Here is a 56,805-nt window from a genome sequence, read left to right as displayed (position 1 = left end):
GGGCACGGCCCCGCTCAGGCGGGCCGTGCCCGTCTTCGTGGCGCTCCAGGAGCCGGCCCTGTCGACCTGGCCGGAGCGGTCGACCACCCACAGCGACAGCGTCCCGCTGGTGGGCAATTCGGTTCCGCTGAATTGCAGCTCGGTGCCCCAGGCCTTGGCGTTCAGACCCAGGTCCACGCGCGGCCCGGCGGCCGAGACCACCTCGTAGCTGGCATCGGGTGCCGGGGCGGGACGCAGCACGGGTGCCAGGAACACGCCCCCGGCCACGGATGCGGCGACCGCCGCCACAGCCGCTGTCCCCAGCAGGGTGCGCCGGGTCCGGCGCCTGGCCCGCAGCCGGTCCAGGAGTTCGACTCCGGGGTCCGAGGCAGGCACATCGGGTTCGGCCGACAACATCGCCCGGGCCGCCTGCGCGTCCAACGCGCCAAGCCGCGTCGTCACCGGCGCGAAGGAGGCCAGCTCCTCGCGGCATTGCGCGCATCCGGCCAGATGCTCCTCGAAGGCGCTTGCCTCCTCGGGTTCCAGCCCGCCCAGCAGATAGGCCCCCAGGTCCAAGTGCTCGTTCACTGCTCCACCCCCATTTCCGCCAGGATCCCGCGCAGGGCCCGCAGCGCATAGTACGCACGTGATTTCACCGTGCCCTGGGGTATCCCCAGGCTTGTTGCCGTCTGTGCCACCGTGGAACCGAGATAGTGCAGGTGGACCACGACCTGCCGATGTTCAAGCGTCAGGCGCATCAGCGCCTCTTCCATGAGTATCCTGTCCAGCACCACTTCCATGCCCGTGGTGCCGCCCGCGGCCTCGGGATCCTGGTCGCCCAACGCCGAGGCGGAAATCCGTGCGGCGGACCGGCGATGCCGGTCGATGATCACGTTGCGGGCGGTGGCAAACAGGTAGCTGCGCAGCGATCCGGTCAACTCCGGGGCTGCCTTCCACACCTTGAGCACGGTCTCCTGCACCACGTCGTCTGCCTCGTCTCGGTCGGTGGCCACACGCAGCACAAAACGCCTCAGGGCATCTCCGTGGTCGCGGTAGATGTCCGACACCACTTGCGCATCTAGCGGCACATGGGCTCCATTGGATCGCTTCGGGAACATGGGTTCACCCCACTAAGACGCATCGGTACTTCAAACGGTTCAACCACGTTCCAAGTATGCGCAGAAAAGTCGGCCACGGCGTGAACCCCGACACACCTTGCTGCGTCTTACCCGGTGAGAGATGCCTCGGGAGCACCGGAACAGCCAGCCCCCGGGGAGTCCCTGGCCCCCCAGGCAACGGGGGCCCAAGTCCCGCCCCCAAGTGTTAGGAATTGCATCATGTACCCGAAGAACCACACGAAGACCGCCGCCGCGGCACTGTTCCTCGGCGCAGCGCTGCTGCTGTCGGGTTGCGCAGACACCACCCCGCCAGGGCAAAGCCCCGCCGCCACGTCGCCCGGGACCGGTGGTGCATACGAGGCACCGGCACCCAGCGCCTCCGACACGGCCATGGCCGCCGCGGACCTGAAGACCGCGGAAACCAGCCTGGGCACCGTGGTGGTGGACGGCAAGGGCATGACCCTGTACTACTTCACCAAGGACACCAAGGGCACCACCACCAGTGCGTGCACCGGCGAGTGCCTGGATGCCTGGCCGATCGCCGTGGCCACGGGTGACACCCCGGTGGTCGAGGGCGTCACCGGGGAGGTCGGAACCATCGACAGTCCCGACGGATCCAAGCAGCTGACGCTCAACGGCATGCCGCTGTACTACTTCGCCAAGGACACCAAGCCCGGCGACGTGCTGGGCCAGGGCGTCAACGATGTCTGGTACGTGGCCTCGCCCGCGGGGGAGATGATCAAGTAACACCGGAGCCATCCAGGAAGTCCGCCGCCAGGGTGCGGGATAAGATGGGCATTGCACCCCCTCAATTTCCGCACCCTGGGAGACTTTTGTGAGCCAGATTGTCCTTGATCGCGTCCCGCTTCGCCGGGCCCTGATTTCCGTCTACGACAAGAGCGGTCTGGAGGAGCTGGCAGCGGGCCTGCACGCGGCCGGCGTCGCACTGGTCTCCACCGGCTCCACCGCCAAGCGCATTGCCGCTGCCGGGATCCCGGTCACCGAGGTCGAGGAAGTCACCGGTTCCCCGGAGATGCTTGACGGCCGCGTCAAGACCCTGCACCCGCGCGTGCACGGCGGCATCCTGGCCGACCGCCGCGTCCCGGAGCACATGAAGACCCTTGAGGACATGCAGATCGAGGCCTTCGACCTGGTCGTGGTGAACCTCTACCCGTTCGTCGACACCGTGCGCTCCGGCGCCGCGATGGACGACGTCGTGGAGCAGATCGACATCGGCGGACCGGCCATGGTGCGCTCGGCGGCCAAGAACCACGCCGCCGTGTCCATCGTCGTGGACCCTGCCTACTACTCCGAGGTCATCGCGGCGGCCTCGGCCGGCGGCTTCGACCTCAAGTCCCGCCAGCGCCTGGCCGCCAAGGCCTTCGCGCACACCGCGGCCTACGACACCGCTGTCGCCTCCTGGACCGCCGCCCAGTTCCTCGACGAGGACGGCGACGGCGTCATCGACTGGCCCGCATACTCGGGCCTGGCCCTTGAACGCTCCGAGGTCCTGCGCTACGGCGAAAACCCGCACCAGCAGGCGGCGCTCTACGTCGACAAGGCGGCCCCGTCGGGCATCGCCCAGGCCGACCAGCTGCACGGCAAGGCCATGAGCTACAACAACTACGTCGACGCCGACGCCGCGCTGCGCGCCGCCTTCGACTTCGACGCCCCGGCCGTTGCCGTCATCAAGCACGCCAACCCGTGCGGCGTCGCCGTGGCTTCGGCAGATGCGGCCGACCCGATCGCCGACGCGCACGCCAAGGCCCACGCCACCGACCCGCTCTCGGCCTTCGGCGGCGTCATCGCCGCCAACCGCACCGTGACCGCCGGGATGGCCAACACCGTCAAGGACATCTTCACCGAGGTCGTCATCGCCCCAGCCTTCGAACCCGAAGCAGTGGAGATCCTCTCCAAGAAGAAGAACATCCGCCTGCTGGCACTGCCCGAGGGCTACGGCCGCTACCCGGCAGAAATCCGGCAGGTCTCCGGCGGCGTACTGGTCCAGGTCTCCGACAAGGTCGACGCCGACGGCGACAACCCGGCGAACTGGACCCTTGCCGCCGGCGAGGCAGCCGACGAGGCGACGCTCGCCGACCTGGCCTTCGCCTGGACCGCAGTGCGTGCCGCGAAGTCCAACGCCATCCTGCTGGCCAACAACGGCGCCGCAGTGGGCATCGGCATGGGCCAGGTCAACCGCGTGGATTCCTGCAAGCTTGCGGTCGAGCGCGCCAACACCCTGGGCGTCACCGTCGAGTCCACCGTGGATGCAGCCGGCGGAGCCGCGGGTGCCGAGGGCACCTCGGCGGAACGCGCCCGCGGCGCGGTTGCTGCCTCGGATGCGTTCTTCCCGTTTGCCGACGGACTGCAGATCCTGCTGGATGCCGGCGTGCGCGCCGTGGTGCAGCCCGGCGGTTCGGTTCGCGACGAGGAAGTCATCGCCGCTGCCAATGCCGCGGGCATCACCATGTACTTCACCGGTGCACGCCACTTCTTCCACTAGGAACTGGTGAGCCGGCTGCCGTCGGCGTTCCCCCCCAACGGGAGCGCCGACGGCAGCTTTCTGTTTTAACCGCCGCCGGGCCATTTTGCGGGCGGGGCCCCAAGGGACGTCCACCGGCGGGACTTCAACGACGCCGTCATTTGCCCCTGAGGCGACTGCACTTTTCATCCATGGTCCCCTGCACTGCAATTGCCCGTGCGCAAGTGGAATGCGATCCGGCCAGTCGTTGGCCCAGGGGCACGTGGGCCGGGGCTCAGTACAGGAAAATCGGCAGCCAGTCGCGGTTGTGCGCGTGCACCAGCACGAGGAACAAGACGAAGTCGAAGATCAAGTGCACCGAGACGACATAGGTCAACGACTTGGTCAGCTTGAAGGTGTAGCCCTGCAACAGGGCGAAGGGAAACGTCAAGAGCGGACCCCAGGCCTGGTAGCCGATCTCCCACAGAAACGATGAGAAGACCACCGCCTGCAGGATGTTGGCGAGCCAGTCCGGAAAGTGCTGCCGCAGCAGCGTGAAGGTGGTGCAGATGAAGAACAGCTCATCCCAGATGCCAACGGCATTCACTCCCAGAAAGAGCCGCCAGAAGATGGTGGGATCCGATGCGTCAGGCCAGTTGTGGAAGACCCCCGTGCCGATCAGGTACATCGGCAAAATCAGGTACCCAAGGGCGACAACACCGAGCAGGTACAACTTGGCAGCCAACGGCCATTTGCGTCCGGTGTTCACCGGAAACTTGATGATCTCTTCGCGGTAAATAAACCGCGAGGCCAGCCACGGCAGCAGCACCGCCAACGCGAGCGCACCACCCATCAGGATCATGTGCTGGATGCTCAAATCGGCATTTAGCGGAACAAGGCTGATGATCGCCAGTCCCGCCGCGATGAGGGCAAGGTGGCGTGCGAGCCTGCGGTCGATAACTGCCGCCGTGAGCAGGCTCAAGGCGAGCAGGCCGTAGCCCGCCGGGTCGTTGCCAACGCCAAAAAGCAGCACTCCGGAGGTCGAGAGCAGCGCTGCCGGCAGCACTTTCCAACTGAGGGCGGTACGGGGTGGATCAGCCAGGATCGGTCTCACACCACCAGCATGCCAGCACCGCCCGCAGCACAAAAGCATTGACGCCGCACTTGGCCGAGCCCGACCAAAACGTGTCGTCATCGAGGGACATGCCCATCTGCAGGGTCCTGCCACCTGGTCGCTGCACGGGACAGAAGCCATGCCCGGCATCGCGGACACGTTGCCGCCGCCATGGAACCACCGGGAGCCACACGGCAGACCACGCAGAACCCGGTCAGGCCATCGCCCCCTGTGCCGGCTTCGAGCCACGTTGCATCCGTGGACGGACCCTCGCGGCCGCCCCCTTAGGAAAAGGGCGCAGATCCCGCGCTAGGCAGAGATGGTCAAGTCCGCCACAGGCTGGCGTGACTCTGTCGTTATAGCCAGCCCTCCGGGTTGACCCACTTGCCGTTGACGATGACCTCGAGGTGCAAATGCGGCCCGGTGGAATTGCCCGTGCTGCCCGCAAGGGAGACGGTTTCGCCCGTCTGGACCTTCTGGCCCACGGACACCTTGAGGGCCGAGTTGTGGTTGTAGCTGGTGTGCAGCCCGTTACCGTGGTCGATCTCCACGCGGAAGCCGGAGTGTCCGGCCCATTCGGCCTGCACCACGGTGCCGGCGGCGGTGGCCTTGATGGGCGTTCCCATGGGAACGGCGTAGTCCAGGCCGTTGTGGTTCATGTAGCCGGGGCCCGTCGGGTTCTTGCGGAAACCGAAGCGCGACGTCAACCGGATGCTGTCCACCGGCTGGGCGAGCCGGGTGACTTTTCCGGCGGAAGCGGCGGCAGCGGGTGCCGGCTTCTCTTCCGTGGTGACTTTTCCGGCGGCGGCGGTGGTGACGGGTGCCGGCTTTTCCTTCTTGACGTACTTGCTGGTCACCGAGGCGCGCTTGACCGTGAGCTTGTCGTTGGCCGGGGCCCTGACATCTGCGACAGCGGTCTGGGCGACGCGCTGGGGCTCCGGGACAACTTCCGCATCTTCCTGTGCGGGGGCGGCGGCGAATGCCAGGCCGGACACGGCGGCGACGGCGGCGAGCTTGTGCACGAGCCCGAGGCGGGGGCGCTTGGTGCGCGCCGAGACCTTCAGGTCGTTGTGCAGCTCGTCGGCTTCGGCAGGCATCGCCTGCGGCACCGACTGTGCGACAGGTGCGGAAGGGATGGCGGGGGCAGCGCTGGATGCCGCGTCCGGGGACGCTCCATAGCGCAGGCCGGCGACAAAACGGCGGCCGGCGTACTGCGTTGCATCCTGGGCCTCGACGGCATCCGGGACCGCGCCTAGTGCGCGTCGGCCGGGACGTCGGGAAGTGTTTTCGCCGTTCAATGCGGTGTCCACCGTCTGCTCTGGTGAACCGTTGGCAGGCGAAGCGTCAACTGGGCTGGGCGCGCGGCGGCGCCCGGAATTAAAGTGCTGGGTCAAATGATTACCTCTCATGTATCGCCTGCGAAGTTAGCTGTCGGATTCGAGTCATGAGATCAACTCGGCCGAGCCCGCCTGGACGGACTCCGCTTCACCCCAAGATCCGTGGTCCAAGACCAGGATCGGTTGAATGGGTCCTCCGCCCCTACCGGGAATCCTTGCTCCGCGATCCACCGGTAGGGTTCTGCGAACCGGATCGGGACTGGGTTGCGTAAGTGCAACCTGACCTAAAACCCTACGGGGGCATATGCAAAAGTTACAATTTCGTTATCAATCCATGCGGCGGACAAACACGCGGGCCCAGACGTCGGTCGGGAGCTCCAGCGCGCCCTCGATCCCTGCGCCCGGATAATGTTGTATGATCAACCTTTTTCGTGGTGACTAGGCCCCCGGGCGAAATGCCGCACTCGTTGGGCTGCGCCAGCGACGCGGGTTCCACCCGGTTGATTTTGGCCGCATGGGCGCGCGGGACTGCATCGTAGAAGTGATCAAGAATACGGTGGTTCCGGGTCTGCAGCGGTGCTGATGCCCCCCATTCACGTTGGTCGACGGGCCGAACGGCCCACCAATTGAGCAGAGTCATGGCACTGCGTGGAAGAGATGGCCCCCAGCCAGGGTCTGAGGCCAGGATCCCAAGGATGCGAGCAATGGACAGCGGCGACTTGGACGGCGGCAAGGGCTCGGAACATGGGTTCCAGAGGGCCCGACGCCAGAGCCGGCCTTCCCATGCTTGGGACCGATGGTTCCCGGAGCCGAGCCACTAGTCGTGGGTGCATGGTCGCCTCGGGGATATGCTGACTCATGATTGGCACGTGCCCTACCGCAAGCAGGCGGCACTCCTCTCATCACCAGGAGCAGACAATGCCGAATTCCCCCTTCGCGCACTTGCAGAGGGTTCATGCAGAGCGACTTGCAAAGGCTGCCCGCCGCCTCGGCCGGCTTGAACCACCTTCCGACGGGTTGGGCGTTCACCGACCCCTCGCCCGAGTGCGCCGCACGTCATTGGCAGGTGCCAGCGCCGTGCTGACAGCCGTATTGGGTGCGGTACTGGTCGTGTCGGGGCAGCCGGATTATGTTGACCGGTTCGCCCCGGTCTGGGCCCCACTGGTGGGCGGCATCCTTGTCCTCCTTGCCTCCGCATCGGTCCGGTATTGCAAGCCATTGTGTGTATTGGCAACGGTGTTCCTGGGGCCGCCCGCTGTCGCCCTCGTGTTCCACCTGCTGCGCGCGGCGGGTGCAATCCCCTTTCCGATGGACCTGTTTTCGTTGCTGGTGTCCCTCGCGGCCACCGCCACGATCATTGCAGCATGGGTCCAGTGGCGCCCGCTGCGCACGGCCGCCGGCTTTCCCTTGGAGACTCCCAGATGGGTTGCCTTGCTCGGTATCACCGTTGCCCTGGTTTATCCCGGCCTCAAGACCCTCTGGGTTGCAGGCGGAAAGTGGCTGGCGCCCGAGGGCTCCCACGCAGTGGATGGGGCCTATCTTGCGCCGGTGGGACTTGCCGTGATCGGGACGGCGGCGACGGTGGTGGCCTTGCGGTGGTGGCGGCGCGATGCCCCGCGGTGGGCACACCCCACTGCAGCTGCCGGCGGCCTGACGCTGATCGGGCTCGGCACGGCGGGTCTTCACTCATCGCTTGCCCACGCGTCGAACGAAGGACCCTTGCTAGGCGTGCTCGTCTACGGTGGGTGGCTGATCTGGGGACTGGCGACACTTGGAGTCGCAGCACGTCTGTCGCACCGCCGCACGGACCCCCGCCGAACCACTTCGACTGTGCTGTGACGGCAGTACGATTCGGTTCGGCGGGCGGGCTGGACACGGCCATCCCTTCGGGATTCCGGGTCGGCGGCCGGCGTCGGGATGGGACAAGGCAGGGCCGTCCGGGTACAGGAAGGCCCCCGGGCGATTAATTCGCCTGGGGGCCAGTGCCTGGTGCTTGCCGGGGGAGCCCCCTAGCGCCGCTTGTCCACCTTGACGAAAACCGAGATTCCCAGGCCGATGGTGGCCAGGATCGCGCCGATGATGAAGGCCACGTGCGCGCCGGAGAACAGGGCGTGGGCCAGATCGGAACCCGTCTCGAGCCTTGCCGCCGAGAGCAGGGACATGACTGTCACGAAGATCGTGGTGCCGATGGCGCCGCCGAGCTGCTGGCCGGTGTTGAAGATGGCCGAGCCGTGGCCGTAGAGGCGGGGCTCGACGGTCGCCAGGGCCGATGACATCAGGCCGGTCATCAGCAGCGCCAGACCGATGGAGAAGACGATGTGGTTGATCATGAACATCCACAGCGCGGTGTCCGAATCCACCGTGACATACAGCCACTGGCCCAGGGCAAGCATGGCCGCACCCGGAATGAGGACCGGGCGGGGGCCGAAGCGGTCGTAGATACGGCCGAAGATCGGAGCGACCACGGCCTGGGCAAGCCCGCCGGGCAGCAGCATCATGCCGATGGACAGCGTGCTGATGCCGGCACCGGATTCGAGGATGATCGGGAGCATGACGATGGTGCCCAGCAAGGTGCCCATGGCGATCATGATCATCACCACGGAGAAGGTGAAGGTGCGTGCCTTGAACGGGGTGAGGTTCAGAAGTTCCCTGCCGTCGCGGGTCAGGCGCACCTGGCGCTTGATGAATAGGGCGAGGGAGACCAGGCCGACGGCGAAGGAAGCGACGGTCACGGGCAGGTTTTCGCCGGCATGCTCAAGGCTGGAGATGCCGTAGACCAGGAACCCGAAGGCCAGCGCGGAGAGCACGACCGAGAGGACATCGAGCGGAATCCTGCGTGCCTGCGAGGGTAGCTTGATGAAGATGATGCCCAGGACCAAGATGGCCACCGACAGTGGCGCCATGAGGATGAAGATGTAGTGCCAGGTGAAGGCGTTGACGATCGCGCCGGACACCGTGGGGCCGATGGCCGGGCCGACGGAGATGACGATCGAGTTCAAGCCCATGATGGCTCCGCGCTTGTGCACGGGAACCAGCTGAAGGGTCGTGGTCATCAGCAGCGGCAGCACGATTGCGGTGCCGATGGCCTGGATGATGCGGGCCACCAGCAGGACGGCGAAGCTCGGCGCGAAGACCGCGAGCAGCGTGCCGACCAGGAAGCTGGAGAGCGCGAAGATGAACAGGCTTCGGGAGCTGAAGCGCTGCAGCAGGTAGCCGGTGGTCGGGATGACAACGGACATGGTCAGCAGGAAGCCGGTGGTCAGCCACTGTCCGGCGGCGGCGGAGACCGAAAGGTCCGCCATGATCGCCGGGAGGGCCACGCTGAGCACGGTTTCGTTCAGGATCATCAGGAAGGCGGCAAGCGTCAGGGAGCCGATGATGCCGACGAGTTGCCTGGTGGGCAGTGTTGGCGGGGTCTGGCGGGCAGGGGCCGCCGGCGGGGAAATCGTGTCTTCTGTGGACATGGCCATCGGAAGCTACCTCTTCTGTAAGATTCGAACGACTAAAATCATGTCACGGTCTGACACCTTTGGTAAGTTAAAACTGTCAGAGTGTGACATGAAATATACTTGGAGGAGAGCCGCCCCCTGCCGGGGCGGACCTTCTTGCGAGAAAAGAGCCGAACCTTGGGTATCCGTGAAGAGCACCGCGCCCAGATGCTGCGCGAGATCCAGCGTGCCACGCTGGACCTCGTGGAGGAACAGGGCCTGGATGCCACGACGATCGGCGACATCGCCGCGCGCGTGGGCATTTCCGAGCGCACGGTCTTTCGCTACTACGGTTCAAAGGAACATGCGCTCATGCCCGGCCAGCAGAGCCTGATCGACACGCTGGTGTGCAGCGAAAGTGCCCACGCCGAGGCCTCCGGAATCCTGGGGGACCTTCTGGCGGTGTGCCGTGAGCTCTTTGCGCTGGAGGTCGCACAGAGCGATTTCCGCAGGATTTCCCGCCTGATGGTCCGGGAACCGGAGATGCTGCGGATTGTCGCGCGGCAGGAGCGGAACCTGGTGGAGGCCCTCAGTTCGGCGTTGGTCCAGCGGGGGCCGCTGAGCCCGATCCAGGCGCTCCTGGTTGCCGAAGTGGTCACCGCCGCCTGGCGTGTCGCCTGGCAGACTTTCGCCCGGCAGGAATTCGACGGCGTGGAGTCCGATCCGGTGGAACTCTTCGACGAAACCGTGCGTGAGTTGGGGAGCCTGTTTCCTCGCGCGTGAGGCCCGGACCCCCGGAGTTCAGTTACGACGGGTTAACTTAATGCGGATCGGCGGCCAGGGTGCCGGTTTCCCCGGCTTTTCGGGGCGAAACGGGGCCGGGGGAGAACGGGAGCCTCGCCACAAAAAGTGTCTGGACGCAGCAAATCGGGTAAGTTAGGGCTGTTGAGATCAATTCGGACTACACATATCCGATAAGACCGTTCAGGGAGACGCCACACCTATGGCCAAGATTATTTACACCCACACCGACGAAGCTCCGATGCTGGCAACCCACTCGTTCCTGCCGATTGTCGAAGCGTACGCCTCGACCGCGGGTGTAGAGATCGAGACGCGAGACATCTCGCTGGCCGGCCGCATCATTTCCGTCTTTGGTGATTACGTCACCGCCGAACAGCAGGTTCCCGACGCCCTCGCCGAGCTTGGCGCACTGGCCAAGAGCCCGGATGCCAACATCATCAAGCTGCCGAACATCTCGGCTTCCATTCCGCAGCTCAAGGCAGCCATTGCCGAACTGCAGGCCGCCGGCTACGCACTTCCGGACTACCCGGACAACCCCTCTTCCGACGAGGAAACCGACGTCCGCGCCCGCTACGACAAGATCAAGGGTTCCGCCGTGAACCCGGTGTTGCGCGAAGGCAACTCGGACCGGCGCGCCCCGTTGAGCGTGAAGAACTACGCCCGCAAGAACCCGCACACCATGGGTGCCTGGACCGCTGACTCCAAGACCAATGTCGCAACCATGGCCGAGGACGACTTCCGTGCAAACGAGAAGTCCGTGGTCATCGACGCGGACCAGAACCTCTCGATCCGCTTCGTTGGCGAAGATGGCGAAGTCAAGGTCCTGAAGAAGTCCCTGCCGGTGATCAAGGACGAGATCATCGACGGCACCGTGATGCACGCCGCCTCGCTGAGCGCCTTCCTGAAGGACGCGATCGCCCGCGCCAAGGCCGAAGACGTGCTCTTCTCGGCACACCTGAAGGCCACCATGATGAAGGTCTCCGACCCGATCATCTTCGGCCACGTCGTCAAGGCCTACTTCTCCGAACTCTTTGAGACCTACGGCGAGCAGCTCGAGGCAGCCGGCCTGAACCCGAACAACGGCCTTGCGGCCATCCTCGGCGGGCTCGATGACCTCTCCGACGACGTGCGCGCCGGCGTCGAGGCACTGATCGCCAAGGGCTTCGAGGAAGGCCCGGCCATCGCCATGGTCGACTCCGACAAGGGCATCACCAACCTGCACGTCCCCTCCGACGTCATCGTCGACGCCTCCATGCCCGCCATGATCCGCACCTCGGGCCACATGTGGGACGCCGAGGGCAAGGAACGCGACACCCTGGCAGTGCTGCCGGACTCCTCCTACTCGGGCATCTACCAGGTCGTCATCGACGACTGCCGCGCCAACGGCGCCTACGACCCGACCACCATGGGCACCGTCCCGAACGTCGGCCTGATGGCCCAAGCGGCCGAGGAGTACGGCTCCCACGACAAGACCTTCGAGATCAAGTCCGCCGGACACGTCCAGATCCTGGATGCCACCGGCGGCGTGCTCATCGAACACCAGGTCTTCCCGGGTGACATCTGGCGCGCCTGCCAGACCAAGGACGTGCCGGTGCGCGACTGGGTCAAGCTGGCAGTCAACCGCGCCCGCGCCTCGGCCACCCCCGCGGTGTTCTGGCTGGACGAGACCCGCGCGCACGACGCCGTGCTGATCTCCAAGGTCAACGAGTACCTCAAGGACCACGACACCGAGGGCCTGGTCATCGAGATCCTCTCGCCGGTCGATGCCACCAAGTACACCATCGAGCGCATCCGCCGCGGCGAGGACACCATCTCGGTCTCCGGCAACGTGCTGCGCGACTACCTCACCGACCTGTTCCCGATCCTCGAATTGGGCACCAGCGCCAAGATGCTTTCCATCGTGCCGCTGATCGCCGGCGGCGGCCTGTTCGAGACCGGTGCCGGTGGCTCGGCCCCGAAGCACGTGGCCCAGCTGGTGAGCGAAAACCACCTGCGCTGGGATTCCCTGGGCGAGTTCCTGGCCCTGGCCGTCTCCTTCGAGCACCTGGCCAACACCTCGGACAACGCGCGCGCGCAGATCCTCGCCGACACACTGGATGCGGCAACCGGCACCTTCCTGCTGGAAAACAAGTCGCCCAAGCGCAAGGCCGGCGAGCTGGACAACCGCGGCAGCCACTTCTACCTGGCCAAGTACTGGGCCGAGGAACTGGCGGCACAGACCAAGGACGCCGAGCTGGCAGCGGCATTCAAGGCCGTCTCCGAGGCACTGGGCGGCAACGAGGAGGCCATCGTGGCCGAGCTCGCCGCCGTGCAGGGCGCCCCGGTCGACCTGGGCGGCTACTACCGCCCGGTCGAGGAAAAGGTCGCAGCCATCATGCGCCCGAGCTCCACGCTGAACGCGGCGCTGGAACTGCTCACCAAGTAGTCCCTCCCCTTCCGCAAGGAAGCACGGCAGAGGCCGCCACGATCCTACGATCGTGGCGGCCTTCGTCGGTTAACCGTGCCCTACAGCCCGCGGCCGACCTCCCAGATGCTCTCGGAGGTTCCGGTGAGCAGGGCGTTGACGGAGGCGGCCTGCGCGTCGGTGAACGAGGCGATGTAGTCCACGATGGCCCGCGCCCTGCCCAGGCGCTCGATCTCGCCGGCCGGGACGTTGCCGGCGGGTCCGGGGGTCTGAGCGTAGAGCTGGCGGTATTCGCCGGTCGCCGCCTCGACCGAGTCAAGCAGCCGGCGCGGTGCGCGGGCCGCATCCTGCGGGTCATCGAGCCAGGCGGCCAGCCCCTCGGCCAACGACCTGATGATGCGGGTCTGCCCGCGCTGGTAGAGGGCCAGGTCGGAGCGTTCAAGCACAAAGCGCTCGTGCACGAACTTGAGCACCACCACGTCGTGCCAGGCCTCGTCGGCCAGGCGCACGTGGCCGCTGCGCACCCCGGGGTCCCTTTCCACCGCGATGGAGGCCTGCAACCTGTCGATCCAGCGGCGGGTGAAGCCGGTGACGGCGCGGTCCGCATCGAGCCCGCCGTCGTAGGGCAGGGAAAGCAGCCCCTCGACCAGGTCGTGGCCCACGCGCAACACCGAGGCCCGGAAGGCGTCGGCGTTCGCGATCCACGGGTCCTTGGCTGCCACCCGGCGCCAGGTGCGCTCCAGCCCGTGGCCGGGCAGCCGCGGGTCCAGCTCGCGCATATCCAGGCGGGCCAGGTCCGGCCCCGATTCGAGCCAGTGCCGCAGCTCGGTGGACACCAGCGAATACTGCAGCACCCCGGCGCGGTAGAAGTCGTCCAGGTCGTGCACCGCGTATGCAATGTCGTCGGCGATGTCCATGACCGAGCATTCCAGGGTCTGCTGGTGTTCGGCGATCTGCGGGAAAACCGAAAGCACGTCACGCATCTCGGCCTCCTCGATGTCGTAGGCCGAGTATTTCAGGGCGGCGTTTCCGCCGCCGAGGCCCACGCCGCGCGGCAGGAGTGCCGGGGACCGGGCCGGCAGGGAACGCCATTCGTTGCGGGTCCAGGGGTACTTGAGCACCGCCGCCCGCACCGCCCGGGTCAGGTTCATCCCGCGCGGGCTCGCGTCGCAGCTGTCCAGCGCGGTGAGGATGCGGAAGGACTGGGCGTTGCCCTCGAACCCGTCGGGCAGGCGCAGGATCTGCCGGGCGGCCCGGTCCAGTTCCTGTTCGCCCAGGTGCCCGAAGGGCGGGTGGCCCAGGTCGTGTGCGGCCGCGGCGGCCTGCACCACCACGGGATCGCAGCCGCCAAGCTCGGCCACGAGTGAGCGCGTCGGCTCGTCGGCGTTGCGCAACCCGATGGCAATCGAGCGGGCCACGGCCGAGACCTTGAGCGAGTGGGTGAGCCGGTTGTGCACCACGGTGCCCGCGCCGGCCTGCGGAATCACCTGGGTGACCGCCGAGAGCCGGGAGAAATAGGGGGAGAAGCGGATGCGTTCGATGTCGACGCGGAATTCGTCTTCGCCGGGCCGCGAGTCCTCGCGGATCGGCCGCTCGCGGCCGCCGGTCTGGTGGGTGGTGTTCCTGTAGTCCATGGTGCGCACCAGCTTAGTGCGCACCCGGTGCGGGCGCCCCGCGACCCACGGCATCTTCGGAGGATGGCGCGGATCATCTGGATCGGCGCCGAACCCCCGGAGCCGGTATCCGTCGACACAAAGGCGTCACAGAAACCGGGACGAGTCACACGCTGGAACCACATCCCCGTGAATACGGGTGTTCCGCGGGTTCCGGGTCCGTAACAATGTGACCGTCGCTCCGCCCGGAAATGACGCCGCATGGACACATGAAGTGTTTTTGCCCTTCGTGACGGCTGCATCGGCGAGCGCCTTGCGCACCTTGTCGACGCTGTTCCAAGATGAATGCATCAACCATCAAGAGCGGCTGAGAGATCTGGCTCGTTGACGCCGCAGCAACCATCGTCCGATGGATTCCCCTCGCGGGGACTCCGCTCGGCGAGGGTGCTAAGGCCAGAAGCGATGGAGCCGCTTCAGCGTTCACTCATCATCGCCGCAGGAAATCCGTGACGGATCCCTGGGGCTTTGGTGGCGATCCCTGATGCCTCCCTCGAATCGACGAGGAGACACGCATGAGCATTGAAACGACAGCCGCACCGCCGTCCCTGTCCTACGAGCTGTACCCGCCGGTGAACCGCGACGCCACCGAGGGGATCTTCAACAGCATCGCGGCCCTGGAGGCGACGGATCCCGACTACGTGTCGGTGACCTACTCGGGGTCCCCGACAAGGAGGAACGCGTCGCTGGAACTGATCGAGCACCTCATCCAAAACACCCGGCTGCGCCCGCTGGCGCACCTGACCTGTGTGGGGGAGAGCCGCGAATCCCTGCAGAACCTGATCCGGCACTTCATCTCCCTCGGGGTCCGCGGGGTGCTGGCCCTCCGCGGGGACCTGCCGACGGACCCGGATGAGTGGCGCGGGGAGTTCCCCTTCGCCCGCTACCTGATCGAGTTGATCCGCGAGGTCGAGGCCGACCACTCGGCCGCCCTGGCCGGCGGGCGGCTGGGGGTGGGCGTTGCCGCCTACCCGATCCGGCACCCGGAGTCCCCGTCCTTCGAGCACGACGTCGAGGTGCTGCTGGCCAAGGAGCGCTCCGGCGCGAACTACGCGATCACGCAGGTCTACTTCCGGGCCGGCGAATACACCAACCTCGTGGAATCGGCCCGCCGCGCCGGGGTCACCATTCCGATCATCCCCGGGGTCATCCCGCTGAACTCGCTGCGGCGCCTGAACCGGCTGGCATCGATGACGGGCATTGCCCCGGACCCGATCCTGGCCCACGCCCTGGAGACGGCGGACTCGGATGGCGAGCGCCACCGCATCGGCGTGGACGCCGCCGTCACCCTGGCCAAGCGCGCCTTCGACGACGGGGCGCCGGGCGTGCACCTCTACACCTTCAACGACCACCGCGGCTCCCTCGATGTCATCGAGCGGCTCGAATTGCCGCGGACCCGTGCCAGGGCGTCCAACGCCTGGGCAACCCGCGCCGCCGTCTAGACCCACACACCTTCCCATTACTTTCCACCACGCCAGAACAACAGGAGAATCACCATGACCAAGGCAACCTTCCCGGCAGCATCCATCCTCGGCTATCCGCGCATCGGGCCCAACCGCGAGCTCAAGAAGGCCCTCGAGGCGCACTGGGCAGCACGCACCGACGAGGCCACGCTGCACGCCGCCGCCCGTGAACTGCAGAACGCCAACCTGGCAAGGCTCACCGGGCTGGGCCTTGCGGCCGACGACGCCTCGCTTCCCGGCGACTTCGCCTACTACGACCAGGTGCTCGACGCGACCGTCGCCCTCTCGGCGCTGCCCGCCCGCTTCGCCGACCTGGCCGACGCCAACGGCGCCATCGACACCGCCGCCTCCTTCGTGCTGGCCCGAGGCGACGAATCCCGCGCCCCGCTGGAAATGACCAAGTGGTTCGACACCAACTACCACTACCTGGTCCCGGAAATCGGCGAAGCCACCCCGGTCAAGGCCAACGCCGCCGCCCTGGTCGAGTCCTTCGCGGCACACGCCGCCCAGGGCAACACCATCCGCCCCACCCTCGTGGGCCCGATCAGCTACTTGCTGCTGGCCAAGCCCGAGGACGGCGCACCTGCCGGTTTCGACCCGCTCTCGCGCATCGACGAGGTCGTTGCCGCCTACGGCGAGATCCTTGCTGCACTTGCCGCCGCCGGCGCGCCCTGGGTGCAGCTCGACGAGCCGGCACTTGTCACCGACCGCGGCGCCGCCCTGGCCGTCCCCGGTGCGCTCGCCGAAACCGTCTACACGCAGCTGGCCGCCGCCACGGCGCGCCCGGCCCTGCTGGTGGGCCTGGGCTACGGCACCGCCGGGGATCCCGCCCGCCCGGGCGCCACCCAGGGCCTGCTGGCCCGCACCGGTGTCGAGGCGGTGCACGCCGACCTGGTCCGCGGCGCCGTGCCCACCGCCGAATTCCTCGGCGACCTTGCCGGTTCCACCCTTGTTGCGGGCATCGTTGACTCGCGCAACATCTGGCGCAACGACCTGGCCGCCTCGCTGGGCACGCTCGCCTCCCTGCGCACCGAGGTCGAAAAGGCCGGCGGCACCCTGGCCGTGGGAACCGCCACCTCGCTGCAGCACGTCCCGCACGACGTCGCCCAGGAGGCGAACCTGCCGCCCCACCTGCCCGAATGGCTGGCCTTCGCCAACCAGAAGGTCGCCGAGGTGCTGACCCTGGCCAAGGGCCTGGCCGAGGGCGAATCCGCCATCGCCGCCGAGCTCTCCGCCGCCGAATCGGCACGTGCCCACCGCGCCGGATTCGCCGGGACCACCGTTGCCGCGGTGCGCGAGCGCCTGGACAACCTGACCACCGCCGACTTCTCCCGCTCGGATGCAGCAATCCGCAAGGCCGCCCAGGAGACCGCCCTGGCGCTGCCGCCGCTGCCGACCACCACCATCGGCTCCTTCCCGCAGACCACCCAGGTCCGCACCGCCCGCGCCGCGCACAAGGCCGGCACCCTGGACGACGCCGCGTACGAGGGCTTCCTCAAGGAGGAAATCCAGCGGGTGGTGGAACTGCAGGAACGCCTGGGACTCGACGTGCTGGTGCACGGCGAGGCCGAGCGCAACGACATGGTCCAGTACTTCGCCGAGAACTTCGACGGCTTCTCCGAAACCGAGAACGGCTGGGTGCAGTCCTACGGATCGCGCGCCACCCGCCCCTCGATCCTCTGGGGCGACGTCTCCCGCCCGGCGGCCTTCACCGTCCCGTGGATTTCCCACGCCGCCTCGCTGACCAACAAGCCGCTCAAGGGCATGCTCACCGGCCCGGTCACCATCCTGGCCTGGAGCTTCATCCGCGACGACCAGCCCCTGGCCACCTCCGCCAACCAGGTGGCCCTGGCGCTGCGCGACGAGATCGCGGACCTGCAGGCCGCGGGCATCGGCATCATCCAGGTCGACGAGCCGGCACTGCGCGAGCTGCTGCCGCTGCGCGCCAAGGACCAGGCCAAGTACCTGGGCTGGAGCGTTGACTCCTTCCGCCTGGCCACCTCGGGGGCCGCGGACGCCACGCAGATCCACACCCACCTGTGCTACTCGGAGTTCGGCGAGATCATCGAGGCCATCGACGCCCTGGACGCGGACGTGACCTCGATCGAGGCTGCCCGCTCCCGCATGGAGGTCACCGCGGACCTGACGGAATTCGGCTACAGCCGCGGCATCGGCCCGGGCGTGTACGACATCCACTCCCCGCGCGTGCCCTCCACCGCCGAGGTCGCCGAGCTCATCGACATCGCCCTGGCGTCCCTGGACCCGAAGTCGCTGTGGATCAACCCTGACTGCGGGCTGAAGACCCGCGGCTACGCGGAGACCGAGGCCTCGCTGGCCAACCTGGTGGAAGCGGCCGTCGCGGCCCGCGCCACCCTGGGCGCCTCCGTCTAGTCCCGCCGTGCGGGTGCGGCATCCACCTTGGGGGTGCCGCGCCCGCATCCCATCCCGACCACGCTTAGCCTCCCCTCCGGCCCGAAAGGCACGATCATGGCCCCCAGCACCTGGCGCAACGCCACCACCGAAATCCATTCCGGGTACGCCCCGGCGGCACCGCACCGCCCCATGACCGTGCCGATCTACAACTCGGCCGCCTACCAGTTCCCCGACTACGCCACCGCCGCGAAGCTCTTCGCGCTCAAGGCGCCGGGCTTCACCTATTCGCGCACCGGGAACCCGACCGTCGCGGTGCTGGAGGAACGCGCCGCGGCCCTCGAGGGCGGGATCGGCGCCATCGCCACCGCCACCGGGCAGGCGGCTGTCGCGATCTCGCTGCTCGCGCTGCTGCAGGGCCAGGGCCACCTGGTGGCCTCCAACAAGCTCTACGGCGGCACCGTGGACCTGCTCACCGACACCTTCGCCGACTTCGGCGTGAGCGTCACGTTCGTCGATCCCCAGGACCCGGCCAACTGGGCAGCGGCCATCACGGAGAAGACCCGCGGCTTCCTGCTCGAGTCGGTTTCCAACCCGCTGATCACCCTGGTGGACTTGCGCGCCATCGCCGAGGTGGCCCACGCCGCAGGCGTGCCGGTGGTCGTTGACAACACCCTGGCCACCCCGGCCGCCTACCGGCCCATCGACTTCGGCGCGGACATCGTGGTGCACTCGGCCACCAAGGCGCTGGCGGGACACGGATCGGTTCTTGGGGGACTGGTCATCGACGCCGGCACCTTCGATTTCTCCGACGCCGCCCGCTGGCCGCAGATCGCCGCGCCCAAGGCGCGGTACTACGGGGATTCGCTGCTGGAACGCTACGGGAACAAGGCCTACCTGATGCTGGTGCGCTCCAAGTTCCTGCACGACCTGGGCCCCAGCCTCGCCCCGGCATCGGCGGCGGCGATCCTCACCGGCATCGAGACGCTCTCGCTGCGCGCGGCCAAGGCCCAGGACAATGTGTTGGCGCTTGTCCGCGCGCTGGCGGCGCACCCCGCGGTGGCCCGGGTCCACCACCCCTCCGTGGCCACGCACCCGGATCATGCGCTGGCGGCACGGGACTACCCGCGGGGGACCGGCTGCGTGTTCTCCTTCGACCTCAAGGACCCGGACGCCGTGCCGGGGCTTGTCGACTCGCTGCAGCTCTTTGCCCTGGCCGCGAACATCGGGGACACCCGCTCCCTGGTGGTCCACCCCGCGGCGATGACCCATTGCCGGCTCGACGCGGAGAAGCTTGCCGCCGCGGGGATCGGCGCCGGCACGCTGCGCATCTCCGCCGGCCTCGAGGACGCCGCCGACCTGGTGGCAGACCTGCTCGCCGCGCTCGATGCGCCCGAAAGCCGCAAAAGCGCACCCCCGGCCGCGCACCGCGAAACCATCAACGCCTAGAGAAGGGACGAACCACCATGGGCACCACCACCAGCCACGGCTTTAACACCCAGGCCATCCACGCGGGCCAGGCTCCCGACCCGCTCACCGGCGCGGTCATCCCGCCGATCTACCAGACCAGCACGTTTGTCCAGGACGGGATCAACGTACTGCGTGCCGGGCACGAATACTCGCGCGGCTCCAACCCGACGCGCAACGGCTTCGAAACCCAGCTCACCGCCCTGGAGGCGGGACATGCGGGCTTCGCGTTCGCCTCCGGGATCGCCGCGGAAGACGCGCTGCTGCGCGCGGTGCTGGAACCCGGGGACCACATCGTGCTCGGGGCCGACGGCTACGGCGGCACCAACCGCCTGGTCAACCGCCTGCACGGCAAGTGGGGGATCACCAACACCCCGGTCGAGATCACCGACCTGGCGGCCGTCGCCGCGGCCGTGCAACCCGGGAAGACCGCGCTGCTCTGGGTGGAGACGCCGTCCAATCCGCTGCTGGGCATCGCGGACGTCGCGGGCTGGGCCGCGATCGCCCGCGCCGCCGGTGCACTGCTGGTCGTGGACAACACCTTCGCCACCCCGTTCCTGCAGCGCCCGCTCACCCTGGGCGCGGACGTGGTGGTGCACTCGACCACCAAGTACATCGGCGGTCACTCGGATGTGCTCGGTGGAGCGGTGATCGTCGCCGACCGCGTGTTCCGCGGCGAGGAGCTCGCCGCGGCAGTCGGCTTCCAGCAATTCGCCGGGGGCGCGGTGGCCGGTCCGCAGGACTGCTTCCTGGCCGCCCGCGGGCTGAAGACCCTGGGGTTGCGCATGGAGCGCCACTGTTCAAACGCCGCCGTCATTGCCGCATGGCTGCAGGGGCGCGGGGAAGTCGACACCGTGCTCTACCCGGGCCTTGACACACATCCCGGCCATGAACTGGCCAAGAGCCAGTCCAGCGGCTTTGGCGGGATCGTCTCGCTGCAATTTGCCGGCGGCGAGGCCGCCGCACGGGCCTTTGCCGAGTCGACCAAGCTTTTCGCGCTCTCGGTGTCCCTGGGCGGGGTCGAGTCGCTGGTTTGCTACTCCGCGGAAATGACCCACGCCTCGGTGATCGGCACCCCGCTGGCGGTGCCGCGGAACCTGGTGCGCCTTTCGGTGGGCATCGAGCAGGTCGAGGACCTCGTCGCGGACCTGGAGCTCGGGCTCGCCGCCGCCCGCAGCGCCTCGCTCCAGGGTGCCGCGGCCTGAGGCAATTGACTTGCGGTGGTCCTGCAGATGGTCTGAGGGGGCCGGGGAGGGCCGCCGCATTGCCCCGGCACGGTGTTTCGACATCGGCGCCGGGGCCGGAGACACGGCGGGTAATGGAGTCATCCAGGCCGTGTTGGACGGGTGGGAGCGGGCAGGTACCTGGCGGCCGGCCCGCTCCCGCACCGCGGGTATTCGCTCCATTGCGTTACCGACCCCGGTCACATGACGCCGGGATCTTGCGATGAGCGGTACATTTTCCGCGACCAGCGGTCCGACTTGGGCGAACTGGCAAATCGATTGGACATGTCTTGATCAATTTGTCACCATTTTTTCATGTCAACCGATCGAAACGTACAACCCAAGCCCGGACTGGATGCCGAGGAGCGCAGCGCGAAGGTCGCCGTGACACTCTTCCCGCTGCTGGTCCTGGCCGGCGGGGCCATTGCCCTGCTGACCCCCGAAACCTTCAGCGGATTTTCCAAGGCCATCAATCCCTTGCTCATGATCATCATGTTCGGCATGGGCCTGACGCTCACGCTGCCGGACTTTGCGCTCGTCGTGCGCAAGCCGCTGCCGGTGCTCCTGGGCGTCGTGGCGCAGTATGTGATCATGCCGCTGCTGGGCCTGGGCATTTCGATGCTGTTGCAGCTGCCTCCGGCGCTGGCCGCCGGCGTCATCCTGGTGGGCTGTGCGCCGGGCGGAACCGCCTCGAACGTGGTGACCTACCTGGCCAAGGGGGACGTCGCCCTCTCGGTGACGATGACCTCGATCTCCACCCTGCTGGCACCCATCTTCACCCCGCTGCTGACCCTGTGGCTGGCGGGCCAGTACCTGCCGGTGGATGCCGGGTCGATGGCCAAGTCGATCGTGCAGATCGTGCTTATCCCCGTCGTGCTCGGCCTGGTGCTGCGCGTGCTCCTGCCGCGCCTGGTCGCCAAGGTTCTGCCCGCCCTTCCCTGGGTCTCGGTCATCGCCATCACCGGGGTGGTGCTCATCGTGGTGGCGGGCAGCGCCGCCGCCATCTTCAGCGCGGGTCTGCTGATCCTGCTGGCCGTCATCCTGCACAACGCCGGTGGCGTTGCGCTGGGCTACGGAACCGCCAAGCTCTTCAAGCAGCCCATTGCCACCCGCCGCACCATGGCCATCGAGGTCGGCATGCAGAATTCCGGCCTGGCCTCGGGCCTGGCCAAGACCTACTTCACGCCCGAGGCGGCGCTGCCCGGCGCCGTGTTCTCGGTCTGGCACAATCTCTCCGGTGCGGTCATCGCAGCCTTCTGGCGCCGCAGCAGCGCAAAGAACGCCGAGCGCGAAGCCGCCGAAGCGGAGCTTGCGGTCAAGTAGGTGGCGGGTGATTCAAATTTCCGAAGGTTCCAGGGCCGCGCCGCAAGGCAGACGACCAGGGAACCTTCGGCAGTTTGATGGCCCTATTCGATCCTTGGCCTAGCCTGGCCTCGAAGGATTTGGCCTAGTCGATGCCCGTGTCCAGAACCGTGGGCTTCACCGGATTGCCTTTGTCGTGGCGTGAGCGGGCGCGTCCATAGGAGCTGCGTGAATTCTGTTTCCACCACCACCAGTCGGCGTTTGCGGCGATCCTGCGCAGGCGGCGTTCACTGAGCGGAGTAAACCCCCTGACGACCAGCTCTCGGTGGATCTCCTCTGCGGCGCCATAGGCCATGTTTTTCCACTGTTTGCGGATACGCACACTGTGGCGGTGCTCTTTGCACCACTCGCTAAGCCGGCTAAATAGCTCTGTTCCCGTATCCATTTCCGCTTCGCCTTGCAGCACTATGGAGTCCAGCCGCGGCCGGATTCATGCCGTTCCCCTTGCACTCTCTCCGAACGGCGTGGATGACAACATTCGACATTGCCCAAGGGCGCCACTTCATGGATTAAATCTAGTTCGGAAGGTCTCCAGCGTAAACATAGTGGCAGGTCTATCCCTCAAAGGGAGCCGGCAGGATATCTCGGTGCGACATGATGGACACGGCTTCCAGCCGCGGGTCTTGGTGCAACGCCCGGAACAGCATCGGTTCGGCGGCAATGATCAGCGAATCCGGGTATAGGCACGTGCCCCAGGCGAAGGTCTTGAAGGGGTCCTCCACGAACTCGGGAACCTGGTCCCGCATGGCGGAGGCAATGACCTCCTCGATGCCCAGGATTTCGTGGACGAACTCATGGCCATCAAAGCTGCTGCTTGTTGCATCCGGCGGGAAAGCCCGGGCACGGCCGACCCAGCTGCGCGTGTGCAGCGGATACCGCGGACCGAAGTGCGCGATCAGGATCTCGCCGAGGGCCTGGGCCGTGGAAAGATCCAACGTGCCCAGGGGAGCGCGGGGAAGCTCCGCGTCGGCGTGCTCCAGCGAGTGCGCGGACCAGAGTTCGTTCCAGTCGGTGGAACCCGCCAGTTCGACGCCGGCCGGCAATATCTCGGACCAGCGCTGCGGTTCATCGAGCCGGTCGTGCGTGGGGAGGAACAATCGCAAGAGTCGGAGTGAATGAAAATCTTCGGTGATGTAGTCCCTGGCCAGCAAGGAATCCTCCATTGCTCGATGGCTGTCGGGTATGAAAAAGTTTGGCGGTGCCGCGGGATTCCCCGGCACCGCCAAACCTTGTTTTCATTGCCCCGAGAGCGGGCCTACCGCGAGACGAGGTCGTTCGGGTAGCGGATCCCCAGCTGGTGGCGGATCCCGTCGAAGATCGCCATGGTGTTCACCGAGTGCTCCCACGGCATGGTGGGGGACTCGTTGAGGCCCTGCTGGATGCATCGGGTCGCCTCGCGGAATTCGAAGGTGTAGTTCGCGCCCACCGGTTCAAAGACCTCGGTCCGTGCCGGGCCGTCGGCCGGGTGGATGAACAGCTTCGTGGGGTTGTGCAGCGGCGCGTTAGTGCCCAGCCAGCCATTGGTGCAGGCGACGCGGGCTTCCTTGGTCGGGGAGCTGGTCAGCGACACCATCAGCTGGGCGTGGCGCACGCCCGGGTAGCCCAGGGTGATAGCGGTCTGGATGTCCACGCCGTCGTCGTTGAGGTCGCTGCTGGCCTGCACCGAGGTGGGGAAGCCAAAGGCGCCGATGGCCCAGGTGAGCGGATAGACCGCCAGATCCAGCAGGGCCCCGCCGCCGGCGGCCGGGTCGAAGAGCCGCCACGTCGGGTCGTAGGGGGCAACGAATCCCAGGTCCGCCTGGACCCAGGAAGGCTCGCCGAGCTCGCCGGATTCCAGGATGTCCAGGGCCCGGCCGAACGCCGGGGTGAAACGGGACCAGACCGCCTCCATGAGGAAGAGGTCGCGGGCCTCGGCCTCGGCCACCAGGGCACGGGCCTCGGAGGCGTTGATGGTCAGCGACTTCTCGCAGACCACGTGCTTGCCTGACTTCAGCGCGGCCATGGCGATCTCGAAGTGCTGCCCGTGCGGGGTGCCGATGTAGACGGCGTCGATTTCCGGCTCGGCGAACATCACCTCGTGGGACCCGTAGGCCCATTCGATGTCGTGTTCGTCGGCGAAGGCGCGGGCGCGCTTCTCGCTGCGCGAGGACACCGCCATCACGTTGGCGTCCTCCAGCGACTTGAGATCGGCGATGACGTTTCCGACGATGCGCCCGGTGGAGACGACGCCCCAGTTCAGGGTGCGGCCCGTGGCCTTGATTGGCGAGGGGGCTCCCGGATGTGCGGTGGGTGGTGCCTGGATGTAACTTGCCATCGCGTGTGTGCTCCCTATTCTGTGGGCGGGTGTTTACCTAGCGTGCGGCGTTTGCCTCACGGTGCTTCGCCGCCAGCACCAGGTAGTGGGCGGCGTTTTCCTTCAGGTTCTCCACCTCCTCGTCGCTCAGTTCGCGCCTGACCTTGGCCGGAACCCCGGCAACCAGCGAGCGCGGGGGCACCTGCGTGCCCTCGAGCACCAGCGCGCCGGCGGCCACCAGGGAATTCTCCCCGATGACGGCGCCATTCATGATGGTGGCGCTCATGCCGATGAGGCAGTCGTTGCCCACGGTGGCCCCGTGGACCACCGCCGAGTGGCCCACCGAGACGCGCTCGCCGATGGTGCAGGGATAGCCGGTGTCCGCGTGCAGCACCACGTTGTCCTGGAGGTTCGTGCCCTCCTTGACGGTGATGGTATCCGAGTCCCCGCGGGCCGAGACGCCGTAGAAGGCGCTGGCATTGGCACCCAGGGAAACGTCCCCGGAAAGCGTTGCTGTCGGTGCCACGAATGCGGTGGGGTCGACGGACGGGGTGATCGAGTCAATGGTGATGATGTGGGCCATGACACCCACTGTAGCCGTTGGCCGGCGGGGCCATTGGTTGGTGACACGAAGCGGCCGCAGGCGTGTTCCGTGCCGTGGTGGGGACCCCGCTGCCGTCCTGGTGTCGCGTTCGGGGGAGGGGCGGTGGCCAGCGTGCCGGGCAACCCGATAGTGTTGTCCTTCGGCTCCGCGCCCTGGGGCGGCGGAACCGAAAGACGGTGTTCGGACGCAAAGGGTGAGGGAGCAGCTGGGACGATGTGGCCGCAGCACAAGGTCGAGGTTTACGAGCAAATGGTCGCAGCACTCCGTGGCACGCTCGATGAACAGGCGGGGAGCATCCCTCCCCGGGTCCTGGAGCGGTTGAGGGGGCTCATCGAGGGTGCCGTCCACACCATCGAGAACAGTCCAGAAATCGTGGCCATGGGGCTTCCCGACCTTGAGCCCGGGGAAACCGACGCGGGGCCGGACGATCCCGCCGAGCTCGAATCGGCGGCGGTTGAACCGGCAGCAGTCGAACCCGCGCCGGCCGAACCGAAGACCCCGGTCGACCATTTCAGCCACGGCGCGCACGCCGAGGCCAACAGGCTGTTGAAGGCCAGGGCGCTGGCCAGGTGGCTTTGGGACCGCAACATCGGCGGCGACCAGGTCCTGGGGTTCACCAACAAGTGGCGCAACAAGATTGCCCGCGCGGCAGGCGTGAACCCGCCCTCCACCCTGGAAACCTGGACCCTCGCGGCTGAACTGATGGGGCGCATGGAGCAACTTACCGGTTCCGAGGCCAGCGCGCGCCACCACCTGGACGAGCATGAGCAGTGGGCCAACGAACCCTAACCGGATTTTTCGTGGTGGTTTCCGGTGCCCCGGCGGCCGGCGGGCACCCGTCCGCCCAAAGGGGGATCATTCTTCACGACGCGCACCCGCGGCGCACGGAAACGTCCCCTCCGGTGGTGGCATGATGAACGCATGAGCGAAAACGAAGACCCCACGCTGCGTTCCGTCGAGCTGACCCGCACCGCGACAGGCCGTTACACGGTGCGCAATGACGCGGGCGCTGAAATTGAATTTGGCCAGGGCGAAGGATTGCTGAGCCCGGTGGAGTTGCTGCTGGCGGCGATTGCCGGATGTTCGTCGATCGACGTCGACACCGTGACGGCCCGCAGCGCCGAACCCACGACCTTTCGGGTGGCGGCAAGCGGCCACAAGCTGGTTGAGGACGGTGCCAACCGCATGGACGGCCTGCACCTGTCCTTCGACGTGGCCTTTCCGGACACCGCCGGCGGGCGCAAGGCCGCCGGCCTCGTGGAACGCCTGGTGGAGCTCTCGCACGACAAGTACTGCACGGTCTCACGCACCGTGGAGCGCGGCACCGCCGTCACCTCGGAAGTCCACGTCGCGCTCGGTGAAGCCGAAGGCTGAGGGTATCGCCTGACGAAGTCCCGGCCGGGGCCGCGCAAACGGCGCCGCGCTGTCAGGAGAAAACGACGGTGCGGTAGCCGTCGAGCATGACCCGGCGCTCGGCGTGCCAGGCCACGGCACGGGTCAGCGTGCGGCCCTCCACGTCCCGGCCCATGGCCACGAACTGCTCGGCCGTGCGCGCGTGGTCCACGCGGATGACCTCCTGCTCGATGATCGGTCCCTCGTCCAGGTCCGCCGTCACGTAGTGGGCGGTGGCGCCAATGAGCTTGACGCCGCGGGCGTGCGCCTGGTGGTAGGGCCTGGCCCCCTTGAACGACGGCAGGAACGAATGGTGGATGTTGATGGCCCGCCCGTTGAGCGCACGGCACAGGTCATCGGAGAGGATCTGCATGTAGCGGGCCAGGACCACCAGCTCGATGTCGTGCTCGTCCACCAGGGCCAGCAGCCGGGCCTCGGCCTCGGCCTTCGTGGCGGCGGTGACCGGGATGTGGATGAATTCAATGCCGTGGAAGTCGGCCATGGGCTTCAGGTCAAGGTGGTTGGAGACAATGACCGGGATGTCCACCGGCAGGGTCCCAGCGCGCTGCGAGTAGAGCAGGTCGTTGAGCGCGTGGCCTTCCTTGGACACCATGATCAGCGTCCGCACGCGCGAACCGGCGGCGGTGACCTTCAGTTCCATGCCGAACTGCTCGGAGACCGGGCCCAGTGCCGCGCGCACCGCCCCGAGGTCCTGGTCCGTGGCCACGGCGATGCGCATGAAGAAGTTGTGCGTCTCCGGGCTTTCGAACTGCTGCGACTCGGTGATGTTGCAACCGGCGCTGAGCAAGGCTCCCGAGACGGCGTGGACGATGCCCGGACGGTCGGGGCAAGACAGGGACACAATGAATTCGTTGGTGCTCACGGGATTACGCTACATGCAGCGTTCGCCGTGGCTGAATCCGGCGGAAAAATGAAGCGTTCCTAGCCCGCCGCCACGGCCGCCTCGCGCGGATCCGGCACCCGCACGGCGGCAACCGCCGCGGCCCGGCCGGCGCGCGTTGCCCCGATGGTGGAGGCGGAGGCGCCGTAGCCGACCAGGAACAGGCCGGGGACCTTGGTGACGGTGACCGAATCCTCGCCCATGACGATGCCGCCGCCGGGCTCGCGCAGGCCCAGGGGAGCCAGGTGGTCAAGGGAGGCGCGGAAACCGGTGGCCCACAGGATCACGTCGATGTCCTCGGTGCTGCCGTCGGTGAAGGTGACGGCCGCCGACGAGACCGAGTCGATCCCGCCGCGGGAAACCAGGACCCCGGAGTCGATTCCCTCCTGGTAGAAGTCGGTCAGCGGCAGGCCAGTCACCGAGACCACGGAACGTGGAACCAGTCCGGCATGGGTGCGGTCGTTCACGTTCGCCTCCACCTCGATGCCCCAGGCCTTGTTCTGCGGGGCTTCCCTCCACTGCGGAGCACGCCGGGTGGACCACAGGGTGTCGATGCCCAGGGAGGCGAGCTGCAGCAGGAATTGCGCGGCGCTGGTGCCGCCGCCGACCACCAGCACCCGCTTGCCCAGGAACTGCTCGGGCGCGACGAAGTCCCGGGTGTGCAGCTGGCGGCCGGTGAATTCGCGGGCGCCGGGGTAGTACGGCCAGTAGGGCTTGTCCCAGGTTCCGGTGGCGTTGATGACGGTGGCCGCCTGGATCCGGCGGCCGTCGGTTGACGTGATGGTGAAGCCCTCGCCGAGCGAGCCGGTGACGGTCCTGGCCTTGAAGGGGCGGACCACCGGCAGGGCAAACGCAGATTCATAGTCGCCGTAATAGCGGGTGACCACCGCGGAGGCCGGTTCGGCGCGGTTCGGTGTGTCCAATTCCATACCGGGAAGCGAATGCAGTCCGTGGGCGCGGTCGAAGGTCAGGGAGTCCCAGCGGTGGCGCCACGCGCCACCGGGTCCCTCGTTGGCATCCAGCACGACGAAGTCCGCGAAGGGGACCAAGCCCTTGCGTCGCAGGTGGTGGGCGGCCGAAAGTCCTGCCTGGCCGGCACCGATCACGACCGTACGAAGCTGTTCACCGATCGATTGCATTCCGGCTGGCCCTCCTGTGGGACGTGGTTATTGAAGATACAACTGTCACTCGGTGTAACAGTCTGGCCCACGGGCCTATTCCGACTAATATCGAAGGGTGTCGCAACTGGCGTTGGGTGGGATGAACCACCGGGGAACGGCACACGAGCTAACCACGGACCGCGCGCCTGGGTCCGGGGGTTGAATGATTCGCAATGTGACCCTGCCCGAAGACCAACCCTCACCCACCGGAGTTCAACACCATGAGCAAGAATCCCGTGACCAACCAATCCCTCGCCGAGCTCGACCCGGAAATCGCCGAGGTCCTGTCACTTGAGCTGGGCCGCCAGCGCGACACCCTGGAAATGATCGCCTCCGAGAACTTTGCGCCCCGCGCGGTGCTCGAGGCCCAGGGCTCGGTGCTGACCAACAAGTACGCCGAGGGTTACCCGGGCCGCCGCTACTACGGCGGCTGCGAGCACGTTGACGTGGCCGAGAACCTGGCCATCGAGCGCGTGAAGTCCCTCTTTGGCGCCAAGTTCGCCAATGTCCAGCCGCACTCCGGCGCCTCCGCCAACGCCGCTGCCCTCTCGGCCATGATCGAACCGGGCGACAAGATCCTGGGCCTGTCCCTGGCCCACGGCGGACACCTGACCCACGGCATGAAGCTGAACTTCTCCGGCAAGCTCTACAAGGTTGCCGCCTACGAGGTCGACCCGGAAACCTTCCGCGTGGACATGGACAAGCTCCGTGCCCAGGCCATCGCCGAGAAGCCGCAGGTCATCATCGCCGGCTGGTCCGCCTACCCGCGCCAGCTCGACTTCGCCGCGTTCCGCGCCATCGCCGACGAGGTCGGCGCAAGGCTCTGGGTGGACATGGCCCACTTCGCCGGGCTCGTGGCCGCGGGCCTGCACCCGAACCCGGTGCCGTTTGCCGACGTGGTCACCTCCACGGTGCACAAGACCCTGGCAGGTCCCCGCTCGGGACTGATCCTCACCAACGACGAGGCGCTGGCCAAGAAGATCAACTCCAACGTCTTCCCGGGCCACCAGGGCGGGCCGCTGATGCACGCGATTGCCGGCAAGGCGGTTGCGTTCAAGATCGCCGCGGGCGAGGAATTCAAGCAGCGCCAGGTCCTCACCCTCGAGGGCGCCAGGCTCCTGGCCGAACGCCTGACCGCCGAGGATGTCACTAAGGCAGGCGTCTCGGTGCTCACCGGCGGCACCGACGTGCACCTGGTCCTGGTCGACCTGCGCAATTCGGAGCTGGACGGCAAGCAGGCCGAGGACCTTTTGCACGAAATCGGCATCACCGTGAACCGCAACTCGGTGCCCTTCGACCCGCGCCCGCCGATGACCACCTCGGGCCTGCGCATCGGCACCCCGGCGCTGGCCACCCGCGGCTTCGACGCGGCCGCCTTCACCGAGGTCGCCGACATCATCGGCATCGCACTGCGTGACGGACAGCAGGCGGACAAGGCGGCCCTGGCCGAACGCGTGAACACCCTGGCCAAGGCCTTCCCGCTCTATGAGGGCCTCGAAGACTGGTAAACGGCCACCGGCCACCCAAGCACCACCCCGCACCATGCGCGCACGGGAACTATTTCTTGAAACGGAGCACCACACATATGACTGCACAGATTCTTGACGGCAAGGCAACGGCAAAGGCCCTCAAGGCCGAACTGACCGAACGCGTGGCCAAACTCGCCGAACGCGGCGTCACCCCCGGCCTGGGCACCATCCTGGTCGGGTCGGACCCGGGCTCCACCTGGTACGTCGGCGGCAAGCACAAGGACTGCGCCGAGGTCGGCATCAAGTCGATCCGCGTGGACCTGCCCGAGGAGACCACCCAGGACGAGCTGCTGGTTAAGGTCCGCGAGCTGAACGAGAACCCGGAATGCACCGGCTACATCGTGCAGCTGCCGCTGCCCAAGCACATCGACCAGGACACCATCCTCGAGGCCATGGACCCGGCCAAGGACGCCGACGGCCTGCACCCGATGAACCTGGGCCGTCTGGTCGCCAACGTCAACCGCCCGATGTCCTCCCCGCTGCCGTGTACCCCCAAGGGCTGCGTGGAGCTGCTGGAGCGCCACGGCATCGAGCTGAACGGCAAGAACGTGCTGGTCGTCGGCCGCGGCGTGACCATCGGGCGCCCGATCGGGCTGCTGCTGACCCGCCGCGACGTCAACGCGACGGTCACCCTGGCCCACACCGGGACCCGCGACCTGGCCGCGCACCTCGCCGAGGCCGACGTGGTCATCGCTGCCGCCGGCCAGCCGCACATGATCAAGGCCAAGGACCTGAAGCCCGGCGCGATCGTGCTGGACGTGGGCGTCTCGCGCGTCAACGACGAGAACGGCAAGGCCGTTGTCACCGGCGACGTGGAGCCGGCGGCCTACGAGGTTGCCTCCTGGATCTCCCCGAACCCGGGCGGCGTGGGTCCGATGACCCGTGCCATGCTTTTGGCCAACGTGGTCGAGTCCGCGGAGCGCGCGGCAGGAATCTAGGCTCCACCCCGTGAGCCGGCCCCGTGCCCGTCCTTGAAGTTCTCAAGGGCGGGCACGGGGCCGGCGTTGTTTTTGGGTTTGCCGGCCGACTGCAAGCCACGAATCTGCCGCCCCGTGGTCGCTGCGTGGTTTTGGGGTGGTCCCGGCCCCACCAGGCGGGGTGGCAGGGTGCGCAGTGGAGTTCGATTTGGGTGCGGCATCCAAGCCCGGGGGTCTCAGTGGAATCGTTCGCGGTGGGCCGCGGCGTGTTTTCACCATCAGCCCAGTGGAACCCCCGGTATCCGCCGGCCTCGGAGACCTTGACGGTGGTGATGGCCCAAGGGTACCGGCGTTGGGGCGCAAGTCAGCCTGCGATGGCCCACGGAAATACCGAGGACGAAGATCGAGTTCCAGCGATCGTTAGAACAGCAAACCGCTACCGTTGGTGCCGGCCGGTTCCCCGACTGACAGCCGCGAGCCTGCTATTCGCCGTGGTGGATCAGCACCGGGCACGAGGCGTGGGCGGCCAGCGAGCTGGAGACCGATCCCATGACCAGGCCCTTGAAGCCGCCGCGGCCGCGAGTGCCCAGCACGACCATTGCGGCATCCTCGGAGGCCTTGAGCAGGTTGGGGGCTGCCGGTCCCACAATGACTTCGCGCTTCAGGTTTTCCGGGATGTCAACGCCGAAGGCCTGCTCGATTGCCTTGTCCAAGTTCTCGTGGGCGTCCTGCTCTGGATCCCACTCGGGGGTGTAGTCCTCCAGGACAAGGCGCGGGAGCCAGGAAGCGAAGGCCACCAGATCATGGCCCATTGCCGAGGCAAGGACCGATGCGTAGCGTAGTGCGTTGACAGACTCAGATGACCCGTCGACGCCGACAACGATCTTGCTGCGCGGAGATTCTTCCATGGTGGTTGACTCATTTCCTCAATAAGGGCGGAGTGCTCGACGAAACCACTCAACGGTACCGCCAGACCTCACTCTACCTCCGCGGATCCTGGCATTCGTGACGTGGCCGTCCTAGCAGTTCTGCGGTTCCAACGGCAACTGCATCGCCCCGTTCGAGCGCAGGGCGAACGGGGCGATCGGAGGCCTTCCGCGGCGTTCCGCAGGCGGCCCGCCGCGCAGTGCCCACGAGGTAGTTGGAACTCCACGTTGACTGACCTGAGGCGGGGACAACGGCCAATAGCCATGGTGAATCAGCACCGGGTACTTGGCATGGGTGACTACCGAGCTGGCTGTCGAGCCACGGTCTCTGCCATCGAATCCGCGCCAGCAAGTCAAAAACTGGTGTGGTGAATGGGCGACTGGCTTGCGGGAATTGGGACGACAGCCATCAATGGTTCCCAACCCTGCGGACACGCATTGTGGAGGACTCTCAGCGGACGTGCAGCGCACCAGGCCTGTATACGGACTGTGGCAGGGTGAAGCGGATGGAGGTCCCTGCTCTCGGCGCGCTATGCAAATCAATAGTCCCGCCGTGCATTTCCACGATGGATTTGGTGATGAGTAGGCCTAGGCCGAGCCCGGGAATGGCGCGTTTTAGGGCTTGGTCGGCACGGAAGAACTTGGTAAATGCTTCGGCCTGCTCGGTGTTGTTCATTCCCATTCCCGTGTCTTGGATCGTACACAGGAGGTCCTCACCCTCGACCCATGCCCGGACGGTGACGGTGCCGCCGTCGGGCGAGTACTTGATGGCGTTGGAGATGAGGTTATCCAGCACCTGTCCGATTCTCCCGGCGTCAACGACGACAGGCATTGGATCCTCGACCGAATTGTGCAAGGTCACCGCATTTGCGGTTGCCGAGGGGGCTGCTGCTGCCAAGCTGTGCGCTACCAGTTGGGCAAAATCGGTGGGAGCGGGGTGAAACATCATTGATTTTGTGGCCAGCAGGTCATTGACAAGATCCAGCAGGCGTTCGGCGTTACGTTCGATGACGGCTAGGGCGTTGGTTACCTCGGTGGGGAGGTCCTGGCCGTCGTCCATGATCAGGCTTGCATAGCCCAGGATGGAGGACAGCGGTGTTCGAAATTCATGGGAGACCCTGGCAACGAAATCATCCTTGGCGGCCAGTGCGGCAAGCATGTCCGTAATATCGTGAAAGGAAATGACAGCGCCGTCGTAGTTGCCATCAGCATCCTTCATGGTACGTGCAGTGGTGGAGAAGGCGCGCGCTCCGTCGCCCGCTCCGACCCAGAGGTCGAAATTGGTGAAGGACTCGCCCGAAACGGCGCGGCGCACGGGGCGTTCCTCGGCCTCCAACGGGGTCACCCTGTCCGAGCCGAAGAGCAAAAGGTCCTTCTCGGCAGGATCCTCCATGTCATCGGGAACGGCAAAGGCGTGGAAGGCCTGTTGGGTGGTGTTCATCAACTGGTCACGGCCCTGGGCATCCACCACCACCACGCCCACAGGGATCGCGTCCAGGACGGCGGAGAGAAGCTGTTCGCGCCGTCGGCTGGCATCCAGCGTGGCGCGCAGCTGGACATCCTTGGCGAGAACGGCCAGTCGCTGGCGGTCCAGGTGCGCTGTCATGCTCACGACGGCGAAGGAAAAGCCGGCCATCATGAAGGGGAAGAGCAGGGGCTTGCTCAGTTGCCCCGCCGTGACCGGCGTGCCGTCAAGGAGCAGCGGGGTCCAGATGATCAACAAGGTTCCCAGCAGGCTGCTGAAAACTGCCGTTTTGCGGGCCAGACCCGAGGCAGAGATCCAAAAGACAGGAAACAACATCAGCAATCCGGCCGAGGTTGCGTATGGCAGGCTGCCCTCGCGGGTAAATCCCACAGCCACAAAATCCAGGTACGGAATGACCAGGAAAGTTGGGTATGGGAGCCTGTCCCAGGGCATCGCGAAGCAGAGGAGAAGGATGACGGCGTGCATCCACAGTCCAGCGGCAAAGATGGGATTGGCGAAAATCTCGGGGAAGACGGCGCCTGCATGGGCCACCATCAAGATCACAGTCAGGCTGAGTGGTGCTTGGGAAAGGACGACCCTAACGCGCAGGGAACGGGCGTGGAAGTTTCGCTGAACTAAATCGGCGGTTCTGGACTGAGTCATGGGACTTCCATCTGTGGCATGCGTCGTGCTCAGAGATCCATGGATCGATCGTGCCGCAACGCGCAAGGGGACACTGCTTGGTGCACCGGACAAATTTCGGGGCAACAGGTAGTAATAATGTCATACCGTTCAAATGAGGGCGGATTTCTGGTGCTCAAAAAACTCATTGTGAACGACGGGTCGCACTCAAATGATCAAGGATCGCTTCGGACGATTCTTGAGTTGCGGTTTTTATCGCGGGTGGCCCAGAGGTTGGTGAATTGATTAAGTCGAGTCCCGGCCAGACGGATTCTGATGTCCGCATCATGGGCACTGGGTCGCGAAACCGCGGGGCGGGCCTCGACATATGCCGCAGGCGTCGGAGCGCATGTCCACAGCATTCCGGGCTTTTCATACCTTTGATTTTCACGAGGTCAGAGTTGGACGTCAATGGCAATAACAGCCCTTGTGGGGGAGATAATAAGAATAGGTGCAACTGGGCACGCCTCGGCGCGCGGCTGTGCGAACATGGGTGGTTTGGGTATTGCCAACCTTGTAAGCGTGCTCGAATCCCTACAGTCTGTCGGGCAGTCGCGGGGGCGACCTACTCCCGCCGGCGTAGCTGTCCCTACGGCCGAGGCCGGATGAGGACGCCGGGCGGCAACGAGTAGTCTCGTCTCATGTTCAACCGACGCCGTCCTCCGCTGGGCATCCTGCCCATGGTCATGGCGGTCGTTCAACTGGTTGGCACCCACATCGCCGCGTGGCGCCAGGGCGCGCCTTTGACGTGGGGCGCGGTGCTCCTGCTGCTGGCCGGCCCCGCCCTGTTGCTCTTGCGCCGCCGCGCCCCCGGGCCCATGGCGGCAGGCATTGGGCTGGTGACGGTCGGCTACGTTGCGGCGGGCTTCCCGTGGGGCCCCTTCCCCTTATCCTTCTCCGTGGGCCTGGTTCTGGCCGTTCTGGCCGGGGCACGCTGGTGGGCCTGGGGCAGTGCCGCGGCGGCCGGGATCACGTTCCTGCTGCTGGCCCTGCAACCCGGGGAAAACACGCGGGTCTTCTTCGTGCTCGTGTGGTTGGTTGTCGTCCTGCTGGCCGGGGAGCTGGGACGCAGCGCCAAGACCCGGCGGGACGAATTCCGCCGCGCCGCCAGTGAGCGGGCCAAACACCAGCGGGATGAGGAACGCCTCGTGCTGGCCAGGGACATCCACGACGTCGTGGCCCACTCGCTGTCCATGATCAACGTGCAGGCCTCCGTGGCGCTGCACCTGGCCAAGAAGGACGGCGAAACGTCCGGAATACTCGAGGCCCTGGAAAACATCAAGTCAGGATCCAAGGAGGCACTCTCCGAGGTCCGCGGGGTGCTTGCGATCCTGCGGCAGGACGCGCCGCGAGTCCCCAGCCAGCGGCTCGAGCAACTGGACGAACTCGTCGAGCGGGTCCGCGGCGCCAACCTGTCCATCTCCTTCACCCCGCCGGTGCTGCCGCCCCCGGAGTGGGTCGACGAACGGGTGGAGAACATCCTCTACCGGGTGGTGCAGGAATCGCTGACCAATGTCGTCAGGCACGCGATGGCCAGCCACGTTGCCGTGGCAGTCGAACTCGATGACGGGCACGCTGCAGTCACGGTGACCGACGACGGGATCGGCATGGGCGCCGGGGACGAGGGAAACGGCATCGGCGGTATGCGTGAGCGCCTGGGCTCCCACGGCGGAACGCTCACGATCACCACGGGCATGCCCGGGGGAGCGGGAAGACCCGGAACCCGGATCGAGGCATGGATCCCGGCACCGAAGGGGCAGCATGCCTGAGACGCGGACACCCCACGACACTGAACTAGGGAGCCCCATGATCGGCGTTCTCATTGTGGACGACCAGTCACTGATCAGGGCTGGATTCTCCGCGCTCCTGAGTGCCGAGGACGACATGCGCGTGCTCGGCCAGGCCTCCAACGGCGTGCAGGCGCTTGCCCAGGCCCGCGCGCTGAACCCAGACATCGTGCTGATGGACATCCGCATGCCCCAGGGTGACGGCATCACAGCCGCGGCAGCCATCGCCGCGGACCCGTCACTGGCCCACACTCGGATCATCATGCTCACCACATTCGAACTCGACGACTACATCCTCGATTCCATCCGGGCCGGCGCCTCCGGATTCCTGGTCAAGGACACCGAGCCCGAGGAACTCATTGCGGCGGTGCGCATCGTCGCCGCCGGGGACTCGCTGCTCTCGCCCTCGGTGACCCGCAAGCTGCTGGCGCAGGTTGCAGCCACCAAGCCGGTTCAGGCACCGAGGCGGCCTGCGGCCCTCGAGGCCCTGACGGAACGCGAGCGCGAGGTCCTGTTGCTCATTGGCACGGGCCAGAGCAATGCCGAAGTTGCGGAGCAGCTTTTCATCACCCCGCTCACGGCCAAGACGCACGTCTCGCGCATCATTGGAAAAATGGGTGTGCGAGACAGGACCGGGCTGGTGGTCATCGCCTACGAAAGCGGTCTGATCACGCCCGGAGCGCAGCCCGCCCCGCAGACACCGCGGAAGAGCCGCGACTAATCCAGGCAGCATCCTCGGCTGCACCAAGCGGAGTACTGCAGGGGCCCAAGGTGTCTCCACCTGGCCGATGCGGAGAAGGAACGCCAGGGAAGAAAGTGGGTACAAGAGGCGAAGAGCCTCGGAACCCGCAATTCACGCTTTGAGGAGCAACCCATCATGACAACCGCGATTCTTCCCGCTCTGGCATCCGTTCAGGCCCACGCCTGGGGTCCGGGGTATGGCCCCGGCTGGTTTTTCCTGATCCCGATCTTCTGGATTCTGCTGATTGGATTCTTCATCTTCTTTAGCCGCCGCATGTACTGGCGCCATCGCGTCCAGGGCGATCCCATGAGTGCCGAGGGCGTGCTGCGCAAGCGCTATGCACGCGGTGAAATAGATGAGACGGAGTATCGGCAACGCCTCGAAGTACTGCGGGCCAACCGCAAATAGGGTTGGCCCGCAACGGCAACCGGGCCGCACCGGGGGTTCACCTCGGGCCCGCAGTGCGGCTCAGCCCGACCCGGTCAACCGTCATGTGACGTGGGAGACAAATGCGCCAAGGGGTATGTATTCAGAATTAGCTGATGACGTCAAGAAGACGCGTAATCACGGGGAGAAAGGGCGATAGTCGCCTTGAAGAGCTGGCTTCATGCCGAGAATTGAATTCAGCAAATTAGTGTCTATGCGCAACGATCAGGTATTTCACATGCATAGCACGTAAGCTCATAAACATAGGAACCGAGATTTTCAGTTCTTACGACTGAAATCGTCGCCCTACTAGCTTATTGGGAGTGACCCTTGAGTAGTATGAGTTCCACTTTGTCCCCCTCGGCCCCGGAGCAACGTGTATCGCGTGGTTCGGCTGGAGCCAACAACTACCGCCACCTGAAGATTCGCGTCCGCGACGCCGGCCTGCTGGGCCGCCGCAAGGGCCACTACCTCGGGCTGGTCAGCGTTCTGGTGCTGCTGCTTGGTGGCGCCGTAACCGGCTTCGTGCTGTTGGGGCACAGTTGGTTCCAGCTGATTGTCGCCGCTGTCATCGGTATCATCCTGACCCAGTTCGCGTTCCTTGCGCACGAGGCCTCGCACCGCCAGATCCTGACATCGGGTCCGGCCAACGACAGGATCGGTCGCTTTCTGGCCAACTTCGTGGTCGGCATCAGCTACCAGTGGTGGATGAACAAGCACAACAAGCACCACGCCATGCCCAACACGGTGGGCAAGGATCCGGATATCGAGTGGGACACCATTTCGTTCCAGACCGAAGACGCCCAGAAGCAGAAGGGGTTCCTGAAATGGATCACCGAGCGCCAGGGCTACTTGTTCTTCCCGTTGCTGACCCTTGAGGGCTTCAACCTGCACATGCGTTCCATGATCTACTTGTTCACCGGCGACCGGGTCAAGGACCGCCGACGCGAGATCATCTCCATCATCGTGCGGCTGACCTTGTACGTGGCGGCCATTTACATCTTCCTGCCGGTTGGCATCGGCTCGGCGTTCCTGGGCGTGCAGCTCGCGGTCTTCGGTGTGTACATGGGTGCATCGTTTGCCCCCAACCACAAGGGCATGCCGCTGATCCCCAAGGAATCGCGCATTGACTTCTTCTCCCGCCAGGTGCTGACCAGCCGCAACGTCATGGCCCGCACGGCATTCGGCAACCGCGTCCTTTCACACGTCTTCGGCGGCTTGAACTACCAGGTCGAGCACCACCTGTTCCCGTCGATGCCCCGCGCCAACCTAGCGGGCGTGGCCGCGATCGTGCGCGAATACTGCCACGAGCTCAAGGTCCCCTACACGGTCACCTCGGTCTCCCAGTCCTATGCCCAGGTCATCACGTACCTGAACAAGGTCGGACTCTCGGCGCGCGACCCGTTTGACTGCCCGATGGTCGGCGAGTTCCGCCCCTACAAGTAGGCAGATCCTTACATCGTCGACCAATCACTCGGCTTGGCGGCTCTAACTAAATAATTCGCATTGCCCCTAGACCCGATGGATCGGCTCCGGGGGCAATGTTTTTTCGTGCGCAAACCCAAGGGGGGAAGGGTTTGTTGCAAATATGACGCGATGAAAATTTTAGGTGAGACACTTCACATGGACGGAGTTGGGAATGGCCGGTCGGCACCCCGCAACCTTCGTTTGCTGCAAAAAATGGTCTGTGATTAGGGTGAATTCGAGTCCGGAAATTCTGAGCGAATTCCGCGCACTGAAAGGCATTTTTGGGCATTCGTGCGTGACGCATGGCGGCCATGGCACGGCTAACTTATTTGCCACCCATTTTGTTTGGTGAATTAGGTAAGTCATACCTAAGATATGTGAGCGGTCCCACTCAAAACCCCCCCCGGGACCTCGGAAACTTCACTCCCACTAGAAAGCGCCGACTCATGACGATTCGAAAAAGCGTGATGACTGGCCTCGCCGTCATTGCCACCGCGGCCCTCGGCCTGACCGCATGCTCCGCCAATGCTCCGGCCCCCGGAACCGCGGACTCGGGAGAAATCACGGTCTACAACGCACAGCACGAAAGCCTCGCCCAGGAATGGGTTGACGCCTTCACCGCCGAGACCGGCATCAAGGTCACCATTCGCAACGGCTCTGACACCGAAATGTCCAACCAGATCATCCAGGAAGGCGAAGCCTCCCCCGCGGATGTCTTCCTAACCGAGAACTCTCCTGCAATGGCGCAGGTTGAGAACGCCGGTCTCTTCGCCGACATCGACAAGGCGACCCTTGACCAGGTGCCGGTCGAATTCCGTCCTTCCACCAACAAGTGGACCGGCATTGCTGCACGCTCGACAGTGTTCGTCTACGACCCGAAGAAGATCAGCGCAGACAAGCTGCCCAAGTCCATGCTGGATCTGGCCAAGCCGGAGTGGAAGGGCAAGTGGGCAGCTTCGCCGACCGGAGCCGATTTCCAGGCAATCGTTGCCGCACTGCTGGAACTCGAAGGTGAGGTAGCCACGGCCGAGTGGCTCGCAGGCATGAAGGAAAACTTCACCGCCTACAAGGGCAACTCCACGGCCATGAAGGCAGTGAACGCCGGAGAAATCGACGGCGCGCTGATCTACCACTACTACTACTATGGCGACCAGGCGAAGACCGGCGAGAACTCGAAGAATGTCACCTCGCACTATTTCAAGAACCAGGACCCGGGAGCATTCGTCTCGGTCTCCGGTGGTGGTGTCCTCGCATCGTCCAAGCACGCGGCCCAGGCACAGGAATTCCTGAAGTTCGTTACCGGCAAGGCCGGCCAGGAAATCCTGAAGACCGGAACGTCGTTTGAATATGCAGTCGGTTCCGAGGTGGCCTCGAATGAGAAGCTGGTACCCCTGAAGGAGCTGCAGGCTCCGACGGTTGACCCGGCCAAGCTCAACTCGGCCAAGGTCACCGAACTGATGAACAAGGCAGGACTGCTGTAGCCACATGAGCAAGACCCAGTTGGTTCCGGACACCAAGCGGGATCCGAGAATGACGGGCGGGGGCAAAGCGCCCCGCCCGCCATTGGGCGTTTCGGCGCTCGCGCTTTTGGCAACCCTCATCGCCCTGTTCTCCCTGGTCCCGCTGGGCTACGTCATTTACATGACGATTGCCACCGGCTGGGACACCGTCCTGGAACTGGTCATCCGCCCGAGGGTGGGCGAACTGCTGCTCAACACCATTTTGCTGGTCCTTGTCACGGTGCCGCTGTGCCTGGTGCTGGGAGTGGGCGGCGCCTGGTTGGTCGAACGCACGAACCTGCGCGGGCACCGCTGGTGGGCGCTGGCCCTTGCCGCGCCGCTGGCGATCCCGGCGTTCGTCAACAGCTATGCGTGGGCCTCGACGGTTCCCTCACTCGCCGGCCTAGGGGCCGGAACCCTGATTGCCACGCTGTCCTACTTTCCGCTGGTGTACATCCCCGTTGCGGCGACCATGGGGCGGCTGGACCCGGCCATTGAGCAGTCCGCTGCCTCCTTGGGCCTGGGGCCCTGGGCCGTGTTCTTTCGCGTGGTGCTGCCGCAGCTGCGCATTGCCATGGCCGGCGGCGCCCTGCTGGTGGCCCTGCATCTGCTTTCCGAATACGGCGCCTTCGCGATGATCCGTTTCGACACCTTCACCACGGCCATCATGGTCCAGTTCCAGTCGGCTTTCAGCGGCGCCGCGGGAAACATGCTTGCCAGCGTGCTGGTCCTGCTGTGCATGCTGCTCCTGCTGGGCGAGGCCAAGGTGCGCGGAAACGCGCGGTACTCCCGCGTCGGGTTTGGCGCCCAGGGGCTCGCGTTCCGCCTGCGCCTGGGACGTTATGAAATCGCCTCCCAGCTGGCCCTGTTGTCTCTCTTCGTCCTGTCAGTTGGCGTGCCCCTGTACTCCGTGGTTCGCTGGCTCATTGCAGGGGGAGCGGAGATCTGGGATCCGACCGAATTCTTCCCTGCCCTCTTCCAGACCATGGGCTACGGCCTTGGCGGGGCAGTGGCGACCGTCGTGGTCGCCTTCCCCCTGGCCTTCCTGGCGGTGCGCCACGCCAACTGGTTCAGCAAGCTGTTGGAACTGTCCAACTACATCACCAGCTCCATGCCCGGGATCGTGGTTGGCCTGGCGTTTGTCACCGTGGCCATTCGTGTGGTCCCCGGAATCTACCAAAGCGCGTATGTGCTGCTCGCCGCCTATGTGCTCCTGTTCATTCCGCGCGCACTGGTGAACCTGCGGGCCGGGCTCGCCCAGTCGCCGCGGGAACTCGAGGAGGCGGCCCGATCGCTGGGACGTTCCCCCGCCATGGCCTTCTGCCGTGTCACCCTGAGGCTAACCGCACCGGCGGCGGCAGGCGGGGCGGCGCTGGTCTTCCTGGCAATCGTCAACGAATTGACCGCCACCCTGCTGTTGGCACCCAATGGCACCCGCACGCTCGCCACGGCATTTTGGGCCAAGAGCAGCGAAATCGACTACGCGGGTGCAGCACCCTATGCCTTGCTGATGATCCTCATTTCCGTACCCATGACCTACCTGCTGTTCCAACAGTCAAAGAAAGCGGCCGGACAGTGACCACCTCTGCACCCCCGACACTCGCGTCCCACGGACTCGTGCCTGCCGTCAAGTTCCTGCGCACCATCGACCTGGTCAAGAGCTTCGGTTCCAAGGAAGTCCTCAAGGGAGTCGACCTCTCCGTCGTTGAAGGCGGGACCGCGGCCATTGTCGGCCCCTCGGGATCGGGCAAGACCACCCTGCTGCGCTTGATCGCGGGCTTCGAGAACCCCGACAGCGGGACGATCGAGTTGAACAGCCGCATGGTTGCCGGGGACGCCTGGATCCCGGCGCACAAGCGGGAAATCGGATACGTGGCCCAGGACGGGGCACTCTTCCCGCATCTGAGCGTTGCCCAGAATATTGCATTCGGGCTGGACCGTGCCTGGAATCCGGCCGGACGCCGGGCCAACGCCCGGCGCGTGGCCGAATTGCTGGACATGGTTTCGCTGGAGGCCTCCATGGGGGATCGCCGACCGCACGAGATCTCCGGCGGCCAGCAGCAGCGCGTGGCCCTTGCCCGCGCCCTGGCCCGCAAGCCGAAACTGATGTTGCTGGACGAGCCGTTCTCGGCCCTGGACGCGGGGCTGCGCGTTGCCACGCGCAAGGCCGTGGCAGACGTGCTGCATGCCGCGGAAATCACCACGATCCTGGTGACCCACGACCAGAGCGAGGCGCTGTCCTTTGCCGACCAGGTCGCGGTCATGCGCGGCGGGACGCTGGCCCAGACCGGAACGCCGTTCTCCGTCTACACCCGCCCTGTGGACCCGGACACCGCGGAGTTCCTGGGCGACGCAGTCATGCTTGAAGCCCAGCTCCAGGGTTCCCTGGCGATGTGTTCCCTCGGTGGCATCCCGGTGCGCCATGCAACCCTCCAGGGCCGGGTGCGCCTGATGCTGCGCCCCGAGCAAATCCGCATCACGGCAGACGGGCCAATCAGGGGAGTGGTTGTCGACACCGTGTTCTTCGGTCCGGAGACCACGGTGCGGATCAGGCTCTCGCCGGTGCCCGGGCTGGCCGGCGGTGGAGAGATCATCACCATCCGCCACTGGAACGCCTCGATGGCACGCCCCGGCATGGAACTGAACCTGCGCGTCATTGGCGAGGGAGTCGCGTTCCCGGCCTAAGCCCATGCGACTCAACGACTAAATGGCCGGTGTCCGCCTCCCCTGAGGGGGACGGACACCAGCCATTCGTGTTTTGCGGCGGAACCCGCAGTGAAGCTGGATCCCTGCCTTCGGTCCGCTACTTGACGGGCACGGCCGGGGACTCGAGTGCTGGACGGCGCTTGTCGAAGATCGTGGCCCCGATTTCCTGCTCGGCCTGGTTGTTGATCGAAAGGTCGATGCCCTTGCGGTCGCGCAACAGGGACACAGCGGTCAGTGACACCAGGGTCATGACCAAGAGATAGGCCGATACGGCGGTGGTCGTTCCGGTGGCCTGGACCAGCCAGGTGGCAATCATCGGGGCGAACGCGCCGCCGATGATGGCACCCAGGGCGTAGGAAATGGACACGCCGGAGAAGCGGACTGAGGCCGGGAACAGTTCCGAGTACAGGGCGGCCTGCGGGCCGTAGGCCAGGCCCAGGCCGATCGCGAAGAGTGCGAAGGCCAGGTACAGCATGGGCAGCGAGGCGGTGTTGATGAGCCAGAACAGCGGGAACACGCAAAGGGCCTGGGACGTGAAGCCGATCTGGTAGGTGCGCTTGCGCCCGATCGTGTCCGCCAGGTAGCCCGAGAGCAGCGTGAAGATGAACCACATCGCCGCGGCAAAGGAGACGGCAACCAGCACGTCGGTCCGCTCGAAGCCGATCGGCCCCTCGGGGTTGGTGGTGTAGGCCTGCAGGAAGCCACCGGTGGTCATGTAGCCGGCGGCGTTGTTGCCGGCGAACACCAGGGCGGCCAGGATGACCAGCAGCCAGTGCTTGCGGAACAGCTCGATGACCGGGACCTTGGTCTGCTGCTTCTTGGCGGCGATCTCCTCGAAGATCGGGGATTCGTCCACAGCGCGGCGCACCACGTAGCCAACGATGATCAGCACGATGCTTAGCAGGAACGGCACGCGCCAGCCCCAGGCCAGGAACTGCTCGCCGGGGGAGATGACGCCCGTCATCAGCGCCATGACGCCAGAGGCCAGAAGCATGCCCAGCGGAACACCGAGCTGCGGGAAGGCACCGGCGCGGCCGCGGCGGTCCTTGGGGGCGTGCTCGACGGCCATGAGCACCGCGCCGCCCCATTCTCCGCCGGCGGAGATGCCCTGAAGGATGCGCAGCAGCAAGAGCATGATCGGGGCCATGACCCCGGCCGTGGCGTAGGTCGGCAGCACGCCGATCAGGGTCGTTGCGGCGCCCATGAGGATGAGGGTGATCACCAGCATGGCGCGGCGGCCGATCTTGTCCCCGTAGTGGCCGGCCAGGAAGGCTCCCAGCGGACGGAAGAGGAAGGAGATGCCCACCGAGGCGAAGGAAAGCAGCAGGCCGATCTGCGCGCCTGCCGGCTTGAAGAACAGCTCGGCGAAGATCAGGCCTGCGGCGGTGGCATAGACGAAGAAGTCATACCACTCGATGGTGGTTCCGATGATCGTGGCAAACGCGACCCGGCGCTGGTTGGCGCGCTGGGCCGGTGTCTGGTTCTGGGCAATGCTCATGGTGCTCCTCTTTGAGCGGGCTGCTCGTAATGGATCGACGTGGTTGGCTGTGCGCCGGTGTTGCCCGTGGCAAAACCGTTCAGGTAACCCAGGTCACCATCAAGTGTTACAGCACACAATGATTGAGTAAACTTCAAATAGTTGTACAACATTATTGATTGGACTGAAGAATGGCCCGCTTCTCCCTGCGCCAGCTTGAAATGCTGGCCGAACTCCCACGTCATTCGACCCTGGGGTCGGCGGCGGCCGAACTTAGCATCTCCGAGTCGGCGCTTTCCCAGGCGATCACCGCGGTCGAAAGGATCGCCGGGGAACAACTCTGCGTGCGGCGCAAGTCCCACGGGGTGCGCATGACCCCGGCCGGCAAGTACTTCGCGGCCAAGGCCGCGCGCATCGTGGCCGACAGCGAGGAATTGGCCGATTCCTTTCCGCGCTCCGACGGCTCATTGCGCGGTCCGGTTTCCATCGGGTGTTTTGCCTCCATTGCCAGCTACGTGGTTCCCTCGACGCTCGAGGGCTTTCGTTCCCTGCATCCGGGCATCGACGTGACGGTGCGGGTCGGCACCCACGATGACCTGCTCCCGGCGCTGGAGAATGGCGAACTGGATCTGGCCCTGGTCTACGACCTGCTGCTGCCGACCGAATTCGCCAAGCGGGTCATCTATGAAACGCGGCTCGAGGTGGTGTTGCACCCGGAGCACCGGCTGGCCGCCCAGGAATCGATCACGCTGGAAGAGTTGGAGGACGAGCCGCTGATCAACTACGAGGCCAGCCCGAGCACGGAAAACACGCGCAGGCTCTTCTCCGAGGCCGGCCTGCACCCCAATGTCGTCTATTCCCTGCCGCAGGTGGTGCTGGTCAATGCCATGGTGGGCCGCGGACTGGGTTACGCATTGCTCTATGCCCGGCCCAACAACCCCCCGCACACGCTGGACGGATTGCCGGTGGCGATCCGGCAGCTGGAGCCGCCCAACAGCCCCAGCGCGGTGGTGGCGATCTGGCCGCGCACCTCCACGCCCGGACCCCGCGCCGAGGCACTGCTGGAACACTGCATCGCGGCGATGGACGGAGCCTGGGGCCGGAACTGAGAGGCGGGGGTTCATGCCGGTATGGGGACGCCGGCCTTGGCCAGGGCCTTGAGGCTGAACGCCGGATCGGAGAGTGTCGAGGGATCCACGGCGATTCCGCGTCCCACGAGCTTGCGCGCGGCGATGTGGTCGGCCGGGGAGTTCACCGACTCGACCGCCGCCAGCACACCGTCGCGCAGCAGCGCGATGGAGAACTTGCCGCCGGTAGGGTCCCCGAGCACGACTGTCTGGTCCGTGGGTTCCGAGATCCCGGCGATCTGCAGCCGGAGGGATCCCTGGGTGCTCCAGAACCACGGGGTTTCCGCGTAGTCGGTAGCGTGCCCCATGATGCTCCGGGCAGCATGTCGTCCGTGGTCGGTGGCGTTCTGCACCGATTCGAGCCGGGTGCGCGATCCGGTGTGCGCGTTCGGGAAGGACGCGCAGTCGCCGACAGCCAGCACGCCGTCCACTCCGGTGCGCAGCGCCGAGTCCACCAGGATCCCGTTGTCGGTGTCCAGTCCCGCCGCCTCGGCCAGTTCCGTGCGCGGGAGAACGCCCACTCCGTAAAGGACAAGGTCCGCCGGATACCGGTCACCGGTGGTGGATTCGACCTGCAAGCCGGCCCCGTCCGGGTGGATGGCGGCCACGCCCTCGTTCAGGCGCAGGTCGATGCCGTCGGCTCGGTGCCGGGCGGCGAACCAGTCGGATGCGGTCGCCGAGAGCGCGCGACCCATGGGACGCGATGCGAATTCCAACACGGTGACCTCCAGCCCGCGTGCCCTGGCTGCAGCGGCGAATTCCAGGCCGATGAACCCCGCGCCGATCACCACAACCCGCCGGGCGGCGGACAGCGCCCGCTGCAGGTTCTCCGCATCCTCGAGCGTGCGCAGGGCGTGGACGCCGGGGAGTGTGGCGCCCGGGCAGGGCAGCGGCCGGTTGGCGGCGCCGGTGGCAAAGACCAGATGAGTGTAGGCCAGGGTGGTTCCGCCTGCCAGCGTGACGCTATGTGCAGCGGTGTTCACCGCGACGGCCGCGGCCGCCTGCAGGGTAATCTCCTTGGCGGCGAAGAAGTCCGGGCCGCGCAGCGGGAGGGCGGTGCCCGGTGAAGCGCCGGCCAGGTAGTCCTTGGACAGCGGCGGGCGCTGGTAGGGGAACGCCGCCTCGTCGTTGAGGAGGGTGACGGCGCCGGTGTAGCCCTCGGTGCGCAGGGAATCGGCGACCTGGATCCCGGCCTGCCCGGCCCCGATGATGACGGTGTGCTCGGCCGTGGTAGTTGCCATGGCAGCTACACCTGGTCCGAGGGGACGTCGACCACGATATTTGCCAGGGAATCGGACATCGTGATCTGGCAGCCCAGGCGCGAGGCCTCGGTGCGCTCGGCGGTGGTGCAGTCCAGCATCTCGTCCTCGTCGTCACTGATCTCGGGCAGCTGGCCGGCGAATTCGGGACGGACGTAGACGTGGCAGGTGGCGCACATGGCTTGTCCGCCGCATTCACCGACGATTCCCTCGACGCCGTTGGTGACGGCGGCTCGCATCAGCGAAGTCCCCTCGTCGACGGTGATCTCGGCGGCCGCGCCGGTGGACTGGGCAAAGGTGATGGTGGGCATGGAAGACCTGCTCCTGAAAGTAAGAGTTGGAGTTTGCTGTCGAGAAAAAGAGTGGGGGTGGCTTAGCCCCAGGTGACGGGCATCTTGGTCAGGCCGCGGAAGACCCAGCCGGCATCGATGCTCGGACTGGAGGGGTCCAGACGCAGGTCGGGGATCCTGTCGAAGAGTGCCGGCATCGCGATCTGGGCGACTTGGGCACGGGCGATCCAGGTGCCGGCACAGAAGTGCACGCCGCCGCCAAAGCCCAGGTGCGGCTTCTTGGGGCGGAAGATGTTGAAGGACTCGGGGTCCTCGAAGACCTTTGGGTCGCGGTTGGCGGCGCCGAGCACCACGCCGAGCCGGGAGCCCTTGGGCAGGTGCACGCCTTCGAGCACCACGTCCTGGGTGGTTTCGCGCGGGTACATCCCGATAGGTGCAACCCAGCGGACGGATTCCTCGAAGGCAACCGCGTGTAGCTTGGGGTCGTTCTTCACGGCCTCCAGCTGTTCGGGGTTGTTCAGCAAGGCCCAGACGGTGGTGGCCAAGACGTCGCGCGGTTCGTTCAGTCCGCCGCCGATGGTCATTTTCAGGTTGGCTCGGACGGCCTCGAGCGGGATGGGCATGGAGGCGAGTCCGGAGAGCAACGAATGGTCCGGGTTCTTGGCCAGGTAGGGGAGCATCTCGTCGATTGCGGCGTCGACCTCTGCCGAGGACGTGGCGCTCTTGGCCCACACCTCCGGGTCGTCGGCATAGTTGCCGGTCCCGTCGATCATGGTCTGGCTCCAGCGCTGCAGGTCTTCCTGCGATGCGTTGTGGAAGCCGCAAATCAGTCGCAGGTTTTCGGCCGCGTAGGGGGCCGCGTAGTCCCACACGAAGTCGGCACCCGGTCCCTTGTCGACCAGCTCGCCAAGGTACTTATCGTGGTTGGCGGTGAAGATCTCGTTCCAGTGCTTCTTGATGGTGCCCGGGCGTAGCGTGGCTCCGTAGGAGTCGCGATCGACTTGGTGTTCCGGGTTGTCCTTGCGGAGCATCGAGTGGCCCATGGCGCGCTTCATCAGCGAGTTGTTCTCGTCGGCGGAGAAGCGGGCCTCGTCCTGTTCGATTTCGTGGCAGGCCGCGTAGGACGTCACCATGTAGCGGTTGACCGCCGGGACCCAGTGCACCGGGGACTCGGAGCGCATGCGCTGGTAGATCGGGAAGGGGTCTGCATAGAGATCGGGCATGGTCACCCAATCGGCCACGGGGGCAGGAGCACCGGACCCGACCGAGGGCGGCTCAGACGTAACCGATCCATCGTCAATCGCCGAAGCGATTTCGGTGGGGACGGTCGCACCGGAGAAGGGACAGGCGGCAGTCGGGGTCTTTGAAGTGCTCATGGCGGCGGAACTCCTGGGTGAATGGTTGGCTACTGTTGCTCCAGTGTGACCCGCCGCATAACCTCGGGTAAAGTACGAGTTCTAGTGAAATAACCACGGTTTTAGCGAGGTATTGTGGCGCGGTATACGTTGAGACAACTGGAATGCTTCGTTGCGGTGGGGGAGCACGGATCCATTGCCGGTGCCGCCGCGGCACTGATGGTCTCACCCTCGGCAATCACCGGGGCGCTGAATGAACTTGAACGCGCCTTCAATTCACAACTGACGATTCGTCGCAAGGCCCACGGCGTCAGCCTGACCCCGTCGGGCCAGTACGTCCTGTCCCAGGCGCGCGGGTTGCTGCATGCCGCCATGGACCTGCAGGTCATGGCATCCGATGCGGGAAGCACTCTGCGGGGACGAGTCGTCATTGGATGTTACTCGTCCCTGGCGCCCACGCTATTGACCAAGCTCATGGCCGAGTACGGCAGCCGCCACCCGGACGTGGAGCTTGATTTTTTCGCGGGAACGCAACAAGAAATCCACGAGAAGTTGCTTTCCGGCGAACTCGACCTGGCCATTGCCTACGAGCTCACGGTTCCGACCGGGTTGGCCCGCAAGCGGTTGCGCGAGGCGGTGCCCGCCGTCGTGCTTCCGGGCGACCACCGGCTGGCGGGTCAAGACGAAGTGGCGCTCGCCGAACTCGTGGACGAACCCATGATCCTGCTTGACGTGAACCCGAGCCGCGAGAATACGGAGATGATGTTCTCCGCGGCCGGCCTGACCCCCTGGATCCGCTTCCGCACCACCGACTTCGAGGTTACCCGCTCCATGGTCGCACGAGGCATGGGCTACGCCATTCTGATCCAGCGCCCGATTGCGGATATCTCATACGAAGGGCGGCCGGTGGTGGTTCGTCCCATCCATCCGGCCGCCCGTCATGTACCGATCTCCATGATTTGGAGCGAAGGAGTCCGTCTTTCCAAAAGCGCCGAGGCCATGTTGGATCTTGCCATTGAGCTGCACCGAGCCTGACGAGTTGCACCGCCAATAGTAGTTATTGATGGCCAACGGGGTGACTACGCCTTGATGCGCGTGGGAATTCTCAGGCTAGCCAAAGAGTCCGCTTTCCAAGATGTTGATCACAGCTGGACCCAGGATGATGATAAAGAGGACTGGGAAAATGAACATCAGCAGGGGGAAGAGGACCTTGACAGGTAGTTTCATGGCTTTTTCTTCGGCTCGCTGCCGACGCTTGACTCGCATCTGTGACGCTTGAACCTTCAGCACCCTGACGATGCCGATGCCATAGCGATCCGCTTGAATCACGGCACGTACAAAGGATTTCAAATCAGCAACTGAGGAGCGTTCAGCCAATGCCATATAGGTTTCAGCTCTGGATCGCCCTAGCTGCATTTCCTGCAGAGCCCTGCTCATTTCTTGAGCCATCGGGCCCGGACTGTTTGACGCGACTCTGGCCATCGCTGCTTCGAAGCCGAGTCCGGCCTCAACAGAAATGAGCAATTGGTCAAGAACATTCGGCAACTCAAGCTGGAGGGCTTCTTGCCGCTTTACCCCTGAGTTATAGACCAACAGATCCGGGATGAAGAAACCCAAGACGACCAAGGCAATCGCCAGGATGAAAAGTGGCGGTATCGGATTCATGAGGAAAATGAGAGTACCGAATCCGCCCAACAGCAGCGCGGCAATGGGTTTTGAAATTATTACTCTGTCCAGAGGCCATGTAGCTGGACGACCGGCCATGGCCAGAAGACGATCCAATCTTGCCGCGTAGGTTCCTGATACAAGATGCCGAGCAAGCGTAGCGAAATCGGACGCCTTGGGAGCCTCCTGACCGGGATTAAGCTTCGTTCTGTTCAGATTCTGCTTGATGAGGACAAGCTGGTTGCGGTCTACCGCTACAAAGTTCCAAGCCAAGAATGTCAACGGAAGTACAACCATAGCTATGGCCACCCAACCGATTAGTGCGATCTCCATGTTGTCCACCCTCTAGAACTTGATTTGAACTGTTCGGCTCATCCAAAAGGACCCAATTCCCAGCATGATCACCGCGACAATGCACATGAGAATCCCAATCGGATGCGTAAAAAGAGTCCCGATGTATGTTGGGTTGATAACGGCGAGCATGAGCCCAACGCCGATGGGGAGGCCGATCAGAATGTATGCAGAGAGCTTGCCCTCGGCAGCCAATGACGAAACTTGTCCCTTGATCTGTGCTCGTTCGCGAATCGTTTCGCCGACTTGATCCAGAACTTGGGCGAGATCGCCACCGACTTCTCGATTGATGAGGATGGCCTCCGCAATCCAAGAGAAGTCCTCTGAGCGCATGCGGGCGGCGATTTCCATCATTGTTGACTCGGGATCACGCCCTACGCGAGCTTCGTTGACAACACGGCTGAGTTCCTCGGACATAGGCGCTTCAAATTCCTGTACAGCTGAGTCGAACGCCCGCATGACGGAGTGACCGGCGCGCAGGCTACCCGAAAGTGTCATTATCAAGTCGGGAAGTTGCATACCGAAGGTTCGACGCCGCTTTGATTGGCGTAACACCAAAACGACCCAGCCGATGACTGGCACTAGCAACGCGAGCAGAACGGCACCCAGAGGACCCACTAAAGCAAAGCCAATCAACCCGACAACAACTGACCCCGCAATCAAGAGGACCAGAAATTCCGATGGTGCAATTTTCAGACCAGCACCTTCAATGGCAGCCCGATTGAATAGGCGTCCGCCTTGGTAGCCAACTCCGCGTTCGACTGCCCCTACAGCCGCACCACTGAAGCGTGCTAGTAACGAGTGTTGGGTATCGGTCCCGCTGCCCTGGCGGCGGCGCTCTATGGAAATATCTGCGCTCGCAGGGCGGAAGACCACCAAAATCACCAACAACATCGCAGCGAGGGCGGATGTAATCCCTCCAACCGCCAGCAATGTATTCATCCTTACCGCCTCCCGATGCCGGCAGCTGTGCCCCCGGTTGCCATATTCCCGAAAATGCCTGCAGGAACTGTTATTCCTACGTTCTGGAAATGCTCGATAAACCGAGGCCGGACACCTGTGGGTATTGGCTTGCCTAGGAACCTTCCATGGGAATCAACGCCCGCGCTGTAGTCGAAGAGGAACGCGTCTTGTAGCGTGACCACGTCACCCTCCATCCCTTGGACCTCGGTAACGTGGGTTACCCGGCGGCTACCATCTCGCAAGCGAGTCAGATGGACAATGAGGTCGACCGCGGATGCGACCTGTTCGCGGATGGCACGCAAGGGCAAGTCCAGGCCCGCCATAAGTACGAGTGTTTCCAAACGTGCAATTGCGTCCCTGGGAGTATTCGCATGAACGGTGGATATCGAGCCATCGTGGCCTGTATTCATCGCTTGGAGCATGTCCAGAGCCTCACCGCCACGGACCTCGCCGACCACAATGCGGTCGGGACGCATACGCAGGGAGTTCCTCACTAGATCGCGAATCGTCACCGCCCCTTTTCCCTCGATGTTCGCGGGGCGGCTTTCCAACCGGACTACATGTTCCTGCTGGAGCTGGAGTTCGACCGCATCCTCGATGGTGACAATGCGTTCGTCGTTTGGAATGAATCCAGAGATCACATTTAGCAGCGTCGTCTTTCCGGTACCAGTACCGCCGGAAACGATGATATTCAGACGTGCCTTCACGCACGCATCAAGTAGGTGGGCCATGTCGGTACTTAGCGTTCCGAAATCGATGAGATTGCGAACCGTCAACGGCACTTGTCCAAACTTGCGAATGGTCAGGCTGGGTCCGTTGACAGCCAGCGGCGGAATGATGGCATTGACACGACTGCCGTCTTCCAACCGTGCATCTACGAGAGGCGACGATTCGTCAATGCGTCGACCCACCCGAGAAACTATGCGCTCAATAACTCGGCGCAATTGCTCCTCGGAACTGAACCTTGCGTCCTCCAATTCCAGGCGTCCACGACGTTCCACGTAGATTTGTTGATAATGGTTCACCATGATTTCGGAGATTTCCGGGTCGTCCAGCAGTCGCTGCAGCGGTCCCATGCCCAAGACCTCGTCACCGATGTCTCGAATCAAGCGGCGCCGTTCTTCCGGGGAAAGGGGAACACTCTCCGCATCAATAACCTGGCTTAGTTCTTCGCGAGCCATCTTGCGAAGTGCTTCTTCGGTCATGGTCGGATCGGTTATGCGCGATCCGAGGCGTTTGAAGAGTTCTTCCCCGGCGCGCGACTTGAGTGCCGCCAGACCGTCTACGGTGCTGCGATTCTGGGATTGTGGTGTCGCAGCGCTTCCGAGGCGGGACGATGTCCCATTAAGTTTGGCCCCGTCATTCAACGCTGGTTCGGCTACCTGACTCGTGAAGGAATCGGTGGTTTTCGGCGCATCCAGCCCGATTGGAGAGCCGATTTCACCATCGGAATCTTCCTGTGTGGTCGTCGAAGGTATATTTTCTTGACTATTCACATTGCGTAAGGCATTGAGACGTTCTGACAGATTCATTGCAGTACCTCTCTCCGGTGCGCGCTTTTCCGAAGCGACTCCTTCGATCCTGGATCGAACCGATGCGCAAATTTTTCAAGATTGCGCCATGCGGGGCCCCGTGATTTCTCGGCGAGCAGCGGAACGCCCTTGTTTGTGCTTAGAGATACCGAGCGGGAGACCGGGATGACGGCATCCACTGGCAACCCGATCGATAGTTCAACGTCTTGAACGGTTAGTCCGGCGCGCTTGTCAGCGAAGTTCAATACGACGTGACGGCCTTCGGGAACAAGCTGCAATTCACGCAGGACCACAAGCCCGTTGTTCATGCCACGGATACTTGGTACATCCATTCCACAGACCCAGACTGCATCCGTTGCCATTTCAAGCGCTGCCAATAGATGCTCGCCTAGACCTGGCGCTGTATCTAGCACTACATACTGGAACTCGGCTGCCAGCTGACTAACGAGAATGGCCACCTGCTCTGCGGTGATCAGATCAGCATCCGCCGGGTTTTTGGGCCCACACAGCGCATAGACGCCGGTTGCCCCGACGCTCAGGTAGGCCTTGAGCACCATGGAATCCTGCGCGGCTGCCCCGAATACGGCGTCGGTGATCGTATGTTCCGGTTCCAGATTGAGTGCGCTTGCCACGTCCCCGAATTGTAGGTCGAGGTCGAGGATCACTACACCCATGGGTGCGAATTTTGATAGGCCGACTGCCAAGTTGGTGGCTACGGTGGTCTTGCCTACTCCGCCCTTTGGAGACATGACGGCGATGACGCGCCCGCGTTGGCGGTCGGAAATTCCGTCGCCCGACTGGCGGCGTCGACTGTCGGTCGTCAGACAATTTCGTTCCAGGAGCACGCGTAGTTGCTCCGGCTCGGATCCTGGATCGGCGATGTCTCGAATGCCCGCGCGCATGGCACTCATGATTAGTTCAGAATCTGCGTCTGCAGTAAGAACTACCGAGATATCGGGATGCAGCAAATCCATCGCCGTGGCCAGGTTCAAGGCACCTAGTCTGCTTACATCGGGGCCGAACAGCAACACGTCTGTTTGCTCTCCGAGGCTGCGTGTGAGTAGTTCATTTGGTGCCAATTGAACAGCAGCCGCTGGAATCCGCTGCAGATTGCCTGGCAGCGAACCGTGTATAGCGAGTTGAACTACCTTTTCGAAGTCCGGCAGGTCTGTGAGTAACAGGAAGCGGCTCATTTGAGCACCTCGTTAATCGTTATTGGAGTCTTGTCGCCGGCGAGAGTATCGTCGCCCTGCTTAGTGAGCCAAATGGTTCCAAATTCTTGGCTGTGGATGATCTTCGCAGCCTGCTCTGTATCGACTCCGAATGTCACATAAGCTGAACCCGAAGGAAGCGCCGCTACGTCTTTGCTGGACGACGACTTTTCCTGCGTGGCAATTTGAATGGCTGTGACTAATATCTTGTCGTAGAGAAGCTTCGTGACCTTATCTTCTTCAGCGTCTTTGTTGCCCTTTTCTTTGACAGTGTAGTTGCCGTAGACGCCCACGGTGTCGCCTGCTCTCAACATGGAACCCACGACCCTCGCCGGCTCAAGCAAGACAGTGACTTCTTGCAATTCTTTCGGGACCGCGACGGTCCCGGGCGTTAGTAGGGCGTCTTCGCTGACGAGCTTAGCTGCCAACAGATGCTCGCCAGGGACCATGGCCTGAGAAAGCACTTTTCCATCTAGGTCCTTAAGAGAGGCAACGGCCTCACCGGTTACGGCTGCAGCGGGCAGCTGTTTGGTCGTCAAGAATTGCCCCATTTCCTTGACTGGTGTCCCGGCTGGTACGGCTTTCGTTGCCACCAATACCTGAACCGGATTCAATGAGGCCTGTGCTCGCGCATCGGCAGCATTGACATATGTATATAGAAGCGCGGCGCCGACAATCGCCAACACAAGTGCGGCAATGCCCCCCAATAACCGTGTTTTCATGAAATGCCCCCAGTCATGAATTTGAATTATTCTTACGATAGAATTTTTCGAATTTAAAAAATCGATTTTATTCGATTAGTTGGATGATGCCGGCCCCGTAGTCTTCGCCATCACCGCCAGTTTCAGCGTCCTCGTCGTCGAAAACGTACCTGATGAATTTGCCCACGAAACCTAGGTCCGAATTTTTGTAGCCGCCGTCTTTGATTACTTTCACGGCTTCGGGAAGCTGGAAATCCAAGATGCTGTCACCGTTCTTGAAATGCCACCCTCGGATGTCGATGGCTGCGTAAGCATAAATCTTGAATTCGCCTCCCGTACCGCTGCCTCTGACATCATCAAAAACTGGTAAGAGTGCGATGACAGGCGTGCCAGCTTCTAGGTCGGCTTTCCACTTGGCCATGAGGGCCACGCAGTCGCCATTGAAATCGTTTCCGGTATCAGCCGACTCCCAACCGCCAGCGATGGTGTCAACTGAGCAGCTTCCTACTGGTTCTGCATCCAGCCATCCAAACCCACCTGGAATCTCGTGGCCGGACGAAGTGCTGTGGCAGGCATCAGGTGCTGTTGTATCCCCGACTCCATGGCTCTGCAGAAATTGAAGCGAACCATCGAAAGTTGGAGATGAGTCAATTTCACATTGCGAGAAAGCAAGGGGGAACTTGGCGCTGAGTCCATCGGGCGGCCCCCAAGCCGCTGTTGCCGTGGCACTCACCGCTACATGGTCAAAGGAGTTGTCGGGTACCAATGCTTGGGCAAACCACGTAGAAACCGTGTTTGGTGGTGATCCGGTTTCCGAAGCGGTCGTTATGACCGTGGCTTGGTTCAAGCTCGTGTCTACTATGATCGACGGAACCAGGGAGCTTGCGTCATTGGCATTATCGCCGGCAAGCTGGGATGGGATTCCGGAAGCAGCGGAGCATTCAGGATCAGATTCACTTAGTCCGCAAATCGAGGCGAGTGCCAAAGCTCCGGCATCGGCACCGTTTTGTAACTGTGCCTTTTCCCAATAGAGTTTTCCAACATCAATAGATATGGCTACAAAACCAAGTAGCACGATCATTGATATGGCGACGATGATGCTCGATGCGCCGTGCTCATTTGAGCGCATTTTTCGAAATGAGTTTCCGGTTAACCGCCACATCGCATTGCCCCTTTTCCTTCCAGGTTTGTTGTACTGAGGAAATCGAACCAGCCGGTGAGCGACGAGTAGGAGCGTGCAACGGTAATGATTGCTGTCGTCCCGGACGGGCACCCTGATGTCGGGACTACGGTTGCCGTAATTGGTCCCAATGAAGGTGCCGCATTCTGGACAGTAGTGGTGAGGTTGAAGCCTGGCGTGCCGTGATGCAGCGCGTACTCGCGCGCACCTTCACGCGCCGCCTGGGTCAGTGATATCTGCTGATTGAAAAGATATCCAAATTCAACTATGCCGAGAATTAAAGTCATTAGTAGTGGCAGGACAATGGCGAATTCAACTGCCGCGGCTCCCCGCTGGCCATGCTTGAACATGCTCCCACCCCTCCCCAAACGGGCTTTGAAGCGAATATGAATGGCAAAGGTGGGCGAGCTGAGAAATCCCCTGCCCGCCCACCGGGGCCCTACTGCGAAGGGCTAGACACGCGCGGCCATTCGTGAATAGTTACGGAACTACGACGGCGTCAATTCGAGTGTTGACGTCGGTGAACATGTCGCGGATCGAGCCACCCAAGAGGAATACGATGGCGATGACGGCTACGGCGATGCCGGCAACCATAATGCCGTACTCAACTGCAGTGGCTCCCTCTTCGTCGCGACGAAGTTTGTTGCCGACGGTCTGCATGGCAAAGTAAATGTTTGCGAGCAAGGTGTTCATGATGTTTCTCCATTTTCTACGTCAAGAAGGTGCGACATTTATCGCCCCCCAGCGAATCAATCTTGATGAGAAATTATGAAGGAATGAAGTGGTCCCCAAGTATCTAGACCCCATCTGATGCCTACTGCCCCTAGCAGCCCCCCAAACGGTTCCCCAACCGTTGGCATCTAACATGGAGTCTAGGAGAGAAGTTTTGGCCTGTAAAGGGTCTCTAGGATTTATTTTAATTCATTTTTTAGCGCCTGGACAAGTCGGATGTCAGCGAGTATTCGGGCTTCGAAAACACGCGGATCATGGTTGTCGGGCCGG

At 64.4% G+C, this 56,805-nt stretch carries 49 protein-coding genes and 3 riboswitches (1 of these 52 only partly in view); of the genes, 23 read left to right on the top strand and 26 right to left on the bottom strand.

The window, feature by feature from the left end; all coding sequences use genetic code 11:
• Together AC6CHY_RS08690 and AC6CHY_RS08685 are read right to left on the bottom strand one after the other, a co-directional pair.
• Positions 1 to 567, bottom strand: the 5' portion of a protein-coding gene (locus tag AC6CHY_RS08690; RefSeq protein WP_498226515.1) for an anti-sigma factor family protein. Its footprint begins 102 nt before the window's first position; the window shows 567 of its 669 coding nt (coding positions 1–567); it begins with the start codon at positions 565 to 567; its stop codon lies off the left edge, out of view.
• Entirely contained in the window at positions 564 to 1,067 is a 504-nt protein-coding gene (locus AC6CHY_RS08685) for a sigma-70 family RNA polymerase sigma factor (protein WP_217388554.1), read from the bottom strand. The genes AC6CHY_RS08690 and AC6CHY_RS08685 overlap by 4 nt, the downstream gene beginning before the upstream one ends.
• Positions 1,068 to 1,316: 249 nt before the next feature.
• On the opposite strand from AC6CHY_RS08685, the gene AC6CHY_RS08680 reads away from it, so the two are divergent.
• On the top strand, positions 1,317 to 1,844 hold the full coding sequence (locus tag AC6CHY_RS08680; RefSeq protein ID WP_217388555.1) for a COG4315 family predicted lipoprotein: 528 nt from the start codon (positions 1,317 to 1,319) through the stop codon (positions 1,842 to 1,844).
• A gap of 88 nt (positions 1,845 to 1,932) precedes the next feature.
• Positions 1,933 to 3,600 (top strand): bifunctional phosphoribosylaminoimidazolecarboxamide formyltransferase/IMP cyclohydrolase, encoded by a 1,668-nt coding sequence (gene purH, locus AC6CHY_RS08675; protein WP_217388556.1) that lies wholly within the window; start codon positions 1,933 to 1,935, stop codon positions 3,598 to 3,600.
• 253 nt (positions 3,601 to 3,853) lie between these two features.
• Here purH and AC6CHY_RS08670 read toward each other — a convergent pair whose 3' ends face one another.
• Together AC6CHY_RS08670 and AC6CHY_RS08665 are read right to left on the bottom strand one after the other, a co-directional pair.
• A complete protein-coding gene (locus AC6CHY_RS08670; protein WP_336245064.1) occupies positions 3,854 to 4,672 on the bottom strand; it encodes a CPBP family glutamic-type intramembrane protease in 819 nt (272 codons plus the stop codon).
• 356 nt (positions 4,673 to 5,028) lie between these two features.
• On the bottom strand, positions 5,029 to 5,982 hold the full coding sequence (locus tag AC6CHY_RS08665; protein WP_498226514.1) for a M23 family metallopeptidase: 954 nt from the start codon (positions 5,980 to 5,982) through the stop codon (positions 5,029 to 5,031).
• An 87-nt stretch (positions 5,983 to 6,069) separates the two neighbouring features.
• A riboswitch (cyclic di-AMP (ydaO/yuaA leader) is annotated at positions 6,070 to 6,244 on the bottom strand.
• An 842-nt stretch (positions 6,245 to 7,086) separates the two neighbouring features.
• Between AC6CHY_RS08665 and AC6CHY_RS08660 the strand changes: the two genes are divergently transcribed.
• Positions 7,087 to 7,848: a hypothetical protein gene (locus tag AC6CHY_RS08660; protein ID WP_498226513.1), complete on the top strand. Its 762-nt coding sequence runs from the start codon at positions 7,087 to 7,089 to the stop codon at positions 7,846 to 7,848.
• Positions 7,849 to 8,018: 170 nt separating this feature from the next.
• Here the strand turns inward: AC6CHY_RS08660 and AC6CHY_RS08655 are convergent, their stop codons facing one another.
• Positions 8,019 to 9,473, bottom strand: coding sequence for an MDR family MFS transporter (locus AC6CHY_RS08655; protein ID WP_498226512.1), 1,455 nt, complete (start codon positions 9,471 to 9,473; stop codon positions 8,019 to 8,021).
• 162 nt (positions 9,474 to 9,635) lie between these two features.
• On the opposite strand from AC6CHY_RS08655, the gene AC6CHY_RS08650 reads away from it, so the two are divergent.
• The gene (locus tag AC6CHY_RS08650) at positions 9,636 to 10,220 is read left to right on the top strand and encodes a TetR/AcrR family transcriptional regulator (RefSeq protein WP_498226511.1); all 585 of its coding nucleotides are present in this window, start codon (positions 9,636 to 9,638) and stop codon (positions 10,218 to 10,220) included.
• 220 nt (positions 10,221 to 10,440) lie between these two features.
• A complete protein-coding gene (locus AC6CHY_RS08645; RefSeq protein ID WP_217388561.1) occupies positions 10,441 to 12,663 on the top strand; it encodes an NADP-dependent isocitrate dehydrogenase in 2,223 nt (740 codons plus the stop codon).
• An 80-nt stretch (positions 12,664 to 12,743) separates the two neighbouring features.
• On the opposite strand, the gene AC6CHY_RS08640 is transcribed toward AC6CHY_RS08645, so the two are convergent.
• A complete protein-coding gene (locus AC6CHY_RS08640) occupies positions 12,744 to 14,330 on the bottom strand; it encodes a deoxyguanosinetriphosphate triphosphohydrolase family protein (RefSeq protein WP_498226510.1) in 1,587 nt (528 codons plus the stop codon).
• A gap of 276 nt (positions 14,331 to 14,606) precedes the next feature.
• A riboswitch (SAM riboswitch) is annotated at positions 14,607 to 14,724 on the top strand.
• Between the two features lie 103 nt (positions 14,725 to 14,827).
• On the opposite strand from AC6CHY_RS08640, the gene AC6CHY_RS08635 reads away from it, so the two are divergent.
• From AC6CHY_RS08635 to AC6CHY_RS08615, 5 genes are all read left to right on the top strand, one after another.
• Positions 14,828 to 15,754 carry a methylenetetrahydrofolate reductase gene (locus AC6CHY_RS08635; RefSeq protein ID WP_498226509.1) on the top strand — a complete coding sequence of 309 codons (927 nt, stop codon included), beginning with the start codon at positions 14,828 to 14,830 and terminating at the stop codon, positions 15,752 to 15,754.
• A 54-nt stretch (positions 15,755 to 15,808) separates the two neighbouring features.
• Positions 15,809 to 18,166: a 5-methyltetrahydropteroyltriglutamate--homocysteine S-methyltransferase gene (metE, locus tag AC6CHY_RS08630; protein WP_498226508.1), complete on the top strand. Its 2,358-nt coding sequence runs from the start codon at positions 15,809 to 15,811 to the stop codon at positions 18,164 to 18,166.
• Positions 18,167 to 18,262: 96 nt separating this feature from the next.
• Positions 18,263 to 19,594, top strand: coding sequence for an O-acetylhomoserine aminocarboxypropyltransferase/cysteine synthase family protein (locus tag AC6CHY_RS08625; RefSeq protein ID WP_498226507.1), 1,332 nt, complete (start codon positions 18,263 to 18,265; stop codon positions 19,592 to 19,594).
• Positions 19,595 to 19,611: 17 nt separating this feature from the next.
• Entirely contained in the window at positions 19,612 to 20,817 is a 1,206-nt protein-coding gene (locus AC6CHY_RS08620) for a cystathionine gamma-synthase (RefSeq protein WP_217388565.1), read from the top strand.
• 333 nt (positions 20,818 to 21,150) lie between these two features.
• Entirely contained in the window at positions 21,151 to 22,158 is a 1,008-nt protein-coding gene (locus tag AC6CHY_RS08615; RefSeq protein WP_498226506.1) for a bile acid:sodium symporter family protein, read from the top strand.
• Between the two features lie 124 nt (positions 22,159 to 22,282).
• On the opposite strand, the gene AC6CHY_RS08610 is transcribed toward AC6CHY_RS08615, so the two are convergent.
• The 4 genes from AC6CHY_RS08610 to AC6CHY_RS08595 all read right to left on the bottom strand — a co-directional run bounded on the left by AC6CHY_RS08610 (position 22,283) and on the right by AC6CHY_RS08595 (position 25,073).
• Positions 22,283 to 22,603, bottom strand: coding sequence for a hypothetical protein (locus tag AC6CHY_RS08610; RefSeq protein ID WP_217388567.1), 321 nt, complete (start codon positions 22,601 to 22,603; stop codon positions 22,283 to 22,285).
• Between the two features lie 148 nt (positions 22,604 to 22,751).
• Entirely contained in the window at positions 22,752 to 23,360 is a 609-nt protein-coding gene (locus AC6CHY_RS08605) for a hypothetical protein (protein WP_217388568.1), read from the bottom strand.
• Positions 23,361 to 23,452: 92 nt separating this feature from the next.
• Positions 23,453 to 24,511, bottom strand: a complete 1,059-nt coding sequence (locus tag AC6CHY_RS08600) for a Gfo/Idh/MocA family protein (protein ID WP_217388569.1) — start codon at positions 24,509 to 24,511, stop codon at positions 23,453 to 23,455.
• 37 nt (positions 24,512 to 24,548) lie between these two features.
• Complete coding sequence (locus AC6CHY_RS08595) at positions 24,549 to 25,073, bottom strand: gamma carbonic anhydrase family protein (protein WP_217388570.1); 525 nt, start codon at positions 25,071 to 25,073, stop codon at positions 24,549 to 24,551.
• A gap of 234 nt (positions 25,074 to 25,307) precedes the next feature.
• On the opposite strand from AC6CHY_RS08595, the gene AC6CHY_RS08590 reads away from it, so the two are divergent.
• Positions 25,308 to 25,883, top strand: coding sequence for a hypothetical protein (locus AC6CHY_RS08590; RefSeq protein ID WP_498226505.1), 576 nt, complete (start codon positions 25,308 to 25,310; stop codon positions 25,881 to 25,883).
• Positions 25,884 to 26,015: 132 nt separating this feature from the next.
• The gene (locus AC6CHY_RS08585; protein ID WP_217388572.1) at positions 26,016 to 26,468 is read left to right on the top strand and encodes an OsmC family protein; all 453 of its coding nucleotides are present in this window, start codon (positions 26,016 to 26,018) and stop codon (positions 26,466 to 26,468) included.
• A gap of 52 nt (positions 26,469 to 26,520) precedes the next feature.
• On the opposite strand, the gene purU is transcribed toward AC6CHY_RS08585, so the two are convergent.
• Both purU and AC6CHY_RS08575 read right to left on the bottom strand, forming a co-directional pair.
• On the bottom strand, positions 26,521 to 27,369 hold the full coding sequence (gene purU / locus AC6CHY_RS08580; protein ID WP_498226504.1) for a formyltetrahydrofolate deformylase: 849 nt from the start codon (positions 27,367 to 27,369) through the stop codon (positions 26,521 to 26,523).
• 59 nt (positions 27,370 to 27,428) lie between these two features.
• On the bottom strand, positions 27,429 to 28,526 hold the full coding sequence (locus AC6CHY_RS08575; protein WP_217388574.1) for an NAD(P)-binding domain-containing protein: 1,098 nt from the start codon (positions 28,524 to 28,526) through the stop codon (positions 27,429 to 27,431).
• Between the two features lie 92 nt (positions 28,527 to 28,618).
• Positions 28,619 to 28,706, top strand: a riboswitch (ZMP/ZTP riboswitch).
• A gap of 62 nt (positions 28,707 to 28,768) precedes the next feature.
• Here AC6CHY_RS08575 and glyA point away from each other — a divergent pair.
• Positions 28,769 to 30,055 (top strand): serine hydroxymethyltransferase, encoded by a 1,287-nt coding sequence (gene glyA / locus AC6CHY_RS08570; protein ID WP_217388575.1) that lies wholly within the window; start codon positions 28,769 to 28,771, stop codon positions 30,053 to 30,055.
• 77 nt (positions 30,056 to 30,132) lie between these two features.
• Positions 30,133 to 31,014 (top strand): bifunctional methylenetetrahydrofolate dehydrogenase/methenyltetrahydrofolate cyclohydrolase, encoded by an 882-nt coding sequence (locus AC6CHY_RS08565; RefSeq protein WP_217388576.1) that lies wholly within the window; start codon positions 30,133 to 30,135, stop codon positions 31,012 to 31,014.
• A gap of 461 nt (positions 31,015 to 31,475) precedes the next feature.
• On the opposite strand, the gene AC6CHY_RS08560 is transcribed toward AC6CHY_RS08565, so the two are convergent.
• Together AC6CHY_RS08560 and AC6CHY_RS08555 are read right to left on the bottom strand one after the other, a co-directional pair.
• Complete coding sequence (locus tag AC6CHY_RS08560; protein WP_217388577.1) at positions 31,476 to 31,901, bottom strand: universal stress protein; 426 nt, start codon at positions 31,899 to 31,901, stop codon at positions 31,476 to 31,478.
• A 469-nt stretch (positions 31,902 to 32,370) separates the two neighbouring features.
• Entirely contained in the window at positions 32,371 to 34,047 is a 1,677-nt protein-coding gene (locus AC6CHY_RS08555; protein WP_498226503.1) for a sensor histidine kinase, read from the bottom strand.
• 659 nt (positions 34,048 to 34,706) lie between these two features.
• Between AC6CHY_RS08555 and AC6CHY_RS08550 the strand changes: the two genes are divergently transcribed.
• From AC6CHY_RS08550 to AC6CHY_RS08520, 7 genes are all read left to right on the top strand, one after another.
• Positions 34,707 to 35,834, top strand: a complete 1,128-nt coding sequence (locus tag AC6CHY_RS08550) for a sensor histidine kinase (RefSeq protein ID WP_498226502.1) — start codon at positions 34,707 to 34,709, stop codon at positions 35,832 to 35,834.
• A gap of 37 nt (positions 35,835 to 35,871) precedes the next feature.
• Positions 35,872 to 36,573, top strand: coding sequence for a response regulator (locus AC6CHY_RS08545; protein ID WP_217388580.1), 702 nt, complete (start codon positions 35,872 to 35,874; stop codon positions 36,571 to 36,573).
• 156 nt (positions 36,574 to 36,729) lie between these two features.
• On the top strand, positions 36,730 to 37,002 hold the full coding sequence (locus tag AC6CHY_RS08540) for an SHOCT domain-containing protein (protein WP_498226501.1): 273 nt from the start codon (positions 36,730 to 36,732) through the stop codon (positions 37,000 to 37,002).
• A 357-nt stretch (positions 37,003 to 37,359) separates the two neighbouring features.
• Positions 37,360 to 38,466, top strand: coding sequence for a fatty acid desaturase family protein (locus AC6CHY_RS08535; protein ID WP_254455965.1), 1,107 nt, complete (start codon positions 37,360 to 37,362; stop codon positions 38,464 to 38,466).
• A 467-nt stretch (positions 38,467 to 38,933) separates the two neighbouring features.
• Positions 38,934 to 39,968, top strand: coding sequence for an iron ABC transporter substrate-binding protein (locus AC6CHY_RS08530; protein ID WP_498226500.1), 1,035 nt, complete (start codon positions 38,934 to 38,936; stop codon positions 39,966 to 39,968).
• 49 nt (positions 39,969 to 40,017) lie between these two features.
• Entirely contained in the window at positions 40,018 to 41,565 is a 1,548-nt protein-coding gene (locus tag AC6CHY_RS08525) for an ABC transporter permease (protein WP_254456014.1), read from the top strand.
• 38 nt (positions 41,566 to 41,603) lie between these two features.
• Entirely contained in the window at positions 41,604 to 42,671 is a 1,068-nt protein-coding gene (locus AC6CHY_RS08520; RefSeq protein WP_498226620.1) for an ABC transporter ATP-binding protein, read from the top strand.
• Between the two features lie 118 nt (positions 42,672 to 42,789).
• On the opposite strand, the gene AC6CHY_RS08515 is transcribed toward AC6CHY_RS08520, so the two are convergent.
• Positions 42,790 to 44,190 carry an MFS transporter gene (locus AC6CHY_RS08515; protein ID WP_498226499.1) on the bottom strand — a complete coding sequence of 467 codons (1,401 nt, stop codon included), beginning with the start codon at positions 44,188 to 44,190 and terminating at the stop codon, positions 42,790 to 42,792.
• 170 nt (positions 44,191 to 44,360) lie between these two features.
• Between AC6CHY_RS08515 and AC6CHY_RS08510 the strand changes: the two genes are divergently transcribed.
• The gene (locus AC6CHY_RS08510) at positions 44,361 to 45,278 is read left to right on the top strand and encodes a LysR family transcriptional regulator (protein WP_498226498.1); all 918 of its coding nucleotides are present in this window, start codon (positions 44,361 to 44,363) and stop codon (positions 45,276 to 45,278) included.
• An 11-nt stretch (positions 45,279 to 45,289) separates the two neighbouring features.
• Here the strand turns inward: AC6CHY_RS08510 and AC6CHY_RS08505 are convergent, their stop codons facing one another.
• The 3 genes from AC6CHY_RS08505 to AC6CHY_RS08495 form a co-directional block, all read right to left on the bottom strand.
• A complete protein-coding gene (locus tag AC6CHY_RS08505; RefSeq protein WP_498226497.1) occupies positions 45,290 to 46,537 on the bottom strand; it encodes an NAD(P)/FAD-dependent oxidoreductase in 1,248 nt (415 codons plus the stop codon).
• A gap of 5 nt (positions 46,538 to 46,542) precedes the next feature.
• Complete coding sequence (locus tag AC6CHY_RS08500) at positions 46,543 to 46,866, bottom strand: 2Fe-2S iron-sulfur cluster-binding protein (RefSeq protein WP_498226496.1); 324 nt, start codon at positions 46,864 to 46,866, stop codon at positions 46,543 to 46,545.
• 62 nt (positions 46,867 to 46,928) lie between these two features.
• Entirely contained in the window at positions 46,929 to 48,221 is a 1,293-nt protein-coding gene (locus AC6CHY_RS08495) for a cytochrome P450 (RefSeq protein WP_498226495.1), read from the bottom strand.
• Between the two features lie 129 nt (positions 48,222 to 48,350).
• On the opposite strand from AC6CHY_RS08495, the gene AC6CHY_RS08490 reads away from it, so the two are divergent.
• Positions 48,351 to 49,235: a LysR family transcriptional regulator gene (locus AC6CHY_RS08490; protein WP_498226494.1), complete on the top strand. Its 885-nt coding sequence runs from the start codon at positions 48,351 to 48,353 to the stop codon at positions 49,233 to 49,235.
• A 75-nt stretch (positions 49,236 to 49,310) separates the two neighbouring features.
• Here the strand turns inward: AC6CHY_RS08490 and AC6CHY_RS08485 are convergent, their stop codons facing one another.
• The 8 genes from AC6CHY_RS08485 to AC6CHY_RS08450 all read right to left on the bottom strand — a co-directional run bounded on the left by AC6CHY_RS08485 (position 49,311) and on the right by AC6CHY_RS08450 (position 56,496).
• A complete protein-coding gene (locus AC6CHY_RS08485; RefSeq protein WP_498226493.1) occupies positions 49,311 to 50,198 on the bottom strand; it encodes a type II secretion system F family protein in 888 nt (295 codons plus the stop codon).
• 12 nt (positions 50,199 to 50,210) lie between these two features.
• Positions 50,211 to 51,158: a type II secretion system F family protein gene (locus AC6CHY_RS08480; protein WP_498226492.1), complete on the bottom strand. Its 948-nt coding sequence runs from the start codon at positions 51,156 to 51,158 to the stop codon at positions 50,211 to 50,213.
• A gap of 2 nt (positions 51,159 to 51,160) precedes the next feature.
• Positions 51,161 to 52,711 (bottom strand): TadA family conjugal transfer-associated ATPase, encoded by a 1,551-nt coding sequence (locus tag AC6CHY_RS08475; RefSeq protein ID WP_498226491.1) that lies wholly within the window; start codon positions 52,709 to 52,711, stop codon positions 51,161 to 51,163.
• Entirely contained in the window at positions 52,708 to 53,904 is a 1,197-nt protein-coding gene (locus tag AC6CHY_RS08470) for a CpaE/TadZ family protein (protein ID WP_498226490.1), read from the bottom strand. The genes AC6CHY_RS08475 and AC6CHY_RS08470 overlap by 4 nt, the downstream gene beginning before the upstream one ends.
• Positions 53,901 to 54,644, bottom strand: coding sequence for a Flp pilus assembly protein CpaB (gene cpaB / locus AC6CHY_RS08465; protein ID WP_498226489.1), 744 nt, complete (start codon positions 54,642 to 54,644; stop codon positions 53,901 to 53,903). Before cpaB ends, AC6CHY_RS08470 begins: the two co-directional genes overlap by 4 nt.
• A gap of 67 nt (positions 54,645 to 54,711) precedes the next feature.
• Positions 54,712 to 55,785 (bottom strand): pilus assembly protein TadG-related protein, encoded by a 1,074-nt coding sequence (locus tag AC6CHY_RS08460; RefSeq protein ID WP_498226488.1) that lies wholly within the window; start codon positions 55,783 to 55,785, stop codon positions 54,712 to 54,714.
• Positions 55,773 to 56,153, bottom strand: a complete 381-nt coding sequence (locus AC6CHY_RS08455) for a TadE/TadG family type IV pilus assembly protein (protein ID WP_498226487.1) — start codon at positions 56,151 to 56,153, stop codon at positions 55,773 to 55,775. The genes AC6CHY_RS08460 and AC6CHY_RS08455 overlap by 13 nt, the downstream gene beginning before the upstream one ends.
• A 130-nt stretch (positions 56,154 to 56,283) precedes the next feature.
• A complete protein-coding gene (locus AC6CHY_RS08450; RefSeq protein WP_498226486.1) occupies positions 56,284 to 56,496 on the bottom strand; it encodes a Flp family type IVb pilin in 213 nt (70 codons plus the stop codon).
• Positions 56,497 to 56,805: the final 309 nt, after the last annotated feature.

This window comes from Paeniglutamicibacter sp. GQ140 (assembly GCF_059759235.1).
This window is presented reverse-complemented; position numbering and strand designations above follow the sequence as displayed.

What these genes read in the sequence shown, in the direction of transcription:
- AC6CHY_RS08680 (WP_217388555.1), top strand. Translation starts at nt 1,317, where the DNA reads ATGTACCCGAAGAACCACACGAAGACCGCCGCCGCGGCACTGTTCCTC.
- AC6CHY_RS08655 (WP_498226512.1), bottom strand. Translation starts at nt 9,473, where the DNA reads ATGTCCACAGAAGACACGATTTCCCCGCCGGCGGCCCCTGCCCGCCAG.
- AC6CHY_RS08645 (WP_217388561.1), top strand. Translation starts at nt 10,441, where the DNA reads ATGGCCAAGATTATTTACACCCACACCGACGAAGCTCCGATGCTGGCA.
- AC6CHY_RS08640 (WP_498226510.1), bottom strand. Translation starts at nt 14,330, where the DNA reads ATGCCGTGGGTCGCGGGGCGCCCGCACCGGGTGCGCACTAAGCTGGTG.
- AC6CHY_RS08635 (WP_498226509.1), top strand. Translation starts at nt 14,828, where the DNA reads ATGAGCATTGAAACGACAGCCGCACCGCCGTCCCTGTCCTACGAGCTG.
- metE (WP_498226508.1), top strand. Translation starts at nt 15,809, where the DNA reads ATGACCAAGGCAACCTTCCCGGCAGCATCCATCCTCGGCTATCCGCGC.
- AC6CHY_RS08625 (WP_498226507.1), top strand. Translation starts at nt 18,263, where the DNA reads ATGGCCCCCAGCACCTGGCGCAACGCCACCACCGAAATCCATTCCGGG.
- AC6CHY_RS08620 (WP_217388565.1), top strand. Translation starts at nt 19,612, where the DNA reads ATGGGCACCACCACCAGCCACGGCTTTAACACCCAGGCCATCCACGCG.
- AC6CHY_RS08615 (WP_498226506.1), top strand. Translation starts at nt 21,151, where the DNA reads ATGTCAACCGATCGAAACGTACAACCCAAGCCCGGACTGGATGCCGAG.
- AC6CHY_RS08605 (WP_217388568.1), bottom strand. Translation starts at nt 23,360, where the DNA reads ATGGAGGATTCCTTGCTGGCCAGGGACTACATCACCGAAGATTTTCAT.
- AC6CHY_RS08600 (WP_217388569.1), bottom strand. Translation starts at nt 24,511, where the DNA reads ATGGCAAGTTACATCCAGGCACCACCCACCGCACATCCGGGAGCCCCC.
- AC6CHY_RS08595 (WP_217388570.1), bottom strand. Translation starts at nt 25,073, where the DNA reads ATGGCCCACATCATCACCATTGACTCGATCACCCCGTCCGTCGACCCC.
- AC6CHY_RS08590 (WP_498226505.1), top strand. Translation starts at nt 25,308, where the DNA reads ATGTGGCCGCAGCACAAGGTCGAGGTTTACGAGCAAATGGTCGCAGCA.
- AC6CHY_RS08585 (WP_217388572.1), top strand. Translation starts at nt 26,016, where the DNA reads ATGAGCGAAAACGAAGACCCCACGCTGCGTTCCGTCGAGCTGACCCGC.
- AC6CHY_RS08575 (WP_217388574.1), bottom strand. Translation starts at nt 28,526, where the DNA reads ATGCAATCGATCGGTGAACAGCTTCGTACGGTCGTGATCGGTGCCGGC.
- glyA (WP_217388575.1), top strand. Translation starts at nt 28,769, where the DNA reads ATGAGCAAGAATCCCGTGACCAACCAATCCCTCGCCGAGCTCGACCCG.
- AC6CHY_RS08565 (WP_217388576.1), top strand. Translation starts at nt 30,133, where the DNA reads ATGACTGCACAGATTCTTGACGGCAAGGCAACGGCAAAGGCCCTCAAG.
- AC6CHY_RS08560 (WP_217388577.1), bottom strand. Translation starts at nt 31,901, where the DNA reads ATGGAAGAATCTCCGCGCAGCAAGATCGTTGTCGGCGTCGACGGGTCA.
- AC6CHY_RS08555 (WP_498226503.1), bottom strand. Translation starts at nt 34,047, where the DNA reads ATGACTCAGTCCAGAACCGCCGATTTAGTTCAGCGAAACTTCCACGCC.
- AC6CHY_RS08550 (WP_498226502.1), top strand. Translation starts at nt 34,707, where the DNA reads ATGTTCAACCGACGCCGTCCTCCGCTGGGCATCCTGCCCATGGTCATG.
- AC6CHY_RS08545 (WP_217388580.1), top strand. Translation starts at nt 35,872, where the DNA reads ATGATCGGCGTTCTCATTGTGGACGACCAGTCACTGATCAGGGCTGGA.
- AC6CHY_RS08540 (WP_498226501.1), top strand. Translation starts at nt 36,730, where the DNA reads ATGACAACCGCGATTCTTCCCGCTCTGGCATCCGTTCAGGCCCACGCC.
- AC6CHY_RS08535 (WP_254455965.1), top strand. Translation starts at nt 37,360, where the DNA reads ATGAGTTCCACTTTGTCCCCCTCGGCCCCGGAGCAACGTGTATCGCGT.
- AC6CHY_RS08530 (WP_498226500.1), top strand. Translation starts at nt 38,934, where the DNA reads ATGACGATTCGAAAAAGCGTGATGACTGGCCTCGCCGTCATTGCCACC.
- AC6CHY_RS08525 (WP_254456014.1), top strand. Translation starts at nt 40,018, where the DNA reads ATGACGGGCGGGGGCAAAGCGCCCCGCCCGCCATTGGGCGTTTCGGCG.
- AC6CHY_RS08515 (WP_498226499.1), bottom strand. Translation starts at nt 44,190, where the DNA reads ATGAGCATTGCCCAGAACCAGACACCGGCCCAGCGCGCCAACCAGCGC.
- AC6CHY_RS08510 (WP_498226498.1), top strand. Translation starts at nt 44,361, where the DNA reads ATGGCCCGCTTCTCCCTGCGCCAGCTTGAAATGCTGGCCGAACTCCCA.
- AC6CHY_RS08505 (WP_498226497.1), bottom strand. Translation starts at nt 46,537, where the DNA reads ATGGCAACTACCACGGCCGAGCACACCGTCATCATCGGGGCCGGGCAG.
- AC6CHY_RS08500 (WP_498226496.1), bottom strand. Translation starts at nt 46,866, where the DNA reads ATGCCCACCATCACCTTTGCCCAGTCCACCGGCGCGGCCGCCGAGATC.
- AC6CHY_RS08495 (WP_498226495.1), bottom strand. Translation starts at nt 48,221, where the DNA reads ATGAGCACTTCAAAGACCCCGACTGCCGCCTGTCCCTTCTCCGGTGCG.
- AC6CHY_RS08485 (WP_498226493.1), bottom strand. Translation starts at nt 50,198, where the DNA reads ATGGAGATCGCACTAATCGGTTGGGTGGCCATAGCTATGGTTGTACTT.
- AC6CHY_RS08480 (WP_498226492.1), bottom strand. Translation starts at nt 51,158, where the DNA reads ATGAATACATTGCTGGCGGTTGGAGGGATTACATCCGCCCTCGCTGCG.
- AC6CHY_RS08475 (WP_498226491.1), bottom strand. Translation starts at nt 52,711, where the DNA reads ATGAATCTGTCAGAACGTCTCAATGCCTTACGCAATGTGAATAGTCAA.
- AC6CHY_RS08470 (WP_498226490.1), bottom strand. Translation starts at nt 53,904, where the DNA reads ATGAGCCGCTTCCTGTTACTCACAGACCTGCCGGACTTCGAAAAGGTA.
- cpaB (WP_498226489.1), bottom strand. Translation starts at nt 54,644, where the DNA reads ATGAAAACACGGTTATTGGGGGGCATTGCCGCACTTGTGTTGGCGATT.
- AC6CHY_RS08460 (WP_498226488.1), bottom strand. Translation starts at nt 55,785, where the DNA reads ATGTGGCGGTTAACCGGAAACTCATTTCGAAAAATGCGCTCAAATGAG.
- AC6CHY_RS08455 (WP_498226487.1), bottom strand. Translation starts at nt 56,153, where the DNA reads ATGTTCAAGCATGGCCAGCGGGGAGCCGCGGCAGTTGAATTCGCCATT.
- AC6CHY_RS08450 (WP_498226486.1), bottom strand. Translation starts at nt 56,496, where the DNA reads ATGAACACCTTGCTCGCAAACATTTACTTTGCCATGCAGACCGTCGGC.